Below are 55,513 nucleotides of genomic sequence, written 5' to 3'. Positions count from 1 at the left end.
GGCCTGTCTGGTGCCCGTGCCCCGCTCCCAGGTGCGCAGCGGCGCGGACCTCGGGCCCTGGCTGGTCGAGCAGGAGATCACGGTCGTGTCGACCGTGCCGACGCTGGCCGCCCTGTGGGAGCCGGAGGCCCTCACCGACGTACGGCTGCTGATCTTCGGCGGTGAGGCCTGCCCGCCGGAGCTGGCGCAGCGGCTGGTGACGGAGGGGCGCGAGGTGTGGAACACCTACGGGCCCACCGAGGCGACCGTCGTGGCCTGCGCCTCGCTGATGAGCGGCGAGGAGCCGATCCGGATCGGGCTGCCGCTGAACGGCTGGGAGCTGGCCGTCGTCGACGAGGCCGGGGAGCCGGTGCCGATGGGTGGCAGCGGGCAACTGGTGATCGGCGGGGTCGGGCTCGCGCGGTATCTCGACGCCGACAAGGACGCGGAGAAGTACGCGCCGCTCCGGTCGCTGGGCTGGGAGCGCGCGTACCGCAGCGGTGACCTGGTCAGGGCGGAGCCCGAGGGGCTGGTGTTCCTCGGGCGGGCGGACGAGCAGGTCAAGCTCGGCGGGCGGCGGATCGAACTCGGCGAGGTGGATACCGCGCTGCAGGCGCTGCCCGGCGTGGCGGGAGCGGCGGCCGCCGTACGGACCGCGCGCAGCGGCAACCAGCTGCTGGTCGGCTATGTCGTCACCCAGGACGGCTGGGACCACGCGGCGGCAGTGGAGAAGCTGCGCACCGAACTGCCCGCCGCGCTCGTGCCGTTGCTGGCGCCGGTGGACGACCTGCCGACCCGCACCTCCGGAAAGGTCGACCGGGCCGCGCTGCCGTGGCCGCTGGAGGGCCTGGAAACCGCCGGTCCGGCCGAGGAGCTGTACGGCACCGAGGCGTGGCTCGCCGAGCAGTGGACCGAGGTCCTCGGCATCCCGGTCACCAGCGCGTGCGACGACTTCTTCGCGATCGGCGGCGGCAGCCTGGCCGCTGCCCAGCTGACCACGCGGCTACGCGCCCGCTACCCGGCCGCCGCCGTCCTCGACATCTACCAGCAGCCGGTACTGCGCAAGCTGGCCCGCCGGCTGGAGGAGTCGGCGCAGGACGACGGGGCGGAGCGGGTCGTCGCGCCGGTGCAAAGGCGTGCGCAGCTGACCCAGCTCCTGCTGCTGGTCCCGCTGTTCACGCTGGCCGGGCTGCGCTGGACGGTGGCGCTGGCCGCGCTCGGGAACGTCCTTCCCGCGTACTCCTGGCTGCCGGCCGCGCCGTGGTGGCTGGTCGCCGTGGGTGCCGTGGTGTTGTTCAGCCCGCCCGGGCGGCTCGCGATCGCCGCGGGCGGTGCGCGGCTGCTGCTGCGCGGCGTGCGGCCCGGCCGCTATCCGCGCGGCGGGTGTGTGCATCTGCGGCTGTGGACCGCGGAGCGGCTGGCCGAGTGCAGCGGGGCGACCTCGCTGACCGGGGCCTGGCTGGAGCGGTACGCGCGGGCACTGGGCGCCAAGGTCGGTCCGGATGCCGACCTGCACTCGCTGCCCCCGGTGACCGGGCTGCTCAAGCTGGGCCGGGGTGCGGCCGTGGAGTCCGAGGTGGACCTGTCCGGGTGGTGGCTGGACGGCGACCGGCTGGAGATCGGCCCGGTCAAGGTGGGCGCGCACGCCGTCGTCGGCACGCGCAGCATGCTCTTCCCGGGCGCCCGCGTGGGCAAGCGGGCCGAGGTGGCGCCGGGGTCGGCGGTCACCGGGCAGGTCCCCACCGGGCAGCGGTGGGCGGGCGCGCCCGCGGTCAAGCTCGGCAAGGCCAAGCGCAACTGGCCCAAGGACCGGCCGCGCCGGGGCACGTACTGGCGGGTGATGTACGGCGTGACCGGCGTCGCGCTGACCGCGCTGCCGGTGCTGGCGGGAGTGGCCGCGCTGCTCGTGGCCCGCGCGTGCGTCACGCCGGACGCGCCGCTCAAGGGCGCCGCCCTGGCCGTCGTCCCGGCGACGCTCGCCTTCGGGGCGACGTACGCGCTGCTGATCCTGATCGCCGTACGGCTGCTGAGCCTCGGCCTTGGCGAGGGCACGTATCCGACGCACAGCCGGGTCGGCTGGCAGGCCTGGACGGTCACGCAGCTGATGGACCGGGCCCGCGAGACGCTGTTCCCGCTGTACGCCGGGCTGGTCACGCCGGTGTGGCTGCGGCTGCTCGGGATGCGGATCGGGCGGGGTGCCGAGGTGTCGACGGTGCTGGCGCTGCCGAGCCTGACCACGGTGGGCGAGGGCGCGTTCCTGGCCGACGACACGCTGACCGCGCCGTACGAGCTTGGCGGCGGCTGGATGCGGATCGGGCGGGCGGAGATCGGGCGGCGGGCGTTCCTCGGGAACTCGGGGATGACCGCGCCGGGGCGGTCCGTGCCGGACGGCGGTCTGGTGGGCGTGCTGTCGGCGACGCCGAAGAAGGCCAAGAAGGGCACGTCGTATCTGGGGCTGCCGCCGGTGAAGCTGCCGCGCAGCGCGGCCGACGGCGACCAGAGCCGGACGTACGAGCCGCCCGCGCGGCTGCTGTGGGCGCGCGGTCTGGTGGAGCTGTGCCGGATCGTGCCGGTGTTCTGCTCGGCGGGGCTCGCGGTGCTGACGGTGGCGGCGCTGTGTGCGCTGGGCGGCTGGGCGTGGCTGCTGTGCGGGGTGGTGCTGCTCGCGGCGGGGACGGTGGCGGCCGGCGTGTCGGTCGTGGCCAAGTGGCTGCTGGTGGGCCGGCACCGCAGGGGCGAGCATCCGCTGTGGAGTTCCTTCGTGTGGCTGGGCGAGCTGGCGGACACGTTCGTGGAGGTGCTGGCGGTGCCGTGGCTGGCCGGTTCGGTGCCGGGTACGCCGGTGATGACGGCGTGGCTGCGCGGGCTCGGGGCGCGGATCGGCCGGGGCGTGTGGGTGGAGAGCTACTGGCTGCCGGAGGCCGACCTGGTCGCGCTCGGCGACGGGTCCACGGTGAACCGGGGCTGTGTGCTGCAGACCCACCTCTTCCACGACCGGATCTTGCGGACGGATACTGTGGTCCTCCGTGAGGGCGCCACGCTGGGCCCGGGCGGAATCGTCCTGCCCGGCAGTGCCGTCGGGGCCCGTACGACGCTGGGCCCGGCGTCCCTGGTCATGGCCGCGGAGTCCGTGCCCGACGACACGCGCTGGCTGGGAAACCCGATCGAGGCATGGCGTCGCTAGCGGCGCCGGGGAAGTGCAGGTGCGTTCCTGCGTCGTTCGGAGAGTGCGTGCCGGGCGGCGCGGGGGCGTGCCTGCACTTCCCCGGCGCGGCTCCTGCGGTGCCGGGGGACGATGGACCTCTTACGAGCACAGTGCAGGGAGCAGACGCAGCAGTGGCGGTTCAGCAGGCAGTGGGTCAGGACCCGTACTTCCCGGCCAACGGCGATCCCCGGTACCGGGTGCACCGGTATGAGCTGGCGCTGGACTACCGCCCCGGTCCGAACCGGCTGTCGGGCACGGCCCGGATCAACGCCATAGCGGGACGGGCGGCGCTCACCGAGTTCGTACTGAACCTGGCCGAATTCAAGATCGGCCGGGTGCGGGTCGACGGCCGGCAGCCGCACTACACGCACCGCGGCGGCAGGCTGCGCGTGCGCCCCGCGAAGCCGGTCCGGGCGGGGGCCGCGTTCACCGTCGAGGTGCACTGGTCGGGCAATCCCCGGCCGGTGAACAGTCCCTGGGGCGGGCTCGGCTGGGAGGAGCTGGCCGACGGGGCGCTGGTGGCGAGCCAGCCGGTCGGGGCGCCGTCCTGGTACCCGTGCAACGACCGGCCCGCCGACAAGGCCTCGTACCAGATCTCGGTCACCACGCCGTCGGCGTACTCGGTGGTGGCGGGCGGCCGCCTGCTGACCCGCACGCCGAAAGCCTCGACGACCACGTGGGTCTACGAGCAGTCGGCGCCGACCTCCAGCTATCTGGTGGGGCTGTCGATCGGCAAGTACCAGGCGGTCCTGCTGGGCGATCCGGGCCCGGGCGGAGTGTCGCAGCACGGGCACATCCCGGCGCATCTGCTCCCCGAGTTCTCCCGGGACTTCGCGCGGCAGCCCGCGATGATGGAGCTGTTCCAGGAGCTGTTCGGCCCCTATCCGTTCGACGAGTACGCGGTGGTGGTGACCGAGGAGGAACTCGACGTGCCCGTCGAGGCACAGGGGCTGTCGCTGTTCGGCGCCAACCACGTGGACGGGGCGCGGGGCTGGGAGCGGCTGGTCGCGCACGAGCTGGCGCACCAGTGGTTCGGCAACAGCGTGTCCATCGCCGACTGGCGGCACATCTGGCTCAACGAGGGCTTCGCGAAGTACGCCGAGTGGCTGTGGTCGGAGCGGTCCGGCGGGCGTACGGCGCAGCAGCTCGCCGCTGCCGCGCACCGGCAGCTGTCCGCGCTGCCACAGGATCTCCGGCTGGCGGATCCGGGGCGCAAGTCGATGTTCGACGACCGGCTCTACGAGCGCGGCGGGCTGACCCTGCACGCGGTGCGCTGCGCGCTGGGCGACATCGCCTTCTTCCGCATGCTGCGCAGCTGGGGACAGCTGCACCGGAACGGAACGGTGACGACCTCGGCCTTCACCTCCCACGTGGCCCGCTTCGCGACCGAGCCGGTGGACGAGCTGTTCGAGGCGTGGGTGCACGGGACGGCGCTGCCGCCGCTGCCCGGAGCCGGGACGCGGGCGGCTTTCTAGTGCCCCGGCAGATCAAGTCGCAGGAAAGCAACGGCGACTGATCAGCGCACGTCTGCGGCAGGATCCGCCGGACAGGCCCTGGCACAATGGCGCGCATGACCACGCGTTCCTGTCCCTGCGGACGGTCCGAGGCGTACGAGGCCTGCTGCGGCCGCTACCACTCGGGGGCCGCCGTCGCGCCGACCGCGGAGGCGCTGATGCGGTCGCGGTACTGCGCGTTCGTGCGGGGGGACGCGGGCTATCTGCTGCGGACGTGGCATCCGCGGACGCGGCCGGAGCGGCTGGACCTCGATCCGCGGATGCGGTGGACCGGGCTGGAGATCCTGGCGACGGGCGACGGGTCCGCCTTCCACTCCAGCGGCACCGTGACCTTCCGGGCGTCCTGCCGGGGCGGGTCGCTGCACGAGCGGAGCCGGTTCGAGCGGGTCGACGGGGCCTGGGTGTACGTCGACGGGGAGTTCCTCGACCAGTAGGGCTAAGGGCGTGCAGAGGATTAACTTGCCTTCGAACACCGAGCCTGAGCTGCGGTGTCAAGAGCGCCGCCACGCAACTTATTGTCCTGCAAGCCCTAAGGGTCCTTGCACTATGCCCGCCCGGGGCGCGCGGCCTGGCACCGCACCTCGCCGCGTTGCCGAAAAGCCCCAGACGAGTCTTTCCAAATACGGTCAGTGGTCGTAGGCGGTCAGTGAGCGGCTGACCACCTGGCCGGTCTGGAAGTTGTGCCAGATCGCGGCGGCCAGGGCCAGCACGCGCTGAGCGACGCGCACGGCGACGCCCTCGACGGTGCGCCCGCCGTGTTGTTCCAGATCGAGCTGGCCTTTGAGGGTGTCGTTCACCGACTCGATCAGCTGGCGGACCTTCTTGAGCATCGGCTCGCCGGGCCGCAGGATCTCCTTCTTCCTCGACGGCCGCAGCAGGGTGACGCCCTGTACGGACAGTGACCGCTCGAAGGTCTTCGAGGCGAAGCCCTTGTCGCTGATCAGCAGCAGGCCCTGCCGCACGCGCACCAACTCGGCATCGATCTCCAGCATCGCGGCCAGCACCTCGCGCTCGCCGAGCTTCGGATCGGCCAGCGCCCACAGGATCGGCATCCCGGCCGGGGTGCACACCAGGTAGAGCCGCAGCCCCCAGAAGAACCGCGAATGCGACGCGCAGTAGCCGTAGTTGGCCCAGCCCGCCAGTTCCGGGCGCTTGACCGTGGGGCGGGACATCCCGCACGGCACCGGGGTCGAGTCCGTGATCCACACCGTGTCGTGCCAGAAGTCGGTGTCCTTGGCGAGCACCCGTATCAAACGTTTGACGTGCCGGGTGTCCCGACGGGGCGAACGTCGCCTGCCGGCGCACCGGCTAGGTGATCAATTCCAAGATCCCCATCACCGGTGGGCGACGGCGACAGCGGAGCGACCGACGCGGGACGCCGGCCAGCCCGGCGTCCGGCTGCGCTGCTACCTCGACACGAGCCAGGGACCCGACGCGTCATGCAGGGCAGGCCAACCGTTCGGCGATCTGCGAGGTCATGACGCGACGGCCCGTCGGGGACCGTTTCACCGCCGAACGTGGCGCGGCACAGACCCGTCACCGCCGAACATCTCAAAAGGGCAGTCGCACACCGGGCTGCACTGGTCGTCGGCGCCCATCGACCAGCAGGCGAGGGCACGGGCGCATGGGCGGGCCGGCGGCACCGGGGCCGTGCGATGGGGCGCCGGGTCCGGACGGGGAGCCGCCGGGTGCCCGGTGGGGGATGAGGGACGGGGTAAGGCCATGGTTGTCCTCCGTGGGGGGGGCCTCAGCGCTGTCGGGAACCGCTCCAGCGGAGCAGTGCCGTGCCCAGTGACATGCCTCCGCCGAAGCCGGCGAGCAGGACCAGTTCCCCCTCCTTGAGCAGGCGGCCCGTGTTCGCCTGGTGGATGGCCAGCGGTATCGAGGCGGCACTCGTGTTGCCGTGCTCGGCCACGGTGAGGGTGGTCCGCGCCTGGGGGAGGCCGAGTTTCGGCACGATGTCGTGGAGCATCGCGCCGTTCGCCTGGTGCGGGATGAAGTGGTCGACCTGCCATCCGCTCATGCCGTGGGCATGAAGAACTCCCGTGACTGCCTTGGGTAGTTCGGCAGTCACGAACTCCTTGACCCCGCGCCCGTCCATCTTGAAGGAGTGGCGGTTGTCGGCGAGTGTCTGCCGGCTCGCCGGCTCACGGCTGCCTCCGGCGGGAACCGCGATCAGGTGGGACAGGCCGCCGTAGCTGGCCAGGCTGAAGCCGAGCAGTCCGCCGCGGCTGCCGACCGGGCCCAGGACGACCGCGCCGGCACCGTCGCCGAAGAGGACGGCGGTCCTGCGGTCGGTCGGGTCGATGATACGCGAGTAGACGTCGGCGCCGATCACCAGCGCATAGCCGGGCGAGCATCCGGCGTGCGGCTGGGCGAGCAGCCGGGTACCCGCGGCGAGGGCGAAGACGAAGCCGCTGCACACGGCGTTCACGTCGAACGCCGCCGCGTTGTGCGCACCGATCAGGCTCTGGACCAGGCAGGCCGTCGCCGGTTGCGGCTGGTCGGGGGTGGAGGTGGCGACGATGATCCAGCTGATCTCGTCGGCCCGGAGCCCGGCGTTGCGCAGAGCGGCCCGTGCGGCCTCGGCGGCGAGGTCGGAGGTGGCCTCGCCGCGGGCGGCGTAGCGGCGACTGCGGATGGCCGTCTTGCGGACGATCCAGTCGTCCGTCACTCCGGCGCGTGCGGCCACCGTCTCGTTGGAGACGATCTCGGCCGGGAGATAGGCTCCCGTACCCACGATGCCGATCCCCGGGGCTCCGGGGAAGTGGATGGTCATGCCAGTGTCCCTTCGGCGGGCTGCCGCTGGGCGAGGGCAGCGATGAGGCTGGGGTCGTCGCCCACAGCGACCGGGTGACCGACCAGGCGCAACATCGGCAGGTCGCTGAGGTGGTCGCCGTAGGCCCAGCAGTCCTCGGCCCGTACCCCGGGGTGCTCGTCGAGCAGGCGCCGGACCGCCCGCGCCTTGCCGTCGCCGATCACCGGCTCCGGAACGTGCCCGGTGTACCTGCCACCGCGGGTCCCCGGGCGTGTGCACAGGATGAGCCTGGCTTCCACGGTGCGGGCGATGGGGGCAAGGCACGGTTCGAAGGAGCCGGAGACCAGGACGAGTTGTGCTCCGGCCGCGCGGTGGGCGTGCAGGGCCCGCATGGTGGAGTGGATGAAGAAGTCCGGATCGGCGGCGCGATTGGTGAACCACCGCTGCCCTGCGGCAGCGACCTCGTCGGCCGCCTCGCCCTGGTACACACGGTAGAAGCGGCGGTTGATCTCCTCGCGCGGGACGCCGGCGTCGGCCGCCTTCTGGAGTCCGTGGTGTATCTCGCGGTACCGCTGGGCACCGCCGGGTCCACGTCCTTCCAGCCAGAAGGACAGGAAGTCGAACATGCTCTTGCGGCTGATCAGGGTCTCGTCCACATCGGTGAAGACCAGATACGGTGCTGTCACGAGATCATCTTCTGCTCTTCAACCAACTCCCCTGTTGCGTCAGGTAGTTGGATCGCCACCAGGACCAGTTCGCCGTCCCCGGTGTTGTGCATGGCGTGGCGGACCGGTCCGTCCGGCAGCGGGTTCAGCTTGACCTGGCCACTGGCCAGTTCCACGGTGCCGGTCCGGTGCCCGTCGGGGCCGAGGATGTCGGCCTGGCCGCCGTTGACGACGACCGTGAGCCATGGGACGCGGTGGGTGTGCAGCGGACGGGTGGCTCCGGCCGGGATGCGCTCGACCCAGACGCGGGCGTGCGGGGTGTCGACGACCAGGGGCGTGCCGATCTCCTCCCAGGGGCCGTTCACGAGGTCCTCTGCGGGTGACCGAACAGGGGGTTTAACGGGTGTGGGCATGACCGAGTCCTTTCCCAAAGGCGTCGGCGGGGGCGGGCGCGGGAGGCCGTCGTACGGACAGCCCGGCCAGTACGTCGTCGAGCGCGACCAGGTCACCGGAGTGCCCGTGGAAGGCGATGTAGCCGTCGGGCCGTACGAGGTAGAACCCGGCGTCGCCACGCGGGAGCGCCGACGCCTCGCCGGTCAGGCGGATATGGGTGAGCACCGGGGACCAGCGCGCGGCGGTCCGGGCCGCCTTCTCGTGCAGGGCACCCGACGCCTCCCGACCGACGGTGACCAGATGGTACGGCTGCGGTGTCGCGTCCGGGCCCTGCGGCCGCGGGATCCGGAGCGAGGCGGGCAGCAGATGGTCGGGGAAGACCGTGCCGATGCCGCTGCGCGTGCGCCGTCGGCGCGACAACGTCCGGGAGGGGAGGACCGACGGCGGCAGGACGGCCGGATAGGTGACGCGCCTGCCCGCCATGACCGGCGCGTACTTCCGCAGCATCCCGGTGCGGTCGGCGCCGCGCAGCAGCGCGTCCCGCGCGCGGATCTTCCAGGGGACGGAGACCAGCCACGCCCGCGTCTGGATGTCCGTGTCGCGCACGACCTGCCGGGCCACGGCGTGGCGTTCACGCTCGTAGGTGTCGAGCAGCGGTGTGCCGAAGCGGCCCTGGATGACGCCGGCGAGTTTCCAGGCGAGGTTGTGGGCGTCCTGGAGCCCGGTGTTGAGGCCCTGGCCGCCCGCCGGGGAGTGAATGTGCGCCGCGTCGCCGGTCAGGAAGCACCGGCCCTGACGCATCCGGGCGGCCAACCGGTGGTGCACCCGGAAGGTGCTGATCCACTCAGGGTCCTCCAGGGCGACCCCTCCGGGACCGCGTTCGTCGACGAGCCGTTGCAGCAGCGGCAGGGTCGCGGTCTCCTCCCCGTGCGGCGCGTTGACGAACCAGCGGTGCCGGCCGTCGGGCAGCGGTACGACGACCAGGACCCCGCCCGGCGACTGGAAGTAGTGCGCCTCGTCACGGGCGAGGTGCCGTCCGCCATGGGCGTCGGCGAGCATGAAGGCGTTGGCGTAGGTGGCGCCCTCGAACGGGACGCCCAAGGCGTCCCGGACGGTGCTGTGGGCGCCGTCCGCGCCGATCACCCAGTCCGCGGTGAGGGTTCGGTCGGCTCCCTCGGGGTCGGTCAGCCTCAGCTCGACGGCGTCGGCGCGCTGGTCGAGCCCCTGGAGGGTCCAGCCACGTTCGACCCGGCCGCCGAGTCGGCCGAGGAGTTCCCTGAGGACGTCCTCGGTCCCGCGCTGCGGAAGGCACAGCGGCGTGGTCTCCGCATCGAAGTCCAGCCGCGCCACGGGGCGGCCCGACGAGTAGTACGAGAACCGCCCGATCGGGATGGCCCGCCCCCGCGCCTCCTTCTCGACGCCGAGCTGGGCCAGCACCTCCACCGTGCGCGGCCACAGCAGTAGCGCCTTGGAGTGGCCGGACGGCTCGTCGCGCTTGTCGAGCACCCGTACGCGCACCCCGTGCCGCAGCAGTTCACAGGCCGCGGTCAGTCCGGTGGGTCCCGCACCCACCACGACGACCTGCTCGGCTCCGCGGGTCATGCCGCACCTCCAGCGGCCTCGGGATAGGTGAGTTCGGCGACGGCCGTGGCAATGTCCTCGCCACGCTGCCGCAGAGCCAGCTCGACCGGTACGAAGAGGGCGTCACCGTGCGCCTCGGCGGCTCGCGGCCGAGCGGTCGCTGTGGTGGCCAGGTCCAGTTCCCCGAAGCGGGTGTACGTGACGTCGAGGAGGGTCAGCCGGCCGCGGGAGGGATGCAGGGCGTGGGCGGCGTCCGCGGCGAGCACGGCGATCTGGCGGAAGGCCTCGTTCATCACCATGCCGGGGACGTGGTCCTGCGGATGGTCGAACATGCTGGGATGACTCTGATCCACGCGGACCGGTGCCGTGAGCGTCTCCCCGGCCCAACGGGGCTCGCCGAGCACGACGTTGGCGGCGTCGTTGCGGCCCACGAGGCAGGGCGAGACGGGAACGACGGGCTCCGCGTCCGCACTGCCCGGCAGCCCGGCGGCCAGCCGCCCGGAGGTGCGCAGTCGCCGGTAGGAGTCGGGCGACTTGTACGCCATGCCCATCGTCACCCGGGCGACCTCGGTGCCGTCGAGCGTGAGGCAGGTGTAGAAGGACAGCGCGCAGACCACGCCGTCCCTGACCCTCTTGTCGGTGACCCTGATGTTCAACGTCAGGTGGGCGGGTCGGGTGCCGATCACCAGGGACGGCAGGGACCGTATCTCGATCCGGTTGTGGGTGAGGATGAATCGAACGTCGGCGGCCAGGCCGTAGTACTCGTGGGCGCCGAGCATGACCGCCTGCCGTACGGCCTCCAGTACGAGTAGCACGTCGAAGTGCTTGGGATCGTCGTGTACGTCGCCGTAGTAGGCGTGGGAGCGGGGCAGTTGGGCGCCGCAGAGGAAGAGGTCATCGGTCACGGAGACGCTGTCGGTGACGAACGTCTCGCCTAGCGCCGCGCGGTGCACGCGGTCTCGGTCGACGGTCGTGCGGAAGCTCAGGGCGCGCACGGTGGCCAGTGGCCGTATGGAGGTGGTGGCCGTGGACGGGTGGGGGTCCGCCGTCGGACCGGGGCTGAGCGGCATGGTTTCTCCCATCGGAGACGGTCGTTCCTCCGTCGGCGAGGCGGAGGCACGTCGGGATGCCACGGGTGCACAGCGCTGTGCGCCCGACAGTTCGTTTGTGAGGCGTACGGGAGCAAGCGCAGTCGTAGAACTCGTAAGGGCCTGAGGGCTCACAGGCGTCCGGGCTCAGAAGCGGGTTCCGACCGCGGCGGGCAGGCCGTCGAGGTCCCGCAGGTCGGCGTCGGTCAGTTCGAGGGCGGCGGCGCCCACGTTATCCTCCAGATGCGCGAGGCGCGTGCTGCCCGGGATGGGGACGACGCTCGGGCCCTGGGCGAGCACCCAAGCGAGCGCGACCTGGGCGGGGGTGGCGTCGTGGCGCTGTGCGACCTGTTCGATGCCGTCCACGATGCGCAGGTTGTGCTCCAGCGCGTTGGCGGCGAAGCGGGGCTGCTGGGCGCGGAAATCGGTGGGCGGCAGTTGGTCGGCGGTGCGGATGGCGCCGGTCAGGAAACCGCGGCCGAGCGGCGAGAAGGGCAGGAATCCCACGCCGTTGTCCTGACACCAGGGCAGGACGTCGCCCAGCGGGTCGCGCGACCACAGCGACAGTTCGGACTGCAGCGTGGCCACGGGCGCGACGGCGAGGGCCCGCTCCAGGTGGTCCACGGTGGCCTCCGAGAGGCCGATGTGCCGTGCCTTGCCCGCGGCGACCAGCTCGGCCATGGCGCCCCAGGACTCCTCGATGGGCACTTCCGGGTCCACGCGGTGTAGCTGGTAGAGGTCGACGCACTCGGCGCCGAGCCGACTCAGGCTGCCGTCGATGGACTTCTTGATGTGCTCGGGGCGTCCATTGGGGGTGACCTCGACCTTGGTCGGGTACTGCGTCATGTCCGGTACGAGACCGCACTTGGTGGCGAGAACGACCTGGTCGCGGCGGCCCTTGAGGGCGCGGCCGACCAACTCCTCGTTGCGGAAGGGCCCGTAGAGGTCGGCGGTGTCGATGAGGGTGATCCCCATGTCGACGGCGCGCTGAATGATCCTCACGGACTCTTTGTCGTCGCGCTCGGACACCGCGTAGACCCAGCTCATGCCCATACAGCCGAGACCGAGGCTGGAGACTTCGAGACCGGACGTGCCAAGAGAACGCGTCTGCATGACGGTGCCTCCGATGGAGAGAAGGGTGGGGGAGAGAAAGGTGAGGGCAGCGTCGTGGCGGCGGGCGGAGGTGTCGCGTGCCCGCCGTACCGGACGACCGGCAAAACCAGTCGACTCAGTAGGGGCTGACCTGCTCGAAGTAGCGGCGCGGGTTGTCCACGAGCATCGTGCGCAGGGCGGACTCGCTGACCCCGAGCTCCCTCAGGGCTGGCAGCACCCGCTTGTGCAGGTGGGTGTAATCCCAGTCCGGAAGCGCCTCGGCCCGCTGCTCGTCGGTGAAGTAGTCGATGTGGCAGGGGCAGTCGTGCGAGAGGACCATGCGGTCGGCGTAGCCGGCCGCTACCAGGTCCGCCACGATCTTGACCCGCGTGCCGTGCGGGGTGAAGTTGTCCAGGCCGAACCGGTCCATGCCGATCATTGAGCCGGCGTCCATGAGCTGCTTGAGGTAGTCGAGGTCGTCGGTGTCGCCGCTGTGGCCGATGATCACGTTGCTCAGGTCGACGCCCTCCTCGCGGAACACCTTCTGCTGGAGCAGGCCGTTGCGCAGGAAGGCGTTGGAGTGCGTGGTGATGGGGGTGCCGGTCGCCCGGTGGGCCCGGGCGGTGGCGCGCAGGACGCGCTCGACGCCCTCGGAGAGACCCTCCTCTTCGGTGGCGCACTTGAGGACCGCCGCCTTGACGCCGGTGTCCGCGATACCGGCCGTGATGTCCCGGATGAGCAACTCGGTGATCGGCTCCGGCTGTTCGAAGAGCCGACCGGGTCCGCGGTAGTGAAAGAAGTACGGGACGTCGTGGTAGGTGTACACCCCCGTGGCCACGATGATGTTGAGGGGTACCCGGGCGGCGACCTTTTGCACCCGGGGCACGAACCGGCCCTGGCCGATGACCGTGAGGTCGACGAAGGTCCGTACGCCCATGTCGTGGGCGGCAGTGAGCCGAACGACGGCGTCCTCGATCCGTTCCTCCTCGTTCCACAGGTGCGGCTGGTTTTGCTGGACGTCCGGGGTGAGTACGAAGAGGTGCTCGTGCATCAGCGTGACGTCGAGCGAGTCGAGGGGGATCGGCCCGGCGACCGTCTCCACCAGGGACCGCGCCCCGGCCTCCGGTGCGGTGGCGGCTGCCAAGATTGACTCTGACATTGCTGTCTCCTCTTCGCGTGAATGGTGTGGGGCTTTACATCTGCTGGTGCCGTGCGGGCTGCCACGTCGGGCATGACGGCATACCGGCAGCGGTGTGCGCGAGGACAGAAACGGAGGAGCGTGGCGGGGTCGGCAGTCGGCGATCTACGGTTGACGGGGCGGTCGACGGACGTTGCTGAACGGTCGTCAGCCGTCGGTCGGGGGAGGCCCGACGCCTGTCACCGAGTGTGTCGAGTGCCGGCGCCCCGCAGCCCGTTCGGCGGAGCCGGAGTCGGTCTCCCGGCGGCGCGGGCGGCGCAGGGTGCCGTAGCCCCACACCGCCAGGGCGCCCAGGGACATCAGGCCGCCGGCCACGCTGGCACCGACCCAGCCGTCGTGGCGGTAGGCGAGGGAGCCGATCGCAGAACCGGCGCCGCCTCCGATGAAGTAACTCGTCATGTAGACCACGGTCAGACGGGCCCGCGCTTGGGGCAGCAGCCCGTAGACGACGCTCTGGTTGAGCAGATGGATCCCCTGCACCGCGGCATCCATGACCAGGACGCCCAGGACCAGAAGGACGAAGCTCCACCTGCCGAGCGCCATGGCCGCGAACGAGGCGACCAGGGCCGCCAGCAGCGTGCCCGAGAGGATCACCTGCCGTGAGGCGGTCAGATGGCGGCCCGCCACGTTGGTGGTGAGCGCTCCGGCCACGCCGACCAGGCCGAACAGGCCGATCTCGCCCTGGCTGAAATGGTACGGGTGAGTCGTCAGCAGGAACGCGGCGGTGGTCCAGAAGCAGTTGAACGCGCCGTATATCAGCGCTCCGATCAGGGACCGGCGCCTGAGCACGGGCTGGCCGACCGCGAGGGAGGCGATGGAGCGCATCTGCCGCCGGTAGGTGATGGACAGCTCCGGCGACCGCGTTCCGAGCAGCCCGTACAGCAGTGCGGCCGCCAGCAGCATGAAGACGGCCGCCAGGGCGTAGACGGTCCGCCAGCCGGCCAGTCCGGAGACCACGCCGGCGAAGGTCCGGGACAGCAGGACACCGAGCAGCATGCCGCTGAGCAGCGTGCCGATGACCCGATTGCGTTGGTGGTCGGCGGCCAGGGTGGCCGCGAAGGGCACCAGGATCTGGACGACCACCGAGGTGATGCCCACCAGCAGCCCGGCACCGGTCAGTGCCTGCAACGTGGGCGCTCCGGCACAGGCGGCCAGGGCCACGGCGTCGGCGATCAGCAGCCCGCACACCAGGGGGCGCTGGCGGACGATGTCCCCCAGAGGGACGAGCAGGACCAGGGCCACCGCATAGCCGACCTGGGTGGCGGTGACCACGAGGCCCGCGTCGCTCTCCGAGACGTGGAAGCCGCTCGCCACCTCGTGCAGCAGTGGCTGTGTGTAGTAGAGGTTCGCCACGGTGACGCCGCACACGAGTGTCAGCAGCCACACCAGCCGTCGCGGGATGCCGCCCGCCTGATCTGCCACCAACTGTACGGACACCGCTGCTCCAACCGTTCAGTTTGACCAACTGGTTGGATTGATTACCCCATAATCCAACCGGGCGGTCAAACTAAATAGTTGTAAACTGAGCGGCTGCGGCGTTGGCTGTGCTTTGGCTGGCGCCCGCTTCTCCATTGGAAGAGGAAAGGACTGCCCATGGCATACGATCCGGCGGCGACTCGTGAACGCATCCTGACGTCCGCCCTGCAGGAGTTCGCCGCCTATGGGCTGGCAGGAGCGCGAGTCGACCGCATCGCCCTCAACGCCCGCGCCAACAAGGAGTCGATCTACCGCTACTTCGGCAACAAGGAGCAACTGCTCGATCGGGTCCTGAGCGAGTACCTGCGTACCAACGGCGACGGGGTGTCACCCCAGGCCGACAAGCTCGACAAGTACGTGGCGGAGCTGTTCCGGCACCATCGGGCGCATCCGGAGTTCCTGCGGCTGTGTCTGTGGGAAGGGCTGGAGAGATCGGACGGACTCACCCCGGAGGCCCTGCGCGTCCGCCAGGGACACTACGACGACAAACTCGCCGCGATCCGTGCGGCGCAGGCCGACGGTTCCGTGGATCCGGCGCTCGATCCGAGGCATCTGCTGGTCGTACTGCTCGGAATGGTCAACTACTGGTTCGCGGTGCCGCAGATCGTCCGGCTGGTCTTCGGGGAGGCCCCGGACGACGAACTGTTCACCCGGCACGAGGAGTTCCTGCACGAGTGCTACCGCCGCCTGACGGCCGTCCCGGGCCAGCCCGACGAGTCGCCCTAGATGTTCTGTCCCGGGAGCTTGTGGACGGGTGAGCGAGGTCTCGGCTGAGGGATCTTGAACAGGTGAGGGCCTTCCGGTTCGGTGTGGATTGCGACGTCTACACCAACAGAAAGGCCCTCGTGCCCCACCGTAGTGCACCCCTGGCCGAGACCGGCCGTCTGCGTCTGGCCCGCTGCGTGGTTGAGGACGGCTGGCCCCTGCGCCGGGCCGCCGAGCGCTTCCAGGTCTCGCCGACCACAGCCCGGCGATGGACGGATCGCTACCGGCAGTTCGGCGAGGCCGGGATGTGCGACCGGTCCTCCCGCCCGCACATCAGCCCGCGCCGCACCCCCGCCCCGTACCGAACGCCGGATCATCAAGGTCCGCGTCCTGCGCCGGTGGGGACCGGCCCGCATCGCACCTGCTGCGGCTGACGCCCTCGACCGTGCACCGCGCCTGACCCGCTTCAGCATGGCCTGCCTCACCTGCCTGGATCGGGCAACGGGCCGTGTCATACGCCGCTACGAACGCGGCGCGGCGTGCGCTGGTGTGCCGCGCGACGGCGTCAGCCGCGGCCGACGCCCCCGGCCGGACGCCGGACCGGCACCACCACCGCGTCGGCGGTGGTGGTGCCGGAGGTAGGGTGCGCAATTGCCCGCTGGCCGTCGTGCCGGACGGCATTCTCCACGTTGCTGACCGAGCGCCCGCATGGCCGGCGCCCCGAGCAGGGAGCCGGGCGTGAGCACGAGGAAGGCGTAGCACCGGCCGACGAGGTCGGCCGGCACGAGGACGAGGGGTGATCGTCACCCCGGTGACCCCTTGGAATTGATCATCTGGGTAGCGTCCCGGCAGCGCAGGCGCGACCGGCTTCCAGGCCTTCCGAACTGGTGGCGCAGGCCGGAGAGAAGAGCCGCCACAATCACGACCAGGCGGCGACCGAGCCGCACGCCGTCGACCACCCGGACCGGGATGCCGCTCTCACCCCGGCGCAGCGGGCCGCCGCCGTCCACGCCCACCAGCAGGCCGCGATGCCGGAGCTGCTGGAGGGCCGGACGACCGACCCCGCGACGTGGATGCGTACGCCGGAGAACCTCGCCCGGTTCGCCGCCTTCAAGCGCAAGGCTGACGCCCGCCGCCGCGCCATCGCGGACCAGGACCGGGAGCAGAACCGTGCGGCAGGGCGAGGGCCTGCTGCTCCGGCTTGGCCCAGGGTTGCGCCTCGTCACGCCCACTTCAACCTCCAGGTGCGGCTTGAGCTGGAACTTCCGCCAGATCCGGCCAACTGTGGACTTGGACAGGCCGCTGTGCTCGGCCATCGATTTGCGCGACCAGTGCGTGGCGTTCTTCGGGGTCCCCTCCAGTGTGGCGATCACGACCGCTTCGACCTGGTCGACACCGATGGTGGGCGGCCGGCCCGGCCGGGGCTCGTCGGCCAGGCCGTCCAGCCGCTCGGCGAGGAACCGCCGCCGCCATTTGCGGACCGTGTCCGCGGAAAACCGCAGGTGGCGGGCCACTTCGACGATGGGCGGGACGTCAGGTCCGGCACAGGCCAGCACGATCCGCGCCCGTAACGCCAGCGCCTGGGCGGAGTTCGCCCGCCTCGTCCAGCGTTCCAGAACAGCACGTTCGTCATCGCCGAGCAGCAGCGGTTCCAGCTTCGGACCACGACGCGGCACCGGCACCCCGGCAGAAGAACTCATGCAAGATCCAACGACGGACTACCGGGCGCAGGACACTAGTAGCTCCTCCCCCACTCTCGGCTCCGCTCGAGCGGGGGCACCCCCATCGAGGGCTCTCCGGCGCCTGGCGATGCACGGCACCAGACCACGCGACCTCATCGGGCGCCCATAGTGCAAGGATCCCTAAGGCGCCAGGATGTCCAGCTCCTCGAGCGCCCCCACCGTGATTTCCCGGGTGAGTTGCTCCGCCCGGGTGGCGTCGCCCGCGCGGACCGCCTCGGCGACCTGGACGTGGAGGGTGACGGCGGCCGGGTCGGGGTCGTGGAACATGACGTCGTGGTGGGTGCGGCCGGCCAGCACCTCGGCGACGACGTCGCCCAGCCGGGCGAACATCTCGTTGCCGGAGGCGTTGAGGATCACGCGGTGGAAGGCGACGTCGTGGACGAGGTAGCCCTCCAGCTTGTGGCCGCGTGAGTTGGCCACCATGCCGAGCGCGCACTCGGTCAGCGCGGCGCACTGGTCCGCGTTGGCGTTCTTCGCCGCCAGGCCCGCGGCCACCGGTTCGACCGCGGAGCGCAGCATGGTGAGGGAACGCAGTTGCTGGGGGCGGTCCTTGCCCGCCAGGCGCCAGCGGATGACCTGCGGGTCGTAGACGTTCCACTCGGACTTCGGCAGGACCGTGACGCCCACGCGGCGGCGGGACTCGACCAGGTGCATGGACTCCAGCACGCGGACCGCCTCGCGCATCACCGAGCGTGACACGTCGAAGCGCTGTGCCAACTCGTCCGTACGCAACACGCTGCCCGGCGAGTACTCACCCGCGGTGATTTCGGGGCCGAGGGTGTCCAGTACGTGGCCGTGCAGCCCCCGGCCCGGTGTGCTCATGCACTCAGCGTACGTGGCCCGTCACCGAATCAAAAAGTCAGACTTATTTATAACAAGCTCTTGAGTTCGTCTTACCTAATGAGTTTCAGTTGCGTCGGCATCGCATGTCGACACATGTCGACGAGGACAAGCGGACAGCGAGGGCAGCATGAACACCCCCCATGTCGTCGTGGTCATGGGCGTCTCGGGCACCGGCAAGACCACCATCGGCCCCCTGCTCGCGGCCAGGCTCGGCGTTCCGTACGCCGAGGGCGACGACTTCCACCCGCCGGCCAACATCGCCAAGATGTCGGCCGGCACCCCACTCACCGACGAGGACCGCCGGCCCTGGCTGGATGCCATCGGCGCCTGGGCGCACCGGCGGGCCGGGCTCGGCGGGGTGGTCAGCTGCTCGGCGCTGAAGCGGTCGTACCGCGACCGGCTGCGGGCCGCCGCGCCCGATGTGGTCTTCGTGCACCTGACCGGGGACCGCGCGCTCGTCGAGGACCGGATGTCGCACCGGCAGGGGCACTTCATGCCCACGGCGCTGCTCGACTCCCAGTTCGCCGCGCTGCAGCCGTTGCAGGCGGACGAGGCGGGCGTCGAGGTGGACGTCGCAGGCAGCCCCGAGGAGATCGCCGAGCGGGCGACGATCGCCCTCGACGCCCTCCCCGAACCGGGCCGGTAACCGGCCGGCCCCGGCCGGACGGAAACCAGGCCGGCCGAACCGGAGACCAGGCCCCGGCCGCTGCCTCCCCCAGAGCAGGCCACCCCCCGCATTCCCCAGTCCCCGTACACGCAAGGGAAACCCCACCGTGACCAGACTCAGCGTGGAGATGCTGGCAGCGGACGCACCCGAGCCGATCACCTCGGCCGGCCACGCTCAGCTGGGCATCGCCGTCCTGGCGGGCATCGCCGTCATCGTCCTGCTCATCACCAAGTTCAAGCTGCACGCGTTCCTGGCGCTGACCATCGGGTCACTGGCGCTCGGCGCCTTCGCCGGCGCACCGCTCGACAAGGTGCTCACCAGCTTCAGCACCGGCCTCGGCACCACCGTCGCCGGTGTGGGCGTGCTGATCGCCCTCGGCGCGATCCTCGGCAAGATGCTCGCCGACTCGGGCGGCGCCGACCAGATCGTCGACACCATCCTGGAGAAGGCGGGCGGCCGCTCGATGCCCTGGGCGATGGTGCTGATCGCCTCGGTGATCGGCCTGCCGCTGTTCTTCGAGGTCGGCATCGTGCTGCTGATCCCGGTCGTGCTGATGGTCGCCAAGCGCGGCAACTACTCCCTGATGCGCATCGGCATACCGGCGCTCGCGGGCCTGTCCGTGATGCACGGCCTGGTCCCGCCGCACCCCGGCCCGCTGGTCGCGATCGACGCGGTCAAGGCCGACCTGGGCGTCACGCTCGCGCTCGGCATCCTGGTCGCCATACCGACGGTGATCATCGCCGGTCCGCTGTTCGCGCGGTACGCCGCCCGCTGGGTGGACGTCCCGGCCCCGGAGAAGATGATCCCCCAGCGGGCCTCCGAGGAACTGGACAAGCGCCCCGGCTTCGGCGCCACGCTGTTCACGGTCCTGCTGCCGGTGGTCCTGATGCTCGCCAAGGCGCTGGTCGACATCGTCGTCGACGACCCGGAGAACCCTCTCCAGCGCGTCTTCGACGTCGTCGGCGCCCCGATGATCGCCCTGCTCGCGGCCGTGCTCGTCGGCATCTTCACGCTGCTGCGGCCCGCCGGGTTCTCCAAGCAGCGGATCTCGCCGCTCGTCGAGAAGAGCCTCGGACCCATCGCGGGCATCCTGCTGATCGTCGGCGCGGGCGGCGGCTTCAAGCAGACGCTGATCGACTCCGGTGTGGGTCAGATGATCCTGGACATCTCCAAGGACTGGTCGATCCCGGCGCTGCTGCTGGCCTGGCTGATCGCCGTGGCGATCCGGCTGGCGACCGGCTCGGCGACGGTGGCGACGGTCTCGGCGGCCGGTCTGGTCGCGCCACTCGCGGCCGACATGTCGACCACCCACGCCGCCCTGCTCGTGCTGGCCATCGGCGCCGGCTCGCTCTTCCTGAGCCATGTCAACGATGCCGGATTCTGGCTGGTCAAGGAGTACTTCGGGCTCAGCGTCGGCCAGACCCTGAAGACCTGGTCGGTCATGGAGTGCATCATCTCCGTGGTCGCGGGCGGCATCGTCCTGCTGTTGTCCCTGGTCATCTAGGAGCGCTACGACGATGACAAGTCACCCGCTCTTCGACATCGGCGGCCGCACGGCCCTGGTGACCGGCTCCAGCCGGGGTATCGGACTCGCACTCGCCCGCGGCCTGGCCGAGGCGGGCTGCACGGTCGTCCTGAACGGCCGGGACCCGGACCGGCTCGCCAAGGCAGCCGCCGGGCTGCCCGGCGACCGGGTGCACACGGCCGCGTTCGACGTCACCGACGGGGCGTCGGTGACGGCCGGGATCGCGGATGCCGAGGAGCGGGTGGGCCCGCTCGACATCCTGGTCAACAACGCGGGCATGCAACTGCGCGCCCCGCTCCTGGAGTTCGCCGAGTCCGACTGGCACCGCATCCTGGACACCAACCTCACCAGCGCGTTCCTGGTCGGCCGCGAGGCGGCCCGACGGATGACCGAACGCGGCCACGGCAAGATCATCAACATCTGCTCGCTGCAGAGCGAGGTGGTCCGGCCCGGCATCGCGCCCTACGCCGCGACCAAGGGCGCGCTGAAGATGCTCACCAAGGGCATGTGCGCGGACTGGGGTCCGTCCGGCGTGCAGGTCAACGGGCTCGGCCCCGGCTACATCGAGACCGAGCTGACCAGGCCCCTGGTGGACGACGAGGAGTTCAGCGCGTGGGTGCGGCGGCGCACCCCGGCCGGCCGCTGGGGCCGCACCGAGGACCTGGTCGGCGGGGTGCTGTTCCTCGCCTCCCCTGCCGCGGACTTCGTCAGCGGACAGGTGCTGTACGTCGACGGCGGCATGACGAGCGTGCTGTGAAGTGCGGGAGGCTGTGATGCAGGACTGTGTGATCCGCGGTCAGGGCGACCCGCGGGTCGAGGAGTTGCGGGTCCCCTCCCCCGGGCCCGGGCAGTTGCTGGTCGCCGTCCGGTACGGCGCGATGTGCGGGTCGGATCCCGGCCGAAGGCCGGGAGCACCGCCCACCCACCCGCACCCGCCTCACGGCCGCCAAAGTGAATGCTCCCGCTCCGCCCACCCCCGGCTCACCTTCCCCGTGCGCATCCCGCGCCGCGCTTCCGGATCGCCCAGGGCCATGCCGATGTGCCCTGCCAGCACGATGCCGATGGTCAGGGCCAGCCAGTCGTGGACGAAGGTCGCGCTGGTGCGCCACACCAGCGGAGTGAGGTGGGTGAACCACATCATGAGACCGGTGCCCAGCATGACCAGCGTGGCACCGGCGATCCAGGCCGCGTAGATCTTCTGCCCGGCGTTGAACTTGTCCGCCGGACGGGACGCGGACCGCCGGTCACGGCGCCGGACGGCACGCAGCCAGACGCGGTCGTGCGGGCCGAAGCGGTTCAGCCGGCCGAGGTCGGCGCGCAGGGCGCGGGAGACGAGGCCGACCAGGACGGGCACCGGCAGGGCGAGCCCGGCCCACTCGTGCACGGTGACCACGAGCGCGCGGCGGCCGACGAGTTCGGCGAGCTGCGGGACGTACAGGCAGGCCGCCGTCACCACGCTCACGCTCATCAGGACGGCCGTCGTACGGTGCACCCAGCGTTCCGCGCGGCTGAAGCGGCGGACCTGCGCGGGCGCGGACGCCGCCGGGGGCCGGGTGTCAGGCCGTAGGCTCATCGTCGCGTCCGTTCGAGCGGCCCACCCAGGCGTCGACGTCGTAGCCGCGCTCCTCCCAGTAGCCGGGCTTCACGTCCTCGGTGACGGTGATGCCGGAGAGCCACTTGGCGGACTTGTAGAAGTACATGGGCGCCACGTAGAGGCGGACCGGGCCGCCGTGCGCGTGGCCGAGGTCCTTGTCCTGCATGCGCAGGGCGACCAGGACGTCCGCGCGGCGGGCCTGGTCGAGGGTGAGGCTCTCCGAGTACGTGCCGTCGAAGCAGGTGAAGCGGATCGCCTTGGCCGACGGGCGCACTCCGGCGGCGTCCAGGAGACGGGACAGCCGCACCCCCTCGAACGGCGTGTCGGGGACCCGCCAGCCGGTCACGCACTGCACGTCCCGGACCAGGCGGGTCTGCGGCAGGGCCCTCAGGCCGGCCAGCGTGTAGCTGCGCGGGCGGTCGACGAGGCCGTCGACGGTGAGGCGGTAGGTCTCGGCGTTCTTGTGCGGGACGGAGGAGGCGACCGAGTAGTAGCGGAAACCGCCGCCGTTCGGCAGCAGCCCGGTCAGTCCGGTGGGGTCCTTTTCGGAGGCCCCGGCGAGGAAGGACTCCAGGCCGCGCTGCAGGGCGGGCGCGGCGACCATGCCGAGGGCGCCCAGGCCGAGGGTGCCGAGCAGGACACGGCGGCCGACGGGCTTGCCCAGCGGATCTGGTCGTACCGGCTCGCCCCGCGATTCCGGTCGTACGGGCTCGCCCCGCGGTTCCGGCCGTTCGGGCTGCTCCTCGGATCGTTCGGAGTTCACGGGTCCATTCGAGCACCCGCGACCCCCACCGGGCCAGGGAGTCGCGGGTACTCGTCAGGGTTCCGTAACCACTTCTCACTCAGCTCTCAGGAATCCGCCCCGGCCGCCTTCTCCAGCTGGAACGCCTCGTTGCCGAGGCCGATGCGGGCGTGCGCCTCGGGCCTGCGGGAGCGCAGCACCAGGCCCTGGACCAGGCCGGTGACAAGGGCGAGGCCGATCACACCGGGTAGCAGCCAGCTCAGGGACGAGTCCGGGCCGGCGCCGATCAGCACGTCGAAGTCCTTGACGGTGTACACGACGATGAAGAGCAGCCCGACGACGGCGAGCCCGGAGGCGGCCAGGCGCCAGAACTGGGCGCCGACGGCCCCGCGGCGGACGAAGAAGACGAGTACGGAGACCGAGGCGGCGGCCATCAGGAACGCGACGCCGAGCGCGCCCAGGCTGCCCATCCAGGTGAACAGGCGCAGGACCGGCGCGGTCGGGTCGCCGGTCGGGTGGCTGTCGGTGATCGTGAAGGCGGCGACCACGACCAGGGCGATCAGGGTCTGCAGCAGGGAGCCGGTGCCGGGGGCGCCGCTCGAGTTGCTGGTGCGGCCGAAGGCGGCGGGCAGCAGGCCCTCGCGGCCCATGGCGAAGGCGTACCGGGCGACGACGTTGTGGAAGCTGAGCATCGCCGCGAACATGCCGGTCACGAACAGCACGTGCAGCACGTCCGTGAACGTGTTGCCGAGCAGGTCCTCGGTGAGGAAGAACAGCAGCCCGGCGCTCTGCTTCCCGGCGGTGCCGACGATGGCCGAGGGCCCGGTGGCGACGGTGAGCGCCCAGCAGGTGATCGTGTAGAAGACGGCGATCCCGCCGATGGCCAGGAACATCACGCGCGGCACGAGGACGTGCGGGCGGCTGGTCTCCTCGGCGTAGACGGGGGCCTGCTCGAAGCCGAGGAAGGCGGCGACGGAAAAGCACAGCGCGGTGCCGAAGCCGGCGCCGGTGAGGGTGTCCGGGTTGAAGGCGTGCAGGGACAGGCCCTGCGGGCCGGGGTTTCCGATGGCGGCGACATCGAAGATGACGACCAGGATGACCTCGATGACCAGCAGGACGCCGAGCACGCGCGCGTTGAGGTCGATCTTCAGCCAGCCGAGCGCGCCGACGACGAGCACGGCCGCCAGCGGGGGTATCCACCAGGCGACCTGGGTGTCGAGGTAGGTGGCGAACAGCCCGGACACCTCGAAGCCGAAGATGCCGTAGATGCCGACCTGGAGGGCGTTGTAGGCGACGAGCGCGACCATGGCGGCGCCCGCGCCGGCGGTGCCGCCGAGTCCGCGGGAGATGTACGCGTAGAAGGCGCCGGCGTTGTGGACGTGCCGGCTCATCTCGGCGTATCCGACGCTGAACAGGGCGAGCACCGCAGCGAGGATCACGAACAGCAGTGGCTGTCCGACGATGCCCATCACTCCGAATGTGGTGGGCATGACACCTGCGACCACCATGAGCGGCGCCGTGGCGGCCAGCACGGACAGGAGCAGGCCGAGGGTGCCGAGCCGGTCGGCGCGCAGGGCGCGGTCCTGCCCCCTGAACGTGCTGATGCCGCCGCTGCCTGCCGTGGGTCTCGTCGTACGGGAACTGCCCGTCGTCATCGCGGGTGTCCTTTCAAGGGGAACAAGAGGAAACAGCAATCAAAAGGGGCTCAAGTGGTCATAACGCGCCGAGCGCTTCGGCGCGGGCGGCCCGGAAGGCGGCGAGCGGGTCGCGGTCGGGGTACGACCACGGCGCCGGGGTGAGATGGTCGCCGATGCGGTGGAACAGGGCGGCGGCCTCGGCGCCGCGTCCCTCGCAGACCTTGGCGTGGGCGAGGAAGTTCAGGTCGATCAGGCGGCGCGGGTGGCCCTCGTGCTCCCACTCCAGCCACCAGTCGAAGGCGGCCTTCATCACCAGCCGGGCGCGGCGGCCGACCCAGTGCCGGGAGGCGGCCGGGTCGGCTACCGCGTGCCCGGCGGCGGCCAGCACGCGGTAGCGCTCGGCGTGCGCGACGACCGGCAGGATCGCCAGCGGGGAGTCGGCGGGGGCCTGCTCGGCGGCCCAGGCGGCGAACTCGTACACCTCGTGCAACGGGTCCGGGCCGGCGTCGGGGCGGCGCTCGGCGAGCCGGGCGACCATCAGGTGGTGGGCGTGGTGGTGGTCGGCGTAGCGGGTGCGGACCTCCTCGAAGACCCGCACGACGTCCTGCTCGGCGCCCAGGGTGTGCTCCAGCAGGAGCAGCCCCAGCCAGGGTGTGGGGTCGGCGGGCGCGAGTGCGGCGGCCCGGTGGCAGGCCTCGCGGGCGCGGGGCGGCTTGTCCTTGCCGCGCAGGGTTCGCCGGACCAGGGCGAGCGCGAGCAGGGCGGAGGCGTCGGCGGAGTCGGGTTCGGCGAGCTGCCACTCGCGAGCCCAGGAGGCGGTGTGCCCTTCCCGGGCGAGCACGGCGACGCGGTGTCCGCGGAGGTCCCAGTCGTCGCCGGTCCGGCCGAGCAGCGAGCGGGTGTTCTGCCAGCGCCCCTGCGCCAAGGCGGTCCGCGCGGCGACGAGATCGGCGTCGTCGAGAGCCTCGTCGAAGCCCTGGGCCGCCCGTCTGCGACCGCGGCCGAGGGATGGCGGGGGTGGGGACACCGCGGACTTCCTCACGCACTCTGGTGTTGGCTCGGTCGGTGACGCGGCCCCTCTGAAACCGAGGTCCTGGCCCGGGTGGGTGACCGGGGCCGGTATTCGGGCCGCCACGAACTGATCACAGACAGCCAACCCCCAGCCAACACTTGGCGTCAAGGGCGGCCCCCGCATTACACGCGTCAAGTCTCCATGTTCGAGGGGGATTTGTGATGCCCCTTCCTGCACCGGAACCGCCACCCACCAGCGACTGTGATGTACGCCATAGCGGGCTGTCCCCCGACCCCTGACCATGGCCGGACGTGCGGTCCCCGGGCACACCGGCCCGAGGACGCTGGACCAGGCCGTTACGCACTCCGGGACGCGGCCTGATGACCAAGGTTCGCAGCGTGTCGGTTCTGGTTCTGGTGCTCGCCGTGAGCGCCGCGTGCTGCCTGGGCTTCGGGTACGTCCTCCAGCAGAACGCCGCCCAGCGGGCCCCGCTCAGCGACTTCCTCTCCCCCCGCCTGCTGTTCGACCTGATGCGCGTGCCGCGCTGGCTGGGCGGTATCGCGCTGATGGTGGTCGGCATGGCGCTGGGCGCGATGGCGCTCGGCCAGGGCGAGCTGTCCCTGGTGGAGCCGCTGCTGGCGACGAACCTGCTCTTCGCGCTCGCGCTCTCCCGCCGGCAGACCCGGCAGCCGCTCGGCCGCCAGGGCTGGGCAGGGCTCGCGCTGCTTGCGGGCGGGGTGACGACGTTCATCGTGGCCGGGCAGCCGCGCGGCGGCACCGCGGTCACCGACCCCCTGCGGCACTGGCTGATCATCGGCGTGATGCTCGGACTCGCCCTGCTGCTCACGGCGCACGCCAGGCGATCCCGGCTCGGCTCGGGCCCGGTACTGCTGGCCCTGGCCGCCGGGCTGCTGTACGGCCTCCAGGACGCGCTGACCCGGGTGAGCGGCCAGCGCTTCTCCGAGGGCGGCCTGGTCGAGCTGGTCTCGGGCTGGCAGCCGTACGCCCTGCTGGCGCTCGGGGTGACCGGCCTGGTACTGGTGCAGAGCGCCTTCGAGACCGCGTCCCTGCGCGCGTCCCTGCCCGCCCTGACCGCGGCCCAGCCGCTGGCCGGCATCGCCTGCGGGATCGGCTTCCTGGGCGACCGGCTGCGCACCGACACGGGCGCGCTGGCCTGGGCGGCGGCCGGGCTGGCGGCGATCGTGGCGGGCGTCGTCCTGCTGGGGATGCACCCCGCGATGCCGAGCGGGCCGGCGACGCGGCCGGAGCGGGCGCGGGATCTCCAGCCGGGCTGACCGGCCGTGCGGGGTCCTGGCGTTAACTGGAGCCATGAACCCTGCTGACGAGATCCTCGACATCGTCGACGAGCACGACCAGGTCGTCGGTCAGTACCCGCGCGGCCGGGCCTACGCCGAGGGCCTGCGCCACCGCTGCGTCTTCATCCAGGCCCGCGACCCCGAGGGCCGGATCTTCGTCCACCGCCGCACGCCAACCAAGCTGGTCTTCCCCTCCCTGTACGACATGTTCGTCGGCGGAGTGGTCGGCGCGGGCGAGCCCTACGACACAGCGGCCCTGCGCGAGGCCGAGGAGGAACTCGGCGTGACCGGCCTGCCGCACCCCGAGTACCTCTTCAAGTTCCTGTACGACGACGGCGCCGGCCGCACCTGGTGGTCGGCGGTGTACGAGGTGCGCTGTGCCCTCCCGGTGCTGCCGCAGGCGGAGGAGGTGGCCTGGCACGGATTCCTGCCGGAGGAGGAGGTGGAGCGCAGGCTGGCCGAGTGGGAGTGGGTGCCGGACGGGCTGGCGGCGTACGAGCGGCTGAAGGCGTACCGGGCGGGGGTGTGAGGTGGGACCGCTCATGTCCCGGGGAGCACCGATCGGTGTCCGGAACGGACCGATAGGGTCCTGCCTGTGATCGGATTCGCACGGAACGTCCGGCTGTGGTTCGCGCCCCGGGACATCCGGCAGGAGGGCGACACCCCCGACTACCGGTTCTCGCTGGCGAACGAGCGCACCTTCCTGGCCTGGCTGCGCACCGCGCTCGCGCTGATCGGCGGCGGCTTCGCCGTGGACCAGTTCCTGCCGGACCTCCGCTGGGGCTGGCGCGTCGGACTCGCGCTGGCGCTGCTCGCGGCCGGCGTGCTGTGCTCGCTGCGCGCGGTGAACCACTGGGTGCGCTGCGAGCGGGCCATGCGGCGCGGCGAGGACCTGCCGGTGTCGCGGTTCCCGGCGCTGCTGAGCCTGGTGATCGCGGTCGTGGCTGTCGCGATGGTGTTCGTCGTGCTCGTCGGGTGGGAGGGGTGAGCGCGGCGGCGGCCCGGGACGGGGAGCGGGATCCGGGACTCCAGCCCGAGCGGACCCGGCTCGCGTGGCGCCGTACCACGCTGTCGGGCACCGTCTCCGCCGTCCTCGCCGTACGGACCTCGCTGTACCAGGGCGTCTCCCCCCTCGGCGTCACCGTCGGCGCGCTGACCTGCACCCTCTGGCTGGGCTTCCTGCTGGTGGCCCACCACCGCATCCGGGCCCTCGCCGCGCCGGGCACCCCCGCCCCGCTCGTCCCGCGGCACGCCGCCGCGGCGGTGCTGTGCACGGTGGCGATGGCGGTGTGCGCTGCGGCGCTGGTCACCTAGCGCCCCGGCACGACATCGGGATCGGGCGCGGAAGAACCTCGCACGGCTCCCTGCCGTCCCACCTGCACGGCCGTCGGCCTATCGTGGCTCCGATCACCTTCGTCCCGCGTACTGGACGGCATACCGACCGGTCGGCATCATGTGTCGGGTACTGTTCACCTGCCCGTAGGAGCGCCGATGAGCCCCGACCACCCGCCAGGACTCGATCTCGACCGGCTGCGCGGTCTGCTGGAGCGCGAGCGGCCCGGTCTGGTGACCGGTCCCCTGTCCGGCCGGCTGATCGAGGGCGGACGGTCGAACCTCACCTACGCGGTCTCCGACGGCACCGCGCGGTGGGTCGTACGACGGCCCCCGCTGGGCCACGTCCTGGCCACCGCGCACGACATGCGGCGCGAGCACCGGGTGATCAGCGCGCTGCATCCGACCGACGTGCCGGTGCCGCGGCCGGTGCTCCTGTGCGAGGACGAGGAGGTGCTCGGGTCGCCCTTCTACGTGATGGAGTTCGTCGACGGCACCCCGTACCGCACCGCCGAGCAGCTCGCCCCGCTCGGCCCGGAGCGCACCCGCGGTGCCGTGCTGTCCCTGGTGGACACGCTCGTCGAGCTGCACGCGGTGGACCCCGGCGAGGTCGGGCTCGCGGACTTCGGCCGCCCCGAGGGCTTCCTGGACCGCCAGCTGCGCCGCTGGGGCAAGCAGCTGGACGCCTCCCGCAACCGCGAGCTGGCCGGCGTCGACGAGCTGCACGCGGCCCTCGGTCGCGCGCTGCCCCGCTCCCCCGCACCGGCCGTCGTGCACGGCGACTACCGGCTGGACAACGTCCTGATCGGTGCGGACGACACCATCCAGGCGATCCTCGACTGGGAGATGTCGACGCTCGGCGATCCGCTGACCGACCTGGGCCTGCTGGTGATGTACAGCATGCCGCTCGGCGCGCCCGGCTCCCCCGTCTCCACGACCGCCGAGGCGCCCGGCCATCCGGCGCCGGCCGAGCTGATCGAGCGGTACGCCGCGCGGTCGGGGCGCGATGTCTCCGCCGTCTCCTGGTACACGGCGTTCGCGTGGTTCAAGCTCGCCGTGATCCTGGAGGGCATCCACTACCGCTACACGCTGGGCCAGACGGTCGGCCGCGGTTTCGACCGCATCGGCGAGCTGGTCCCCGTCTTCGTCGAGCACGGGCTGACGACTCTTCAGGAAGGCTGACGGACATGGACTTCGGGTTCGACGCGCGCACCGAGGAGCTGCGCGGCAAGCTGCTCGCCTTCATGGACGAGTACGTCTATCCCGCCGAGGCCGTCGCGCACGAGCAGCGCGCGCGGCTCGCCTCGCCGTGGGACACCCCGGCCGTGGTCGAGGAGTTGAAGGCCGAGGCCCGCAGGCAGGGCCTGTGGAACCTCTTCCTCCCGGACTCCGAGTACGGCGCGGGACTGACCAACCTCCAGTACGCGCCGCTCGCGGAAATCACCGGCCGCTCCCCGCAGTTGGCGCCCACCGTGACGAACTGCGCGGCGCCCGACACCGGGAACATGGAGGTGCTCGCCCAGTTCGCGGACGAGCACCAGAAGAAGCAGTGGCTGGAGCCACTGCTCGCCGGTGAGATCCGCTCGGCGTTCGCGATGACGGAGCCGGAGGTGGCCTCCTCGGACGCCACGAACATCACCACGCGCATCGAGCGAGCCTCCGACGGCACGGACGAGTACGTCATCACCGGCCGCAAGTGGTACATCTCCGGGGCGATGAACCCGGACTGCAAGATCTTCATCGTGATGGGCAAGACAGCGACTGCCGAGGGCCCTGACGGCCCGGACACCCGTCGCCAGCAGTCCATGGTCCTGGTCCCCCGCGACACGCCCGGCGTCACGGTGCAGCGGGCCATGCAGGTCTTCGGCTACGAGGACCACTACCACGGCGGCCACGCCGAGGTGATCTTCGACCACGCGCGCGTGCCGGTGGCGAACCTGATCGGCGAGGAGGGGGGCGGTTTCGCCATCGCCCAGGCCCGGCTGGGTCCCGGCCGTATCCACCACTGCATGCGGCTGATCGGCATGGCCGAGCGGGCGATCGAGCTGATGTGCCGCCGCGCCGTGTCCCGTTCGGCGTTCGGCAAGGCGCTGGCGCAGCAGGGCGTCGTGCACAACTGGATCGCCGACGCGCGCGTGACCGTCGAGCAACTGCGGCTGCTGGTGCTGAAGACGGCCTGGCTGATGGACACCGTCGGCAACCGGGGCGCCCACACCGAGATCCAGGCCATCAAGATCGCCACGCCTCGCGCGGTCGTCGACATCATCGACCGTGCGATTCAGCTGCACGGCGCGGGTGGTGTCAGCCAGGACTTCCCGCTGGCCGAACTGTACGCCGGGGCACGCACGTTGATGATCGCCGACGGCCCCGACGAGGTGCATCAGCGGTCGCTGGCGCGGCGGGAGCTGAAGCGGTACCTGTGACGCTGCAGGGGTGGCGCTACGGCGGCCGCGGCAGTGTTCTTCGCCCCCGGCGTCCCTACCCGTCCCAAGATGCTGGCCGGCACTGAGTAGCCCCCGCGAGTCGGTCTACCGAGTCGGACAACCCCGCGCGATCACGGGCGCAGTGCCCGCAGCAGCAGGTCGGCCAGGTGGTCGGCCACCTGTTGCGGGCTGAGCGGGCCGTCGGGGCGGTACCAGGTCGACAGGTGGTGGACGGAGCCGAAGTGGTAGTCGACAATCAGGTCGGCGGGGGTCGCCGTGGAGAAGACGCCCGACGCCTGGCCCTCCTCGATGAGCGCACGGAACCGCTCGTGGTACCGGCGGCGCTCGGCACGGACCTGTTTGTTCTTCTCGGGGCTCAGATGGTGCATGGACCGCCAGAAGATCGACGCGTCGTCGAGGTTCTCGATGGTCGTGACGACGACGTCCGCCGCCGCGTCCCGCAGCCGCTGCTCCACGGGCGCGTCCATGTCGGCAAAGGCGTCCAGACGTTCCTGCTGGAGCCGCAGCACGCGCGCGTACACCTCGTGCAGCAGGTCGTCCTTGGACCCGAAGTAGTGGTAGAGCGCCCCTTTCGTGACGCCGGCCGCCTCCACGATCTCCTGCACCGAGGTGCGGTCGTAGCCCTGCTCCGCGAAGAGCCGGGTGGCGGCGGCCAGGAGCCGCTGGGGCACGGGAGTGCCGCCTCCGTCCATCGTCCTGGGCACTGCCGCCACCTGCCTTTCCGTTCTGCTGCTAGTTGTCGTGCGTTTGCGAACGCAGTTCCCGACGGAGGATCTTCCCACTCGCCGTCTTCGGCAAGTCCGGCAGGACCTCTACAAGCCGTGGGTATTTGTAAGCGGCCAGTCTCTCCTTGCAGTAGTCGGCGAGTTCACCGGGGTCCGCTTCGGCGCCCGGACGCAGGCTGACGCAGGCCTTGACGGTCTCCCCGCGATATCCGTCGGGCACCCCGACGACAGCGGCCTCGCGCACCGCCGGGTGCGTGTACAGCACGTCCTCGACCTCGCGCGGCCACACCTTGAAGCCGGACGCGTTGATCATGTCCTTCTTGCGGTCGACGACGTACAGCCACCCCTGCGGGTCCATGAAGCCGATGTCGCCGGTGCGCAGCTCGCCCCCGGGGAACGTCTCGGCGGTGGCGTCGGGCCGGCGCCAGTAGCCGGGCACGACCTGCGGTCCCCGGACGACGATCTCGCCCTGCTCCCCGAAGGGCACCTCGGCGCCGGTGTCGTCGACGATCCGGACGACCGTGTCGGGGCCGGGCAGGCCCACGGCCAGCGTCCCGGAGGCCGGGTCGACGGGCGCCACCAGGCCGGGTGGGACGGAGGCGCAGGGGGCGGTGCACTCGGTGAGGCCGTAGCCGTTGCGGATGTAAGGGCCGAAGCCGGCCCGGAACTTCTCCACCAGGGCGGGCGGCAGCGGGGCGCCGCCGGAGGAGATCACCCGGAAGGATGAGAAGTGGTCGCGGGTGACGGAGGGGTGGGCGGCCAGCGCCATGAACGCGGTGGACGGGCCGACCGTGTAGTGCGGCCGGTGCTCGGCGAACGCGTCCAGGACGACGCCCGCCTCGAAGCGGTACGTCAGCACGAGCGTGCCCGCGCTGTTGAGGCAGGCACCGAGCTGGCAGACCATCCCGGTGATGTGGAACAGCGGCGCCAGCGCGTAGTAGACGGGTGCCTCGGGCAACTCCAGGCCGGTGCGCTGCCGTTCGGCGTTGTACATGACGTTGCCGTGCGTGTTCGTGGCGCCCTTGGGGGTGCCGCTGGTGCCGGAGGTGTAGCTGATCAGCGCGATGTCGGCCGGGCCCGGATCGCGTCCCTCGGGCGCCTTGTGGCCGGCCCCCGCGACGGCCGTCAGATCGTCGGCGTCCGGGGCCTGCGGCAGCCGTTCGAAGGTCAGCACGCGCGCGTCCTGCCGGGTCTGGAAATCCAACTCACAGCCGGTGAGCGCGAACCGCACCGGCGAGTCCGCCGCCGTGGCGCGCAGATACGACTCCCAGGCCCGGTCGGAGCAGATCAGCGCGGCCGCCTCGGCATCCCGCAGAACGTGCGCGACCTCGGCCGACTTGTACATCGGGTTCACGGGCACCACGACCGCGCCCGCCTTCCAGGCGCCGAAGAGGGCGAGCACGAAGTGCGGGGAGTTCTGCAACAGCACCGCGACCCGGTCACCGCGCTCCAGACCGCGCGCGGCGAGGTGCCCGGCGACGGAGTCGCTCCGCTCGTCCACCTCCCGGTAGCTGAGCCGCCCGTCGAAGTAGGCGAGGAAGGTGCGGTCCGGGGCGTCGGCGACGGCCCGGCGCAGGGCGTGCACGAGCGAGTCGGCGGGACTGACCGAGGCCCTCTGCGCATCGGTCAGCAGACCCAGCCAGGGCTTGGCCGCGTACCGCGAGGAGCCGGTCACCGATGCGCCTCCCACTGCTGCTGGAGCCGGTTCATACCGGCCAGCCAGCGGTCTGGATCACTGGCGCGCGCCTTGTAGTACTCGGCGACGTCGGGGTGCGGCAGGATCAGGAAGCGGTCCTCCTCGATCCCCTTGAACAGGGCGTCCGCCACGTCCTCCGGCTCGATCGCGGTCGGCCTGAGCACCAGGTCGCCCGCGCTGCCTGCCGCGTCCAGCATGGCGGTGCGCACGCCCTGCGGGCAGATGGCGTGCACCTTCAGACCGCGGTGGCGGTACGTCAGCGACAGCCACTCGGCGAAGGCATACGCACCGTGCTTGGTGACGCTGTAGGGGGCGGCGCCGACCATGGTCAGCAGCCCGGCGGCCGACACGGTGGACGCGAACCGCCCGCTGCCACGCTCCAGCCAGTCCGGGAGAAGCTCATGGGCCGCCCGGACGTGAGCCATCACGTTCACGTCCCAGGAGGCCGCCCAGCCCGCCTCGTCGAGCGGTCGCCCCAGGTCCTCGCCTCCGGAGCCGACACCGGCGTTGGCGCAGTAGACGTCAACCGTTCCGCCGAGCGCCTCGCGAGCCGCGGCGACGATCACGGAGGCGTCCCCCGGCACCGCGATGCCCCCGATCTCACCGGCAACGTCCTCGGCCCGCCCGGCATCCAGATCGTTGACGACGACCCGCGCCCCCTCGGCAGCGAACCGCCGGGCAAGGGCTGCCCCGATCCCACCCCCGGCCCCCGTGACGACCACTCCAGCACCCTGAACGGCTTCCACCATGTGTCTCCTTCGACTGCGGCTCCACCAGGTGCAGACTAACCGGTCGGTATGTCACGGGGAAAGGGTGACTGCAGCCAACCAAAGGCGCGGGGGTGTATCGATATGCGGCTTTGCCGCATGGGCGCGACCAGCCCTCACAACCCGCGCCTTCCCCACAACCTGCGGGAGCAATACCGTGCCCCCATGCGCCTATCCAGACGAGCCCTGCTCGCAGCGACAACGGCAGCAGCAACCCTGCCTTCGGTACCCCCAGCCACGTCGGCCGGGCGCCCCAGCCGACTCCGTACCGGATTCGACCGGCTCGCGGCCGACGGATACGCCGTCCTCGACGGACAGCGGGCCGGGATCGTCACCAACCCCACCGGCGTCACTCGCGACGTCCGCCACATCGTCGACGTGATGCACGCCGACGACCGCGTGCACCTCACCGCCGTCTTCGGCCCCGAACACGGCTTCCGCGGCACCGCCCAGGCCGGCGGCTCAGAAGGCCGCTACGACGACCCCGCGACCGGCCTGCCGGTCTACGACACGTACCTCAAGAGCGGCCGGCCCCTCGCCGACATCTTCACGGCCTCCGGTGTGGACACGGTCGTCTTCGACATCCAGGACGTCGGCGCCCGTTTCTACACCTACATCTGGACGCTCTACGACTGCATGGAGGCGGCACACCTCGCCGGCAAGCGCTTCGTGGTGCTGGACCGCCCGAACCCGGTGACCGGACGGTCGGCCCAGGGCCCGGTGCTGCACAAGGACTTCGCGACCTTCGTCGGGCGCCAGCCCATCGCGCAGGCGCACGGGATGACCGTCGCCGAGCTGGCCCGGCTGTTCAACGGGGAGTTCCTGACCGCGCCGGTGCCGCTGGAGACCGTACGGATGAGCGGCTGGAGGCGATCGGACTGGTACGACGCCTCCGGGCTGCCCTGGGTGCCGCCGAGCCCCAACATGCCGACGCCGGACACCGCCCTGGTGTACTCGGGGACGTGCCTCTTCGAGGGGACGAACCTGTCCGAGGGACGCGGCACGACCCGCCCGTTCGAACTGCTCGGCGCAGACGGCCTGGACGGCCGCTGGGCCGCCGCCGTGAACGACCTCGGCCTGTCCGGCGCGCGCTTCAGGGAGGCGTACTTCACGCCCACGTTCTCCAAGTTCCGGGGGAAGACGATCGGCGGCGTCCAGGTCCATGTGCACGACCGGGACGCCTACGACCCCGTACGCACCGGGATCGCCCTCCTGGTGACCGCCAAGCAGGCCTGGAGCGGCTTCGCCTGGCGCTCCGACCACTGGATCGACAAACTCACCGGCTCCGCGCGCGTGCGCACGATGATCGACGCGGGCGCCGACACGGACGAGGTCGTGGCGGGCTGGCGGGAGGAGCTCGCGGTGTTCCGGCGGGTGCGCAGGAAGTACCTCCTCTACAGGTGACGGGGAGTACCAAGAGAGCCCGCGGGCTGATGCCACGCGCTTCGGCGGCAGCAGCGAGGCCGGGTGATCGGGCAGCTCGCGCGCGCCGTACCGGACGTGCGGGTGCACCTGGTCGGGCACAGCTTCGGCGGGCGGCTGGTGTCGTTCGCGCTGCGCGGGCTGCCGGAGGGCGTACGGGCGGTGAAGTCGGTGACGCTGCTCCAGGCCGCCTTCTCGCACTACGCGTTCGCTGCCCGGCTGCCGCACGACACGCGCGCGGGAGGCGTGCTCCAGGGGCAGTACAAGCGCGTCGATCGGGCCGCTGGTGTGCTGCCACTCCCGACACGACTCGGCCCTCGGCACGCTGTACCCGCTCGCCTCGCGCATGGCGGGTGACGCGCGCGGGATCGCAGGCCTCGACCTCGGCCGTGCGCTGCGCGCCAAGTGGGGTGCGCTGGGATACGGCGGCGTCCAGGCCGTACCGGGCACGCGCGCGTTCACCCTGGCCGAGGCGCTGAGGGCGAAGCTGCCCGCGTCCGGCTGCGTGAACGTCGACGCGGCGGCGGTGGTCAGGCGCGGCGGCCCGCCGTCCGGCGCCCACAGCGACATCCTCCACCGCGAACTGGCCCAACTGGTGCTGACCGCGGGCCGCGTCGGCTGACGGCCGCCGTCAACAGCCGTTGGCCCGCGCACGCCGGATCAACGGGCGTTGGCCCACGTGCGCTGGCCACCACACGTTGGCAAACCGGCGTTGGCCAACAGCCGTTTGCCAACGCCGGTTTGCCCACAGTCGTTCACCGGTGCGAGGTGAACTCCACGACCTGCTGGAACGTCGGGCGGTTCTGCCAGCTGATCTTGCTGTGTTTGATGCCGCCCAGCTCACGATGGTTGATCGAGTCGGCGCACCACTGGTCGCCGGCCGAGCAGACGTCGTCACCGGGGTACACCTGGGCCGCCGTCTTGCCGGCCGCCTCCTTCAGCGTGCTGATGAGGGTGTCCCGGCAGGCGCCGAGGCTGCCGTCGCCGCAGTACTTGCGGGCCAGCGGACCCTGCACGGACTCGCCGAGCACCGCCCGGATGTCCTTGTCGACATAGCTCCACCAGCCGTACTGGAAGGCGCTTCCGGCGTGCGAGCCGGTCGGGCCGTGCGCGGCCGACGGGGACTCGTCGATCGGCAGGTTGGCGGTGAACGCCTCGTACAGCTCGCTGCCGAGCCCCGGCTCGAACTCGGCCTTCACCAGCAGCGGCCACCACGCGTCCAGGATGCGGATCGCGTCGGCGTGGGCGTACTTCTTCGACCCGGCCGCGGTCTCGGTGCGCTTGGCTCCCGCCGACACCCAGGCCTGCAGCTTGTCGGCCGCCGCCTTGGCCGCGGGGTCGGTGACGGGCGAACTGCCCACCACCCTCAGCAGCTTCGGCAGCACGTCCTCCGCCCGCAGGTCCGCGAGCCCGGCGTCCGCCATCGCCTTCACCAGTGAGGCCCGGGTCACCCCGCCCTGGTCGACCAGTTTCTTCACCCGGTCCTCCAGCAGGTTCCCGCGGTGCACGGACCCGTTGCCCCAGGGCGCGGTCGTGTAGTCCTTTGCCTGCTTGTTGTTCCAGGAGATGTAGTAGTCCTGGTCGATGGAGTTGGGGTGCGCCGACGGCGGCGTGTAGTCCGCGGTGTTCGTCGCCGGCTGCCAGTTCCGCCACTCGTACGCGGGCCGCGCCCACACCGGGAACTCGGCGTCGACGCCGCTCGCGCGCACCGGGTTGTCGCCGCTGTTGTAGTACGCGGCGTGCTCGGAGTCGGCGTAGAACCAGTTGAAGGTGTAGTTGATGTGCTGCACGGCCTTCTGGAAGTCCTTCGGGCCCTTCACATAGTCCGGGTCGTTCAGCATCTGGAAGCCGATGATGGAGTCGGCCTCGTGCATGAAGGACGAGCGCAGGGTGGTGTAGGCGACCTTCTTGCCATCGACCGTCGCGCGGTGGGTGACGGGACCGTACTTGGTGCGCCAGACCCGCATGGTGTAAGAGCCGGCCGGGGTGCCGTCGGCCGCGGTCGGCTTCCAGGCGTTCTTCTGCTCGGCCTTCTCCATGGGCGTGCAGGTGCCGCGGTACAGGTAGTGGTGGTCGTCCTGGCAGAGTTCGACGGCGTACGTGTCGATGATGTCCTGGCCGGAGGTCGTCGCGCTCCACGAGTAGTCCTGGCCGCGGCCGAGGTGGACGTAGAAGCTCAGGCCCGCGAAGGAGGCGCCGCGGGCGCTGATGCCCGGGCCCTGGATCTCCTGGAGCAGGAGCAGCTGGGGCGCGAAGTAGCCGGTCTGCGGGCCGAAGACGGCGACCGGGTGGCCGCTCGCGGTGTGCTCGCCGTTCACCACCAGGGCGTTGGACATGCCGCGCTTGGCCGAGGAGACGGCCGCCTTCGCCGCCTCGGTGGAGGCGCCGGTGGCGCCGGACGTGGCTGCGCTGCCCGTACGGTCGTACACGAGCTGTTCCTCGGCGACCGAGCCGGCGTCGGGCAGGGCCTCGCCCCGCGGGTCGTCCGGCTTCGGGGCGTACGGGAAGCTGCCGTCGTGGACGGTGAGGACCGCCTCGGGGTCGTTGCGCTCGCGGAAGGACTCCCACACCTTGGTGCCCTGCGCCACGCCGTACTTCTCCTGGGCGGCGAGCAGGGATATCGCGTTGTTGACCTCGCCGCCCCCGCCGGAGCCGAACAGGGTGCCGATCACGGAACCCAGCGCGATCATGTCGGTCACCTTGAAGGGCTCGATCTTGCCGGCGTTGGTGACGGAGTCCTTGTGCCCGGTCAGGACGTACTCGCCGGGGAAGTAACGGCCCTTGTCGGCGGCGGCGATGTAGGAGTTGATGCCGTCGATGTATGCCTTGGCGTCGGCGAGGGCCTGCTTGCCGCGCTCGCCGTTGGTGGCCACGGCGTTGTCGATCTGAGCCTGCAGATCGGCCTCGGTGTACGGGGCGTGCCGCCAGAACTGCTGCTCCAGGCCCTGGTTGGCGGCGTCGCCGCCGGCGAAGCCGGTGAGCTGGCCGCGTCCGACGTGCCGGAAGACGTCCATCAGCCACAGCCGGTCCTGGGCCGCCGCGTAGCCCGCGCCGAACTCCGTGCCGTAGCGGGTGGTGCCGGTGATGTGCGGCACACCCGTCTTCTTGTCGCGGACGATCGTGACGTCACTGCGGCCGGCGGGCTTGACGGTGGAGGCGACCTGGTCGGCGGGCACCCCGAACGACGCGTCGTTGAAGAAGGTGTTGATCTTGTCATTGGTCAGCCCGGAGTGGCCGGTGGCCAGGTTGTTGTACGGTCCGAGCTGGTCGTCCGCGTGCGCCGGCTGGGCGCCGAAGGCCTGGTTGAGCAGGATCTGGGCGAGCGTGGCGCCGCCGTTCTGCCCGGGCGGCAGGATGTCGGAACACTGGCCGCCGCAATAGTCGTTGGCGGCCGCGCTGACCTCCGACCCAGTCGGTTCGGCCGCGGTCGCCTGAGTCAGCGGGGACAAAAGACCGGCGACAAGGACGCATACGGAGGCGGTCTTCAGGAACCCGGGGAATCTGCCGGGAGTTCTCAGTTTGGCAAGTGTGCTTCGTGGGGTGCTCCGTGGCATGGCAGCTCCTACCGAGGGGGAACGGGCGGGACGTTACCGCCGGTATCCCCGAGATTGAAGATGAGCATGCGTCATTTTTTGGAGTCGCTACGGCCGAGATTATGGGGGTCATCGGAAAACGGATGGATACGGAGGGAGCCGAATCGCTTGTCGATACGTCTATTCGGCGACGTCCGTTCGACGACGCCGAAGTGACCGAAGTACAGGTGCAGGTGTGACGGAGGTGCAAGGCGATGGCCGGTTTCCGGAGTCTGGCGAGACAGGTGCGCGACCCGCGGTGCGATCTGGCGCTGCGGCGTTACTCGCTGCGCAAGTGCCTTGAGCGGTTCGCCCCTTATGGGCACCGGGCCACCTGGGACCATTTGTGCTCCCGGTGGGGGTTCGGACCCGAGGACAGGTCCCCCGATCCAGCGCGGCTCGTGGCCGCACTGGACGAGTTGGAGGAGGCGCGTTCGGTCTGGCTGGCCTACGAGGTCGAGTTCGCCGAGCGCCGCAAGAAGGAGAAGCACGACGGGCTGCGCAGGCCGGGCACGGTGGACGACTGGCACCGGCTGACCTGGGGCGGTTTCGGCGTGGCATGGTGCGACGACCCGCGGCTGCACCCCCCTGAGCCGCTGGCCGAGGTGCTGCGCCGGCTGATCGCCGCACTGGAGCGCGAACCGGGTTCGGGCTGCCCGGTGTGCGCCGGGGAGCGGCTCGTATGGCGGTACGACCTGGACCACGAGCCGTCGGCGGGTCCGGTCTGTACGGACTGCGGAATTCTGGTACCGCGGCCCGTGCTCACACCCGAGGCCCTGGCGGGCGCCAGGCGCGGGCGACTGCTGGTGTCGGCCTGAGCCGACGGCAAGGGGGATGACCATGAGCCCGGAGCAGCCCCGGGCCTGAGGATCCGAGCGAGCCCCGACCGGGCCGGTCGAACCGTGCACAGCGGGGGTGCGCCGGGGCTGCCGCACCCCCATTGACCAGGTGCCGCACGGTGATTCGGGCACTGTCAGTGCCGACTGGCACCGTCAACTCATGGCGCAGGTATGCCTCAACGGCCCCCGAGGGTCCGCCCGGGGCGGAGCCGGACCCGGTGGCACGCGGGATGGGGGTGCCCCCGCGCGAGTTCATTCGGGCGCGGCGGAACATCCGGAACTGGACCGTGCTGCCCGACCACGCCTCGGTCAACTGGCATGAGCCCGGCGCCGAGGAGGCGGCCCGCCGCGTTGCTCGCCCTCGACGGGGGCGTGGAGGCGGGCATCTGGCCGGACACGGAGGCGCGGCGCGGTTCGCGTCCTCGCCGCCCGGTCCGCGGGTCCTGCGCGTCCTGGCGGAGGGGCACGCTGCTCCTGCCGGACGGCCGAAGAACCGAGCCCAACGCGCAGTTGGCGACAGAGGCACGGGCCAACGGCGTCCAGTGAACCGCGTATGTCAGTGACCGTCGTTTCAGCAGTCGGTGTCCCGTTTTGCGGCCGGGCGCTGGACCAAGAGGCGGGAGCCTGTCTGGCGTTCGCCGAAGACGTCGTTGGGGTTGGAGAGGACGCAGGAGTCCAGGGACAGGCAGCCGCAGCCGATGCAGTCGGTGAGATGGTCGCGCAGCCGGTTCAGCTGCTTGATGCGCTCGTCCAGTTCGGAGCGCCAGGCCTCGGAGAGGTTAGCCCAGTCCTCGCGGGTGGGCGTGCGCTCCTCGGGGAGTTCGGCGAGGGCGTCACGGATCGTGGCCAGGGGGATGCCGACCCGCTGGGCGGCACGGATGAAGGCGACCCGGCGCAGCGTGTCCCGGTGGTACCGGCGCTGGTTGCCCGACGTGCGGCGACTGCTGATCAAACCCTTGGACTCGTAGAAGTGCAGGGCGGAGACAGCCGACCCACTGCGCGCGGCGAGCTGACCGACCGTGAGCTCATGGATCTTCTCTGGAATCTGGGGCACTCCTCGAACCCTACCCAACCTCACCTCGCCCGTTCCCCGGTCCGGATCCGTTGACATCCATCCCGCACGCGACCATGCTAAGCAGTTGCTTAGATGTAACGGAACAGCGCACATCCGCGACGCGAGAGGCCGGGACGACAGATGGCAGAGCCGAGGACATTCACCTCCGCCGACGAACTGAAGGCGGCCGTGGGCGAGCAGCTCGGATACACCGACTGGCTGGAGATCGACCAGAAGCGGATCGACCTGTTCGCGGAGGCCACCGGCGACCACCAGTGGATCCACGTCGATCCGGAGAAGGCCGCCGTGGGGCCGTTCGGAACGACGATCGCGCACGGGTACCTGACCCTGTCGCTGCTCCCCCGCTTCGGCCCGCAGCTGATCTCCGTCGCCAACGTGAAGATGGGCGTCAACTACGGCACCAACAAGGTGCGCTTCCCCGCCCCCGTCCCGGCCGGCTCCCGTCTGCGCGCCACCGCGAAGATCACCGGCGTCGAGGACGTGCCCGGCGGCGTCCAGGTGACCGTCGCCTTCACCGTGGAGCGCGAGGGCGGCGACAAGCCGGTGTGCGTCGCGGAGTCCGTCTCGCGGTACTACCTCTGACCTCGCCCAGGATGGCCGGGGGCCGCCCTACTTGGCCCCCACCATCCGCAGCACGAGGTCGGCGTACAGCGCGCCGACCTCCTCCGGCGTGCGCGGCCCGTCGACGCTGAACCAGCGCGCCACGTCGATGCACAGCGAGAGCACGGCCAGCGTCGTGCCCTGCACGTCGATCACGTCGAACTCGCCGCCCCGCACACCGTCCTCGATGATCCCGCGCACCTCGGCGTCGACCTGCCGCCGCAGCGCGATGATCTCGGCGCGGGCCTCGGGACCGAGCGAGTCCAGTTCGTACTGCACGACCCGCGCGGTGGTCCGGCCGCCGGCGTGCCAGCACACAAAGGAACTCACGGCGTCGGCGAGCCGTTCGGCCGGCGTGCCCTCGCGCCGGGCGGCCGTCCGCAGGATGTCCAGGGCCTTCTCGTGGCCGATCCTGCTGATGCGGTGCAGCAGCTCTTCCTTGGTCTTGTAGTGGATGTAGAGCGCGGCCGGGCTCATCCCGGCACGGCCCGCGATGTCACGGGTCGTCGTGGCGTGGTAGCCGCGCTCGGCGAAGGCCTCCACGGCAGCAACGAGCAGCCGCCGTGCCGCGTCGGGCGTGACCTCGCCCCACGGCTGCACCTCACCACCGGCCGTCTCCTCCGCCGCACTCATCGCTCACCCCTCGTCTCTGGCAGGGGTAACACCATACCGTCCAGGGTGAGCGAGCGCTTAGGGCACCCGCTCGGCCGGCCCCCGCCGTCTCTCGTACTGCCCCTCAGATCTTCTCGAACGGGTCATGCTCGGCCAGCAGCTTGTCCAGCCGCGCCTGGTCGACCCGGCTCAGGATCTGCCCGGCCTCCTGGCGGTCCCGGATGACCTTGGCCAGGGTGAAGGCGGAGGTGACGAGGTAGAGGACGGCGATGCCCAGGAACGCGCGCACCCAGGCGTCGGCCTGGAGGTTGAAGATGCCGATCGCGGTGGCGGCCAGGGCCACCCCGAAGGACGCCACGGCCTGCCCGTAGAACGCGGCCGTACTCTGCTGTTTGACCGGTGTGTCGCTCATGCGGACCAGGGTCGGCGAGGGTGACGCCGGCCACATCCGCTCAGGTACTCAACCCGGTACTCAGAACGCCGACACTCCGGTCAGCGCCCGCCCGATGACCAGCTTCTGGATCTGGCTCGTGCCCTCGTAGAGGGTCATCACGCGGGCGTCGCGCAGCAGCTTGCCCGCCGGGTACTCGTCGATGTAGCCGTAGCCGCCGAAGACCTGGACGGCGTTGTCGGCCGCGCGTACGGCGGCCTCCGAGGCGAACAGCTTGGCCTTGGAGGACTCCACGGAGAACGGCAGCCCGCGGTCGATCAGGTCGGCGACCCGCCAGGTCAGCAGCCGGGCGGCGTCGACGTCCACGGCGATGTCACTGATCAGCTCCTGCACCAGCTGGTGACCCGCGATCGGCTTGCCGAACTGCTCACGCTCACCGGCGTACTTCACCGCCGCGTCGAGGGCCGCCTGGGCTATGCCGACACAGCCCGCCGCGACCGACATACGGCCCTTGGCCAGGGCGGACATGGCGACCGAGAAGCCCTTGCCCTCCTCGCCCACCATGGCCGACGCGGGGACACGTACGTCCTCCAGCACCAGCTCGGCGGTGGCCTGCCCGCGCAGACCGAGCTTGCCGTGGACCGTGCGCCGGGTGAGTCCGGGCGTGTCGGCCGGCACGAGGAAGGCGGAGACGCCCTTGTGGCCGGGCGCGTCCGTGGAGCGGGCGAACAGCAGCACGACGTCGGCCCAGGTGCCGTTCGTGATGAACATCTTGGTGCCGCTGATGACGTAGTCGCCGTCGACACGGACGGCACGGGTGGAGAGGTTCCCGGCGTCCGATCCCGTGCCCGGCTCGGTGAGGCCGAAGCAGCCGACGTACGCGCCGGAGGCGAGGCCCGGGAGCCAGCGCCGCTTCTGCTCCTGGCTCCCCCAGGCGGCGACGGTCTTGGCGACCAGGCCCAGCGACACGGACACGATCCCGCGCACGGACGAGTCGCCCCGCCCCAGCTCCTCGGTCACCAGGCAGTACGCGAGGTGGTCACCGCCCGAGCCGCCGTACTCCTCGTCGATCGTCAGGCCCAGGAACCCGACCGCGCCGAGCTTCTTCACGATGCCCCGGTCGACCTCCTCGGCGCGGTCCCAGGCCACGACATGAGGGGTGATCTCGCGTGCCACGAAGTCCCGGGCGAGCTGCCGGACGGCGGTCTGCTCCTCGCTGAGCTCCAGGTTCACCGCTGACCACCTCACTGAAGACATAGCTTTAAATTAGCGCTGCTAGTTTAAGGCGCAGCCCTACTATGTGCGCCATGGCCCGACCGCGCAAGCCCCTCCTGAGCACCGAACGGATCGTCGAGACGGCCCGCGCGCTCGTGGACGCGGAGGGCCTCGCGGCCGTGTCGACCCGGCGGCTCGCGGCCGAGCTGGGGGTGAGCGGGCCCTCGCTCTACAACCACTTCCGGACGAAGGACGAGATCCTGGAGGCGGTCGCCGACTCGGTGAGCGCCCGGGTCGACCTGTCGATGTTCGAGGACGCCCGGGACTGGCGGACCGCGCTGCACGACTGGGCCGTCTCCTACCGGACCGCACTGCGCGCCCACCCGAACATCGTCCCGGTCCTCGCCCGCGGCCCCGGCCGCCGCCCGGCCGCGCTGCGCCTGGCGGACGCGGTGTACGGCGCGATGGTCGCGGCGGGCTGGCCGCCGGCGCAGGCCACGTCCATCGGCGCGCTGATGCGGTACTTCATCATGGGCTCGGCGCTCGGCTCGTTCGCGGGCGGCTTCGTGGACGACGCGAGCGCGTACGACCCCGCCGACTATCCCCACCTCGGGCAGGCCCACCTCCTCGCCGAGCAGCAGGAGAAGATCGACGAGCGGGCCTTCGAGACCGGGCTGACGGCGCTCCTGGACGGGCTGGCGCGGCAGTACGAGCAGGTGCGGCGGACGGCGTGACCGCCTCTCGGACCGCCGCCGCCACCATGCGGATCACCGCCGCCACCACACTTCGGCGGGCGCCGAAGTGTCCGTGCCCGATGCTGGAGCCATGACCACGAGGGACTCCGGGGCGCCGGGGCTGGCGCGGCTCGCCGGGCTGATCGCCGACGAGACCAGGGCCGTCTGTCTGCTCGCCCTGCTGGACGGGCGGGCGTGGACCGCGAGCGAGCTGGCGCGGCACGCGGGTGTGGCCGTCTCCACGCTGAGCGAGCACCTGGGCAAGCTCGTCGCGGGCGGGCTGCTGACCGAGGAACGGCAGGGGCGGCACCGGTACGTACGGCTGGCCGGCGCGCGGACTGCCCAGCTCGTGGAGGACCTGGCCGCGCAGGTCGCCCCGGGGACGGCTCCCCCGCCTCGCACGCTGCGCGAGTCCAGTGCCGGATCGGCGATGGCCCGCGGCCGCACCTGCTACGACCACCTCGCCGGACGTCTCGGCATCGCCCTCACCGAGGCGCTGACCGCACGCGGCCTGCTGCGCGCGACGGGTGCGACAGCCCCCGGGTTCGCGCTCACGGACGCCGGGCTGACCTGGTTCGACACCACCGGCATCCCCCTGGACCGCCGGACCCGCCGCCCACTGGCCCGCGCCTGCCTCGACTGGACCGAGCGCCGCCCCCACCTCGCGGGCGCCGCAGGCGCGGCCCTGTGCCGGCACGCCCTGGACACCGGGTGGTGCGTGCGCATCGGCTCCGAGCGGGCGGTGAAGGTGACGCCGGCCGGCGAGCGAGCGCTGTCGGAACTGCTGGGCATCGAGTCCGACTCGCTGCGCTGACCGGACGCCGCACGCCCGAGGCCCGACCCGCCGGAGCGATCCAGGTGGGAATCCCCCGCCCTGCCGGGGAGAGCTCCAAACGGTCGCCCTGAACTGGGCGAGGTCGGTACGCCCCGGCCCCGGCAGTCGGCTCGGGGCCGCCGTGCATCAGTCGTCCTCTACCTGGGCGTGTTCCCCACCGCCCTGGCCTTCACCACGTGGGCGTACACCCCGGCCCGTACGACCGCCACCCGCATGGGCGCGACCACGTACGCGGTGCCCGCTCTGGTCGTGATGTCGTGGCTGGCGCTCGACGAGGTGCCGGAGCCGCTCACGCCGGCCGGCGGGGTGCTGTGCCTGGCGGGGGTCGCGGTGTCCCGGTCCGGGCCGCGGCCCGCCCGGGTCGTGGCGGCGGAGCCACGGACCGAGCGGGCCGAGAGGTCAGCGTGAACGCGCCCGGTCCGCAAGGACCTTGATGGAGACCAGCGCGATCACCGACAGGGCGATGATGTAGCCGGACACGGCCATCGAGGTGCCCGTGGCCTCCAGCAGCAGCACCATCACGAACGGTGCGAGCCCGCCGCCGGCGACGGCCGCGATCTGGTAGCCGAGGGAGGCGCCGGTGTAGCGCATCTCGGGCGTGAACAGCTCGGCGAACAGGGCGGCCTGAGGGCCGTACATGATGCTGAGGAAGCAGCTGGCGACGAAGGTGCCGACCGCCAGCCACAGCAGCGAGCCGGTGTCGATCAGCAGGAACAGCGGTACGGCCCACAGGGCGATGCCGACCGCGCCGAGCGCGTAGATGCGGATGCGGCCGATCTTGTCCGAGAGCGCTGCGGCGGCCGGGATCAGCACGAGCTGGGTGAGGCTGACGCAGAGCGAGACGGTGAGCACGGCGCCGCGCTCCATGTCGAGTTCGCGGGTCGTGTAGTCGAGGACGCCGGTGATGAGGATGTAGAAGGTCGCGGTGTTCACGGCGAAGGAACCGCCGGCGAGGAGGACCGTGCCGAGGTGGTCGCGGAGGATCGTGCGCAGCGGGGAGGTGCGCTCGGTCTTCTCCTGTTCGGTCAACGCCCGTTCGGCTGCCCGGAATTCGGGGGTCTCCTCGACTCTGGTGTGGATGTACCAGGCGAGGCCCAGGACGAGCAGGCCGACCAGGAACGGCACGCGCCAGCCCCAGGCGGCGAACGCGGAGTCCGTGGTGAGGGCGCCGGCCAGCAGGAAGACGGTGTTGGCGGTGACCACGCCGATGGGGACGCCGAGTTGGACGACGCTGCCGTAGACGCCGCGCTTGCCCTCCGGGGCGTACTCGGTGGCCAGCAGCATCGCGCCGCCCCACTGGGCGCCGACCGCGACGCCCTGCGCTACGCGGAAGAGGACGAGCAGGATCGGGGCGGCGACGCCGATCGTCTCGTACGTGGGGAGCAGGCCGATGCCGGTGGTGGCCAGGCCCATCAGGGTGAGCGCGAGGACCAGCATCGGCTTGCGGCCGCGTTTGTCGCCGAGCTGGCCGGCGACGATGCCGCCGAGGGGGCGGGCGAGGAAGCCCACGGCGAAGGTGGCGAAGGAGGCGAGGACGCCGGCGGTGGGGTTGCCGGCCGGGAAGTACAGGTCGCCGAGGACGAGGGCGGCGGCGATGCCGAAGACGAAGTAGTCGTACCACTCCACAGCGGAGGCGAGGGCGGCGGCGGTGGCGACCCGGCGGCGGTTGCCGGTGGGGAGAGCCGTGGTGGAGGCGGGGTGAGCGGATGGGGCGGTGTCCATGCGTGCACGCTCCGGTGGGTGCGAGGGGACGTTGCGGGGAACATACTGACCGGCCGGTATGGGGTCAACGGGTGTGCACGGTGTTTGCCTGGGCCAGTGGTGTGCGGTGCGGGCCCGACTGATGGCCGAGAACGCCGACGGGCGGCGTACGCCGACTTGGTGTCGGTGCACGCCGCCCTGGAGTGGGACGAGTTGCGGGAGGTGGCCCGCGCTGTCGTGGCGGTTACTTCGGGTCGCGGTTGAACTTCGAGGTAGACCAGAGGTAGCCGAGCACCGCGAGGCCCAGGCACCAGATGACGGCGAGCCATCCGTTGTGGCCGATCTCGGTGCCGAGCAGCAGGCCGCGCAGGGTCTCGATGGCGGGTGTGAACGGCTGGTACTCGGCGACTGGCTGGAACCAGCCGGGCATGGCCTCGACCGGGGTGAAGGCGCTGGACAGCAGGGGCCGAGCCACCCGTGGCGGCGCCGCCACGCCAAGCGGCTCGGGGATCCCGAAAGAGACCCCTCAGAACACCACCAGCGCCCGGCCCCCCTTCCCCGCCAGCATGTTCTCGAACGCCGCCGGGATGCCGTCCAGGGCGATGCGTTCCGTGACCAGGGTGGTCAGGTCCAGGCGGCCCGTGCGGACGTGGTCGGCCAGTACCGGCAGGTCGCGTGCCGGGTCGGAGTTGCCGTAGACGCAGCCGGTGAGGGTTCTGCCCCAGTGGAAGAGTTCGAGGGCGTTGAAGGTGACCTGCTCGGTCTTGGCACCGATGCCGACGACCGTGGTGCGGCCGCCGCGGCGGGTGGAGTCCCAGGCCGCGCGGATGGCGGCCGCGCGGCCCGCGCACTCGACGGCGGCGTCGACGCCCTGCTTCCCGGTGAGGGCGCGGATCTCGCGGGCGGTGTCCTCGGAGGCGAGGACGTAGTCGGTGGCGCCGGCGGCGCGGGCCAGGGACTCCTTCTCCGGGGAGACGTCGACCGCGACGATGCGCGCGGCGCCCGCGATACGGGCCGACTGGACCGTCGCGAGGCCCACTCCTCCGAGGCCGAACACCGCCACCGTTTCGCCCGGCTGGACCTTCGCCGCGTGGTGCACGGCGCCGTAGCCGGTGAGGACGGCGCAGCCGAGGAGGGCCGCGTCGGTGAGCGGGACGCCGTCGGGGACGGGCAGGGCGCAGGACGCGGGGACGACGGTCTCCTCGGCGAACGCGGCGACGTTGAGGCCGGGGTGGAGGTCGGTGCCGTCCACGGTTCGGGCGTACATGTTCGCCGAGCCGGCGAGCGCGTTCGCGCAGAGCCAGACCTCGTCGAGGGCGCAGGCGGGGCAACTGCCGCAGGACGGGGCCCAGTTGAGGACCACGCCGTCGCCGGGCGAGAGGTGTGCGACGCCCTCGCCCACGGCTACGACCGTGCCCGCGCCCTCGTGGCCGAGGACGGCGGGGACCGGGACGCGCAGGGTGCCGTTGGACAGGGACAGGTCGGAGTGGCAGACCCCGGCGGCGGCGAGCCGGACACGGATCTGACCGGGGCCGGGGTCCGGCAGGTCGATACCGGTGATCTCCAGCGGCGCTCCGACGGCGGGCAGGACGGCGGCGCGGACGGCCATGGCGTACGACTCCCTGAACGCTGGACTCAGAACTGGAGGGACTTGGTCTGGAGGTACTCGGCGAGGCCGTGCACGCCGAGTTCGCGACCCACGCCCGACTGCTTGTAGCCGCCGAAGGGGGCGAGCGGGTTGAAGCGGCCGCCGTTGATGTCGACCTGGCCGGTCTCCATGCGGCGGGCGAAGGCCACCGCCTCCGCCTCGTCCCCGGCCCAGACGGCGCCGGCGAGGCCGTAGACCGTGCCGTTGGCGATCCGCAGGGCGTCCTTTTCGTCCTCGTACCGGAGGACGGAGAGGACCGGGCCGAAGATCTCCTCCTGCGCGATGGTCATGCCGGGTGTCACGTCGGCGAAGACCGTGGGGCTGACGAAGTAGCCCTTCTCGCGCGGGGATTCGGGGCCGCCCGCGATCAGGCGCGCGCCCTCGGCGATGCCCTTCTCGATGTAACCGCGCACCCGTGCCTGCTGTGTGGCGTTCACGACCGGGCCGATGCGGTCGCCGTACTTGGCTGCGGCCGTCGACGCCAGCTCCGCGGCCTCGTCGTACTGGTCCCGGTGCACCAGCATGCGCGTCCAGGCGCTGCACGTCTGGCCGGAGTTGGACATGACGTTGGCGACGCCGACGTTGACCGCGCGGGCCAGGTCGGCGCTCGGCAGGATCACGTTGGCGGACTTGCCGCCCAGTTCGAGGGCGACCTTCTTGACGGCGCCCGCGGCGATCGCGCCGATCCTCCGGCCGACGGCCGTGGAGCCGGTGAAGGAGACCAGGTCGACGTCCGGGTGCTCGGCGAGGGCCTGGCCCGCGACCGGGCCGACGCCGGTGACCAGGTTGAGGACGCCCGCCGGGATCCCCGCCTCGTGGACCGCCTCGGCGAACAGCTGGGCGACCAGCGGGGTGTCCTCGGCGGGCTTCACCACGATCGTGCAGCCGGCCGCCAGCGCCGGGGCAGCCTTGGCGACGATCTGATGCAGGGGGTAGTTCCAGGGCGTGATCGCGCCGACCACGCCGACCGGCTCGTGGTGGATCGTGGAGTTGCCCGCCTTCTCCTCGAAGGCGTACGTCGCGGCCAGCTCGGCGTACGAGCCCGCGACCGCGACCGGCACGGCCGCGTGCACCTTCTGCGACAGGGCCAGCGGTGCGCCCAGCTCGGCGGTGACCGTCTCGGCGATCTCGTCCTTGCGGGCCACGAGCACGTCCCGCAGCGCGGCCAGGCGGGCGGCCCGCTCGGCCGGCGGGGTCGCGGCCCAGGCCGGTAGGGCGGTGCGGGCGGCCCGTACGGCGGCGTCGACGTCCTCGACGGTGCCCGCGGGGACCCTGCCGATCACCTGCTCGTCGGCGGGGTTGACGACGTCGATCGCGTCCCGGCCCGCGGCGGGGCGCCAGGCGCCGTCGATGTACATGCCGTCGTGTGCCTTCATCGCGCTTCCTCCCGGGCGGGGCATTCTCGTCCGGGACACAAACTAGCGGCGTTAGTTTTCGGCCGCCAGTGTGCCGGACGGAGCCATGATCGGGCCTCCGCCGGGCCCCGCGTCATTCGTCCAGGTCGGGCAGGCGCGCCGGGTGGGGGCAGATGCGCTCGCCGTGCTGGTCGAAGACGAACAGGTGGGCGAGGTCGACGAGGAGCGGGACCTGCATACCGTGCCGGAGGTCGAGGTCGGGGGTGGTGCGGACGACGAGGTCGCCGGGCAGGCGGGGCTCGGCCGTCGGGGGCGCGGGATCGGCGCCCCGTGCGTCGTCCAGGACCACGACCGGTCCGGCGCGCCGCGCGCCCGCCCGCTCCCGCAGCCGGCCCAGGACGTTGCCCTCGCGGCGGCGCCGCCGGGCGGGCCTGGCGAGCCCGGGACGTGGGGCCTCCAGGTCGGGTACGACGGCGGGCTGGGAGCCGGTGTGGAAGTGGACGAGGATCTCGTGGCCCTGGAACTCCACGTGCTGCACCAGACCGGTGAGCGGCACCTCGCCGGGCCGGGCGGCGGTGCGCTGGGCGATCCGCACGGCCTCCGAGCGCAGGCCCACGATGACCTCCCGGCCCTGCTGCACGCGCAGCAGCTGGTGGTCGAGGGACAGCGGTTCGGGCAGCCGCAGGTACTGCTTGCCCAGGCTGATCGTCATCGCCCCGTCCAGCGGGGCCCGGACCAGTCCGCGCAGCAGGTTGATCCGCGGCGTGCCGATGAAGGCGGCGACGAAGACGTTGCGCGGCAGCGCGTACACCATGCGCGGGGTGCCGACCTGCTGGAGCACGCCGCCGCGCAGTACGGCCACGCGGTCGCCGAGCGACATCGCCTCGGCCTGGTCGTGGGTGACGTAGACCGTGGTGACGCCCAGCTCCCTGGTGAGCCCGGCGATCTCGGCCCGCAGGTGGTTGCGGAGCTTGGCGTCGAGGTTGGACAGCGGCTCGTCCATCAGGAACGCCGACGGGTGGCGGGCGATGGCCCGGCCCATGGCGACGCGCTGGCGTTCGCCGCCGGAGAGCTGGGCGGGGAGGCGGTCGAGGAGGTCCTCGATGCCCAGCATGTGGGCGGTGGCGTCCACGCGGGGGCGCGGATCGGCGCCGGGGGCCTCGATGCGCAGGGGGAAGCCGATGTTGTCGCGGCTGGTCATGTTCGGGTAGAGGGCGAAGTTCTGGAAGACCATCGCCATGTCCCGGGCGGAGGGCAGCCAGTCGTTGGCGTGCTCGCCGTCGAGCAGCAGCTCGCCCTCGTCGATCTCCTCCAGGCCGGCGATCATTCTGAGTACGGTGGACTTGCCGCAGCCGGAGGGGCCGAGCAGGACGAGGAACTCGCCGGGCTCGACGTCCAGCGACAGCTCGTCCACCACGCGGACGCCTCGCGGGTAGGCCTTGCTCACTTCGTGCAGAGAGATGGCGCGTGTCATGAGGGTGTCCCCGGGGGCCGGTGAACGCCAGGTGCGAGTCGCACTGGGCGTGTTGCCGGTGACGGAAGTTAACGGGATGTGGGTGCCCGGGGGAAGATGCGTGACGAGATCCAACGCTCCGGTCCGGATGGCGAGAAAATGGACGATCACATTCCGACCTTTGGGCCCGCCAGACGGGCGAAATCCGATCACCCTGACTCTGGTTCTCCCTTCGTGGTGAGCATCCGCTCGACGCGGTCGAAGCGTTCGTGCAGCGCGTGCGCGGTCTCGTCGGACAGCCGATGCACGGCCTCTTCGGCACTCCGGGCCAGGTGCATTCGCCGCCTGTCCTCCCGGCCCACGAACCAGGTCGCCAGGGCGGCGGTGACGATGCCGTACGTGGTGATGCCGACGACCATCACGACCGCGCCGATGACCCGGCCCCATGGCGTCACCGGGTAGAAATCCCCGTAGCCCACCGTGGTCGCCGTCTCGATCGACCACCACAGCGCCCTCGGGTACGTCGTCAGATTCGCGTTCCGTGAGCCGTGTTCGGCGGCCACCACCGCCCAGGACCCGGCCAGCATCGTGATCGCCAGGACGGCCGTGGCACCGCCCGCGGCCTTCAGGTGCAGCGAGCGGCCCTCCCGGCCTAGCAGCACATCGATCGCCCTGGTCAGGAATCCGGGCAGCACGACTGGTCCTCCCGTCTGCGATCGCCGCGACGGGCAACGGTGATGGGCACACGCGCACGGCAGTCGGCAGCGGTCCCGGCAGCGGCTCGCGGGCGGTCCTCGGCGCCTCCCGGCATGCGCCCAGTGTCGGCCCACGTGGGGTGCGCCGCCACGCCGGCCGGGACATTCGAGGGGGGCGACCGGGGCCGCAGCGGTTGTCGGCCGCACGACGGCGACGCCTGACGCGACCTCACCCGTACGGGCTGCCGCGCTGGTGGGAGAGAAACGCCGGTGGTGCCCTGAGAGAAGCACCCCACCTTCAGGAGGCATCCACGATGGTCCCACGCCCGGCCGCCCGCTCCGCCCGTCGCCTCGCCTGCGCGCTCGCGGCCGGGGCGCTGCTGCCCACGGCGGCCTGCTCGAACAGTGACAGGGCGGGCGGCGGCTCAGGGGGTACGGATGTCCGTGCCTCGTCCGTGGTCAGGGGCTCCCCAACGGCCTCGGGGGGAACACTGACCGGGGCGGGGGCGAAGACCGCACTGATCGACGAGACCGATCTGGAAGGCGACTGGAACGAGGTCAAGGACGCGGCCACCTGGCGTGACTCGCTCCTCATCGGCAGGGTGGACGTCGCCGACTTCCTCACCGGCAAGGCGGCCGCCGCCGACTGCCAGCGGCTGCTCGACGCCCTCTACGACGACGACCTGCTGGGCAAGCCGTCGGGGCCGAGCGCGCTGACCGGTTTCTCCGACGGCGGCCAGGCCCGGATGTTCTATCAGGTCGCCGCCTACGACCGGAGCAGCCTGGACAAGTCGCTGGACTGGATGAAGTCGCTGCCGGTGAACTGCGACAGCTTCACTGTCACCGACAAGGACGGCGGCAACGAGCGGACCGTCCAGGTCATCGAGAACTCTCTGCCCCACGCCGGCGACGCCCGCCAGGGTCTGCGCGTGACGATGAAGGGAGACACGGACGGCATGCCCGCCACGCTGACGCTGGACGTCGCCGCCGTCCGCGTCGGCTCCGACGCCATCACCCTCACCAACGGCGGGCTCGACGGTGCGTCGCACGACTCCACCGAGCAGGCGGTCACCCTCGGCACACAACGGCTCAAGGACGTGCTGGCGGGCAGGACCCCCGCCGAGCAACCCCCCGGTCAGCAGGACTGACCTCGGCGCGGACGCCGGGCAGCCTGGTCAGTGCTGAATGGCGACCTTGGCAGCGACGAGCACCAGGCCGAGCGCGAGGTTGACGGCGCCTACGGACACCACCACACGGCGGGACGCGCCGGCCCGAATTCCCCCGGCGCCGGCCCAGACCGCCTGCTGGGCCACGGCAACGCCGAGCGCCAGCCACGCAGTGCCCGCGAGCCCCAGACCGAGCAGCGGACTGATCCCGACAGCGGCGGCCGGGGCAACGGCCGCCTGGGCGATCGGCCACTCGTGAGCGCAGAGGCGACGGACCGCCGACCACGTCAGGGGCCGGCGCGGCAGCAACTCGCCGACGAGGGCGGAGTAGACGTGCGCGGCCCAGAACACGACTCCTGTGCACAGCAGGAGCAGTACGAGCTGGACGCGCGGGTACGGGCCGGGCGTACTGGCTCCGGCGACCACGGAGGCGGCCAGGAGCGAGCCGTGTACCGCACCCGTGTAGTCGGTTGGGACGGTACCGGACGGTTGCCCGGTAGGACCCGGTTCTCGCAGAGAGGGCCGGTGTGTCACCTTTCTATGGTCATCACAAGGGCCGGGTCGCCGCCTACCCAACCGGGCCGTGCAGCGCGGCAGTCGGCGCACCCCGAAGCAGAACCCGGCGCGGCGCACCATGCATCCGGGCTCGAGATGCCGAGTCGCCGATCTGGTGCAAATCTGGACACAGGGCGCACCGGCGCCGGTGACAGCACGATGGGACAGCCCGAAGGAGCGCGGTAATGACCGGTCACGCCACAGATGCGCGGCACACCAGTCAACGCCCCACCGATCAGTGGGCGGCCCAAAGCCCATGGGCGACGGGATGGACCGCCGCGGCGGCGATTCTGATGATCTTCGGCGGGATCATGTCGATCTTCCAGGGCATCTCCGCCATCGCCGAGGACAATGTGTTCGTCGCCACGCGGAACTTCACCTACGAGTTCAGTCTCACCGGCTGGGGCTCGCTGCACCTGGCCCTCGGCATCGTGGTGGCCATCGCCGGCTTCGCGGTGTTCACCGGTGCGCTGTGGGCCCGCGCCGTCGGTATCGTGGTCGCCGGGCTGAGCATGGTGGCCAATTTCGTGTGGCTGCCTCATGCGCCGGTCTGGGCCATCGTGCTCATCATCGTGCACGGCTTCGTCATCTGGGCCCTTTGTGCGCCCCGCCGCAGCGTCGAGGCATAGAACCAACCGGCAACTGCCCAGAGGCGACCGTCGGCTGAGGACTGCGCGAGGAGCAGCGCATGGGCTTGGTCCTGCCGACTCTCTTCGCGCTGCTGGCCGCGGGCAGCAACGCCCTCGCCACCGTACTCCAGCGGCGTGCCGCGCTGACCGTGCCGCAGTCCCGGGGATTCCGCCCCGGACTGGTTCTCGACCTGCTGCGCCGGCCCGTCTGGCTCGCCGGGATCCTGGCCGTGATCGCCGCCGGCGTGTGGCAGGCGGCGGCACTTGCCACCGGCCCGCTCTCGCTCGTCCAGCCGCTGTTCGTCCTCGAACTGCCGCTCGCGCTGCTGCTTGCCTCGCTGCTGCAGCGCCAACGGTTGCCCGGCACGATGGTGCTGAACGTGTCGGTCGTCGTCGCGGGGCTGGGGCTGGCGCTCATGTCCGCCTCACCCGACGGCAACCGCACCCATGTGTCCCTCGACCGATGGCTTCCCGTCCTGGCCGGAAGCGCGGGCGCGGTCCTCTTGCTGGCCGTGGCGGGGCTGAGAAGACCGCCGGGCAGGGCTCGCGCCGGCTGTCTCGGCGCGGCCACCGCGATCTGCTTCGCCCTGACGGCCGGCCTGATGAAGACAGCGGTGCACATCCTCACCGACGACGGCATCACGGACTTCTTCACCGCCTGGCAGACGTACGCCTTCGGCGCCACCGGCGTCTGCGCCATGCTGATCCTGGAACACGCCATGCAGGGTGGGCCCTTGGTCGCCTCGCAACCCGCGCTCACCCTCGGCGACGCCACCGTGAGCCTGCTGCTCGGCGTGCTGGTGTACGAGGAGCATGTGCGGGCCGGCTGGTGGGTGCTGCCGGAGTTGCTCGGCGTCGGTCTGGTGGCCGCCGGCGTGTTCGCCCTCGCCAGGGGCGAGGCCGGCTCGGCCTAGATGATCAATTCCAAGGGATGCCTGCGGAGGGTGTGGGGTGGGCGGCGGCCGAAGCCACCGCGAGACGGTCAGGCGGCGGGCTGCCGGCCCTGGTTGTCGAGGTGGCAGCGGGCGGTCAGGCGTCAGGGTCGACTTCGGGGTGCGTGAACCGCACGGGCTTGCCCAGCGACCGGGCGTAGGCGATCTCGGCTCGGGTGCTGTCTCCGATGTAGTCGCCGACTAAAGCGCCTGAGTTCGCGATTACTGAGCGATCGAGGACGCGAACCTAGGCAGGGGTACTGATCGGGCAGGTGCTCATCGTCGTCCCTCCGTCCAGCAAATGAGGAAGTTCCATCGTGATTCGTGCAGGTCAACGGTCCTGGTGTGACGAGTGGTTGGGGTGCTCGCGCAGCTCATCACGGTGATC

General features: G+C 71.4%; 53 protein-coding genes and 3 pseudogenes (1 of these 56 cut by a window edge). 26 read left to right on the top strand and 30 right to left on the bottom strand.

Features of this window, described 5'->3' with window-relative positions:
• The 3 genes from H8R17_RS13205 to H8R17_RS13195 all read left to right on the top strand — a co-directional run.
• On the top strand, window positions 1-3,163 hold the 3' portion of the coding sequence (locus H8R17_RS13205; RefSeq protein WP_187823360.1) for a Pls/PosA family non-ribosomal peptide synthetase. Its footprint begins 704 nt before the window's first position; 3,163 of the gene's 3,867 nt are visible here — the last part of the coding sequence; its start codon lies off the left edge, out of view; its stop codon occupies window positions 3,161-3,163.
• 152 nt (window positions 3,164-3,315) lie between these two features.
• Complete coding sequence (locus H8R17_RS13200; RefSeq protein ID WP_187823359.1) at window positions 3,316-4,659, top strand: M1 family metallopeptidase; 1,344 nt, start codon at window positions 3,316-3,318, stop codon at window positions 4,657-4,659.
• Between the two features lie 95 nt (window positions 4,660-4,754).
• Complete coding sequence (locus tag H8R17_RS13195) at window positions 4,755-5,132, top strand: YchJ family protein (RefSeq protein WP_187823358.1); 378 nt, start codon at window positions 4,755-4,757, stop codon at window positions 5,130-5,132.
• Between the two features lie 192 nt (window positions 5,133-5,324).
• On the opposite strand, the gene H8R17_RS13190 is transcribed toward H8R17_RS13195, so the two are convergent.
• A complete protein-coding gene (locus H8R17_RS13190; protein ID WP_399476654.1) occupies window positions 5,325-5,951 on the bottom strand; it encodes an IS982 family transposase in 627 nt (208 codons plus the stop codon).
• Here H8R17_RS13190 and H8R17_RS49195 point away from each other — a divergent pair.
• Window positions 5,857-6,540: a DUF6207 family protein gene (locus H8R17_RS49195; protein WP_399476652.1), complete on the top strand. Its 684-nt coding sequence runs from the start codon at window positions 5,857-5,859 to the stop codon at window positions 6,538-6,540. The two genes, H8R17_RS13190 and H8R17_RS49195, sit on opposite strands and share 95 nt — an antisense overlap.
• On the opposite strand, the gene H8R17_RS13185 is transcribed toward H8R17_RS49195, so the two are convergent.
• The 8 genes from H8R17_RS13185 to H8R17_RS13150 all read right to left on the bottom strand — a co-directional run bounded on the left by H8R17_RS13185 (window position 6,446) and on the right by H8R17_RS13150 (window position 14,895).
• Complete coding sequence (locus tag H8R17_RS13185) at window positions 6,446-7,477, bottom strand: 3-oxoacyl-ACP synthase III family protein (protein ID WP_187823357.1); 1,032 nt, start codon at window positions 7,475-7,477, stop codon at window positions 6,446-6,448. The two genes, H8R17_RS49195 and H8R17_RS13185, sit on opposite strands and share 95 nt — an antisense overlap.
• Window positions 7,474-8,142: an HAD-IB family hydrolase gene (locus tag H8R17_RS13180; RefSeq protein WP_316959390.1), complete on the bottom strand. Its 669-nt coding sequence runs from the start codon at window positions 8,140-8,142 to the stop codon at window positions 7,474-7,476. Before H8R17_RS13180 ends, H8R17_RS13185 begins: the two co-directional genes overlap by 4 nt.
• A complete protein-coding gene (locus tag H8R17_RS13175) occupies window positions 8,139-8,534 on the bottom strand; it encodes a hypothetical protein (RefSeq protein ID WP_187823356.1) in 396 nt (131 codons plus the stop codon). The genes H8R17_RS13180 and H8R17_RS13175 overlap by 4 nt, the downstream gene beginning before the upstream one ends.
• Window positions 8,518-10,116 carry an FAD-dependent oxidoreductase gene (locus H8R17_RS13170; RefSeq protein WP_187823355.1) on the bottom strand — a complete coding sequence of 533 codons (1,599 nt, stop codon included), beginning with the start codon at window positions 10,114-10,116 and terminating at the stop codon, window positions 8,518-8,520. Before H8R17_RS13170 ends, H8R17_RS13175 begins: the two co-directional genes overlap by 17 nt.
• Window positions 10,113-11,165 (bottom strand): ScbA/BarX family gamma-butyrolactone biosynthesis protein, encoded by a 1,053-nt coding sequence (locus H8R17_RS13165; RefSeq protein ID WP_187823354.1) that lies wholly within the window; start codon window positions 11,163-11,165, stop codon window positions 10,113-10,115. The genes H8R17_RS13170 and H8R17_RS13165 overlap by 4 nt, the downstream gene beginning before the upstream one ends.
• A 165-nt stretch (window positions 11,166-11,330) precedes the next feature.
• Complete coding sequence (locus H8R17_RS13160; protein WP_187823353.1) at window positions 11,331-12,296, bottom strand: aldo/keto reductase; 966 nt, start codon at window positions 12,294-12,296, stop codon at window positions 11,331-11,333.
• A gap of 115 nt (window positions 12,297-12,411) precedes the next feature.
• Window positions 12,412-13,434, bottom strand: coding sequence for a phosphotriesterase (locus H8R17_RS13155; RefSeq protein ID WP_187823352.1), 1,023 nt, complete (start codon window positions 13,432-13,434; stop codon window positions 12,412-12,414).
• Between the two features lie 186 nt (window positions 13,435-13,620).
• Window positions 13,621-14,895 carry an MFS transporter gene (locus tag H8R17_RS13150; RefSeq protein WP_223124978.1) on the bottom strand — a complete coding sequence of 425 codons (1,275 nt, stop codon included), beginning with the start codon at window positions 14,893-14,895 and terminating at the stop codon, window positions 13,621-13,623.
• A gap of 171 nt (window positions 14,896-15,066) precedes the next feature.
• Between H8R17_RS13150 and H8R17_RS13145 the strand changes: the two genes are divergently transcribed.
• Both H8R17_RS13145 and H8R17_RS13140 read left to right on the top strand, forming a co-directional pair.
• Window positions 15,067-15,675 (top strand): TetR family transcriptional regulator, encoded by a 609-nt coding sequence (locus H8R17_RS13145; RefSeq protein ID WP_187823350.1) that lies wholly within the window; start codon window positions 15,067-15,069, stop codon window positions 15,673-15,675.
• A gap of 119 nt (window positions 15,676-15,794) precedes the next feature.
• Window positions 15,795-16,182: pseudogene (locus tag H8R17_RS13140) on the top strand (helix-turn-helix domain-containing protein); the annotation flags it as partial.
• Between the two features lie 275 nt (window positions 16,183-16,457).
• Here the strand turns inward: H8R17_RS13140 and H8R17_RS45665 are convergent.
• Both H8R17_RS45665 and H8R17_RS13130 read right to left on the bottom strand, forming a co-directional pair.
• The gene (locus H8R17_RS45665) at window positions 16,458-17,354 is read right to left on the bottom strand and encodes a helix-turn-helix domain-containing protein (RefSeq protein ID WP_223124977.1); all 897 of its coding nucleotides are present in this window, start codon (window positions 17,352-17,354) and stop codon (window positions 16,458-16,460) included.
• A gap of 162 nt (window positions 17,355-17,516) precedes the next feature.
• The gene (locus tag H8R17_RS13130; RefSeq protein WP_187823349.1) at window positions 17,517-18,218 is read right to left on the bottom strand and encodes a FadR/GntR family transcriptional regulator; all 702 of its coding nucleotides are present in this window, start codon (window positions 18,216-18,218) and stop codon (window positions 17,517-17,519) included.
• Window positions 18,219-18,366: 148 nt separating this feature from the next.
• On the opposite strand from H8R17_RS13130, the gene H8R17_RS13125 reads away from it, so the two are divergent.
• The 3 genes from H8R17_RS13125 (at window position 18,367) to H8R17_RS13115 (ending at window position 21,188) form a co-directional block, all read left to right on the top strand.
• Complete coding sequence (locus H8R17_RS13125) at window positions 18,367-18,885, top strand: gluconokinase (protein WP_187823348.1); 519 nt, start codon at window positions 18,367-18,369, stop codon at window positions 18,883-18,885.
• A 127-nt stretch (window positions 18,886-19,012) separates the two neighbouring features.
• Window positions 19,013-20,410, top strand: a complete 1,398-nt coding sequence (locus tag H8R17_RS13120) for a GntP family permease (protein WP_187823347.1) — start codon at window positions 19,013-19,015, stop codon at window positions 20,408-20,410.
• Window positions 20,411-20,423: 13 nt separating this feature from the next.
• Window positions 20,424-21,188, top strand: coding sequence for a glucose 1-dehydrogenase (locus tag H8R17_RS13115; protein WP_187823346.1), 765 nt, complete (start codon window positions 20,424-20,426; stop codon window positions 21,186-21,188).
• Window positions 21,189-21,368: 180 nt separating this feature from the next.
• Here the strand turns inward: H8R17_RS13115 and H8R17_RS13110 are convergent, their stop codons facing one another.
• From H8R17_RS13110 to H8R17_RS13095, 4 genes are all read right to left on the bottom strand, one after another.
• Window positions 21,369-22,004 carry a cytochrome b/b6 domain-containing protein gene (locus tag H8R17_RS13110; RefSeq protein ID WP_187823345.1) on the bottom strand — a complete coding sequence of 212 codons (636 nt, stop codon included), beginning with the start codon at window positions 22,002-22,004 and terminating at the stop codon, window positions 21,369-21,371.
• Window positions 21,988-22,689: a molybdopterin-dependent oxidoreductase gene (locus H8R17_RS13105; RefSeq protein ID WP_187823419.1), complete on the bottom strand. Its 702-nt coding sequence runs from the start codon at window positions 22,687-22,689 to the stop codon at window positions 21,988-21,990. The genes H8R17_RS13110 and H8R17_RS13105 overlap by 17 nt, the downstream gene beginning before the upstream one ends.
• 185 nt (window positions 22,690-22,874) lie before the next feature.
• Complete coding sequence (locus H8R17_RS13100) at window positions 22,875-24,422, bottom strand: APC family permease (RefSeq protein WP_187823344.1); 1,548 nt, start codon at window positions 24,420-24,422, stop codon at window positions 22,875-22,877.
• A gap of 58 nt (window positions 24,423-24,480) precedes the next feature.
• Complete coding sequence (locus H8R17_RS13095) at window positions 24,481-25,431, bottom strand: hypothetical protein (protein ID WP_187823343.1); 951 nt, start codon at window positions 25,429-25,431, stop codon at window positions 24,481-24,483.
• Between the two features lie 365 nt (window positions 25,432-25,796).
• Between H8R17_RS13095 and H8R17_RS13090 the strand changes: the two genes are divergently transcribed.
• The 6 genes from H8R17_RS13090 (at window position 25,797) to H8R17_RS13065 (ending at window position 30,487) form a co-directional block, all read left to right on the top strand.
• Window positions 25,797-26,711: a DMT family transporter gene (locus tag H8R17_RS13090; protein ID WP_187823342.1), complete on the top strand. Its 915-nt coding sequence runs from the start codon at window positions 25,797-25,799 to the stop codon at window positions 26,709-26,711.
• A gap of 34 nt (window positions 26,712-26,745) precedes the next feature.
• Entirely contained in the window at window positions 26,746-27,261 is a 516-nt protein-coding gene (locus tag H8R17_RS13085) for an NUDIX hydrolase (RefSeq protein ID WP_187823341.1), read from the top strand.
• Window positions 27,262-27,327: 66 nt separating this feature from the next.
• Window positions 27,328-27,720, top strand: coding sequence for a DUF202 domain-containing protein (locus H8R17_RS13080; RefSeq protein WP_187823340.1), 393 nt, complete (start codon window positions 27,328-27,330; stop codon window positions 27,718-27,720).
• Window positions 27,717-28,046 (top strand): DUF202 domain-containing protein, encoded by a 330-nt coding sequence (locus H8R17_RS13075; protein WP_187823339.1) that lies wholly within the window; start codon window positions 27,717-27,719, stop codon window positions 28,044-28,046. The genes H8R17_RS13080 and H8R17_RS13075 overlap by 4 nt, the downstream gene beginning before the upstream one ends.
• Window positions 28,047-28,223: 177 nt before the next feature.
• Entirely contained in the window at window positions 28,224-29,246 is a 1,023-nt protein-coding gene (locus H8R17_RS13070) for a phosphotransferase family protein (protein ID WP_187823338.1), read from the top strand.
• A 5-nt stretch (window positions 29,247-29,251) separates the two neighbouring features.
• Window positions 29,252-30,487 carry an acyl-CoA dehydrogenase family protein gene (locus H8R17_RS13065; RefSeq protein ID WP_187823337.1) on the top strand — a complete coding sequence of 412 codons (1,236 nt, stop codon included), beginning with the start codon at window positions 29,252-29,254 and terminating at the stop codon, window positions 30,485-30,487.
• A gap of 131 nt (window positions 30,488-30,618) precedes the next feature.
• Here H8R17_RS13065 and H8R17_RS13060 read toward each other — a convergent pair whose 3' ends face one another.
• Genes H8R17_RS13060 through H8R17_RS13050 form a run of 3 tightly spaced genes read right to left on the bottom strand, consistent with a single transcriptional unit; the run spans window position 30,619 to window position 33,678 of the window.
• A complete protein-coding gene (locus tag H8R17_RS13060; protein ID WP_187823336.1) occupies window positions 30,619-31,212 on the bottom strand; it encodes a TetR family transcriptional regulator in 594 nt (197 codons plus the stop codon).
• Between the two features lie 28 nt (window positions 31,213-31,240).
• Window positions 31,241-32,908 carry an AMP-binding protein gene (locus tag H8R17_RS13055; RefSeq protein WP_187823335.1) on the bottom strand — a complete coding sequence of 556 codons (1,668 nt, stop codon included), beginning with the start codon at window positions 32,906-32,908 and terminating at the stop codon, window positions 31,241-31,243.
• A complete protein-coding gene (locus tag H8R17_RS13050) occupies window positions 32,905-33,678 on the bottom strand; it encodes an SDR family oxidoreductase (protein ID WP_187823334.1) in 774 nt (257 codons plus the stop codon). Before H8R17_RS13050 ends, H8R17_RS13055 begins: the two co-directional genes overlap by 4 nt.
• Before the next feature lie 183 nt (window positions 33,679-33,861).
• Here H8R17_RS13050 and H8R17_RS13045 point away from each other — a divergent pair, with 183 nt between their 5' ends.
• Window positions 33,862-35,100 carry an exo-beta-N-acetylmuramidase NamZ domain-containing protein gene (locus H8R17_RS13045; RefSeq protein WP_187823333.1) on the top strand — a complete coding sequence of 413 codons (1,239 nt, stop codon included), beginning with the start codon at window positions 33,862-33,864 and terminating at the stop codon, window positions 35,098-35,100.
• 57 nt (window positions 35,101-35,157) lie between these two features.
• A pseudogene (locus H8R17_RS13040) lies at window positions 35,158-35,740 on the top strand (serine-threonine protein kinase); the annotation flags it as partial.
• 133 nt (window positions 35,741-35,873) lie between these two features.
• Here H8R17_RS13040 and H8R17_RS13035 read toward each other — a convergent pair.
• A complete protein-coding gene (locus tag H8R17_RS13035) occupies window positions 35,874-38,672 on the bottom strand; it encodes a penicillin acylase family protein (RefSeq protein ID WP_187823332.1) in 2,799 nt (932 codons plus the stop codon).
• A 233-nt stretch (window positions 38,673-38,905) separates the two neighbouring features.
• Between H8R17_RS13035 and H8R17_RS13030 the strand changes: the two genes are divergently transcribed.
• Entirely contained in the window at window positions 38,906-39,508 is a 603-nt protein-coding gene (locus tag H8R17_RS13030) for a hypothetical protein (RefSeq protein WP_187823331.1), read from the top strand.
• Window positions 39,509-39,847: 339 nt separating this feature from the next.
• Complete coding sequence (locus tag H8R17_RS48645) at window positions 39,848-40,075, top strand: hypothetical protein (protein WP_187823330.1); 228 nt, start codon at window positions 39,848-39,850, stop codon at window positions 40,073-40,075.
• Window positions 40,076-40,100: 25 nt separating this feature from the next.
• On the opposite strand, the gene soxR is transcribed toward H8R17_RS48645, so the two are convergent.
• The gene (gene soxR / locus H8R17_RS13020; protein ID WP_187823329.1) at window positions 40,101-40,583 is read right to left on the bottom strand and encodes a redox-sensitive transcriptional activator SoxR; all 483 of its coding nucleotides are present in this window, start codon (window positions 40,581-40,583) and stop codon (window positions 40,101-40,103) included.
• Between the two features lie 141 nt (window positions 40,584-40,724).
• On the opposite strand from soxR, the gene H8R17_RS13015 reads away from it, so the two are divergent.
• A complete protein-coding gene (locus H8R17_RS13015; RefSeq protein WP_187823328.1) occupies window positions 40,725-41,186 on the top strand; it encodes a MaoC family dehydratase in 462 nt (153 codons plus the stop codon).
• Window positions 41,187-41,213: 27 nt separating this feature from the next.
• On the opposite strand, the gene H8R17_RS13010 is transcribed toward H8R17_RS13015, so the two are convergent.
• The 3 genes from H8R17_RS13010 to H8R17_RS13000 form a co-directional block, all read right to left on the bottom strand.
• The gene (locus H8R17_RS13010) at window positions 41,214-41,837 is read right to left on the bottom strand and encodes a TetR/AcrR family transcriptional regulator (RefSeq protein ID WP_187823327.1); all 624 of its coding nucleotides are present in this window, start codon (window positions 41,835-41,837) and stop codon (window positions 41,214-41,216) included.
• Window positions 41,838-41,940: 103 nt separating this feature from the next.
• Window positions 41,941-42,228, bottom strand: coding sequence for a YiaA/YiaB family inner membrane protein (locus H8R17_RS13005; RefSeq protein WP_187823326.1), 288 nt, complete (start codon window positions 42,226-42,228; stop codon window positions 41,941-41,943).
• 60 nt (window positions 42,229-42,288) lie between these two features.
• Complete coding sequence (locus H8R17_RS13000) at window positions 42,289-43,440, bottom strand: acyl-CoA dehydrogenase family protein (RefSeq protein ID WP_187823325.1); 1,152 nt, start codon at window positions 43,438-43,440, stop codon at window positions 42,289-42,291.
• Window positions 43,441-43,505: 65 nt separating this feature from the next.
• Here H8R17_RS13000 and H8R17_RS12995 point away from each other — a divergent pair, with 65 nt between their 5' ends.
• From H8R17_RS12995 to H8R17_RS12985, 3 genes are all read left to right on the top strand, one after another.
• Window positions 43,506-44,156, top strand: a complete 651-nt coding sequence (locus H8R17_RS12995) for a TetR/AcrR family transcriptional regulator (protein WP_187823324.1) — start codon at window positions 43,506-43,508, stop codon at window positions 44,154-44,156.
• A 91-nt stretch (window positions 44,157-44,247) separates the two neighbouring features.
• Window positions 44,248-44,970, top strand: a complete 723-nt coding sequence (locus H8R17_RS12990; protein WP_187823323.1) for a helix-turn-helix transcriptional regulator — start codon at window positions 44,248-44,250, stop codon at window positions 44,968-44,970.
• A 60-nt stretch (window positions 44,971-45,030) separates the two neighbouring features.
• Window positions 45,031-45,399, top strand: coding sequence for a DMT family transporter (locus H8R17_RS12985; protein WP_262505223.1), 369 nt, complete (start codon window positions 45,031-45,033; stop codon window positions 45,397-45,399).
• Here H8R17_RS12985 and H8R17_RS12980 read toward each other — a convergent pair.
• The 6 genes and pseudogenes from H8R17_RS12980 to H8R17_RS12955 form a co-directional block, all read right to left on the bottom strand.
• Entirely contained in the window at window positions 45,391-46,713 is a 1,323-nt protein-coding gene (locus H8R17_RS12980; RefSeq protein ID WP_187823322.1) for an MFS transporter, read from the bottom strand. The genes H8R17_RS12985 and H8R17_RS12980 overlap by 9 nt on opposite strands.
• A gap of 223 nt (window positions 46,714-46,936) precedes the next feature.
• Window positions 46,937-47,182 (bottom strand): annotated as a pseudogene (locus H8R17_RS12975) (ABC transporter permease); the annotation flags it as partial.
• Between the two features lie 36 nt (window positions 47,183-47,218).
• Window positions 47,219-48,301 carry a Zn-dependent alcohol dehydrogenase gene (locus H8R17_RS12970; RefSeq protein WP_187823321.1) on the bottom strand — a complete coding sequence of 361 codons (1,083 nt, stop codon included), beginning with the start codon at window positions 48,299-48,301 and terminating at the stop codon, window positions 47,219-47,221.
• Window positions 48,302-48,327: 26 nt separating this feature from the next.
• Complete coding sequence (locus H8R17_RS12965) at window positions 48,328-49,716, bottom strand: aldehyde dehydrogenase family protein (RefSeq protein ID WP_187823320.1); 1,389 nt, start codon at window positions 49,714-49,716, stop codon at window positions 48,328-48,330.
• 112 nt (window positions 49,717-49,828) lie between these two features.
• Window positions 49,829-51,169, bottom strand: a complete 1,341-nt coding sequence (locus H8R17_RS12960) for an ABC transporter ATP-binding protein (RefSeq protein WP_187823319.1) — start codon at window positions 51,167-51,169, stop codon at window positions 49,829-49,831.
• A 188-nt stretch (window positions 51,170-51,357) separates the two neighbouring features.
• A complete protein-coding gene (locus H8R17_RS12955) occupies window positions 51,358-51,843 on the bottom strand; it encodes a potassium channel family protein (RefSeq protein ID WP_187823318.1) in 486 nt (161 codons plus the stop codon).
• 314 nt (window positions 51,844-52,157) lie between these two features.
• On the opposite strand from H8R17_RS12955, the gene H8R17_RS12950 reads away from it, so the two are divergent.
• On the top strand, window positions 52,158-52,991 hold the full coding sequence (locus tag H8R17_RS12950) for a hypothetical protein (protein ID WP_187823317.1): 834 nt from the start codon (window positions 52,158-52,160) through the stop codon (window positions 52,989-52,991).
• A 27-nt stretch (window positions 52,992-53,018) separates the two neighbouring features.
• On the opposite strand, the gene H8R17_RS12945 is transcribed toward H8R17_RS12950, so the two are convergent.
• A complete protein-coding gene (locus H8R17_RS12945; protein WP_316959389.1) occupies window positions 53,019-53,435 on the bottom strand; it encodes a hypothetical protein in 417 nt (138 codons plus the stop codon).
• A gap of 314 nt (window positions 53,436-53,749) precedes the next feature.
• Here H8R17_RS12945 and H8R17_RS12940 point away from each other — a divergent pair, with 314 nt between their 5' ends.
• Both H8R17_RS12940 and H8R17_RS12935 read left to right on the top strand, forming a co-directional pair.
• Entirely contained in the window at window positions 53,750-54,193 is a 444-nt protein-coding gene (locus H8R17_RS12940; protein WP_223124974.1) for a hypothetical protein, read from the top strand.
• Window positions 54,194-54,252: 59 nt separating this feature from the next.
• A complete protein-coding gene (locus H8R17_RS12935) occupies window positions 54,253-55,107 on the top strand; it encodes a DMT family transporter (protein ID WP_187823316.1) in 855 nt (284 codons plus the stop codon).
• Window positions 55,108-55,513: the final 406 nt, after the last annotated feature.

The sequence above is a fragment of the Streptomyces sp. TRM68367 genome (assembly GCF_014495685.1).
Classification (GTDB): Bacteria; Actinomycetota; Actinomycetes; order Streptomycetales; family Streptomycetaceae; genus Streptomyces.
The sequence above is the reverse complement of the archived record's forward strand: the minus strand, read 5'-3'. Positions and strand labels throughout refer to the sequence as shown.

What these genes read in the sequence shown, in the direction of transcription:
- H8R17_RS13195 (WP_187823358.1), top strand. Translation starts at nt 4,755, where the DNA reads ATGACCACGCGTTCCTGTCCCTGCGGACGGTCCGAGGCGTACGAGGCC.
- H8R17_RS13185 (WP_187823357.1), bottom strand. Translation starts at nt 7,477, where the DNA reads ATGACCATCCACTTCCCCGGAGCCCCGGGGATCGGCATCGTGGGTACG.
- H8R17_RS13175 (WP_187823356.1), bottom strand. Translation starts at nt 8,534, where the DNA reads ATGCCCACACCCGTTAAACCCCCTGTTCGGTCACCCGCAGAGGACCTC.
- H8R17_RS13170 (WP_187823355.1), bottom strand. Translation starts at nt 10,116, where the DNA reads ATGACCCGCGGAGCCGAGCAGGTCGTCGTGGTGGGTGCGGGACCCACC.
- H8R17_RS13165 (WP_187823354.1), bottom strand. Translation starts at nt 11,165, where the DNA reads ATGCCGCTCAGCCCCGGTCCGACGGCGGACCCCCACCCGTCCACGGCC.
- H8R17_RS13160 (WP_187823353.1), bottom strand. Translation starts at nt 12,296, where the DNA reads ATGCAGACGCGTTCTCTTGGCACGTCCGGTCTCGAAGTCTCCAGCCTC.
- H8R17_RS13155 (WP_187823352.1), bottom strand. Translation starts at nt 13,434, where the DNA reads ATGTCAGAGTCAATCTTGGCAGCCGCCACCGCACCGGAGGCCGGGGCG.
- H8R17_RS13145 (WP_187823350.1), top strand. Translation starts at nt 15,067, where the DNA reads ATGGCATACGATCCGGCGGCGACTCGTGAACGCATCCTGACGTCCGCC.
- H8R17_RS45665 (WP_223124977.1), bottom strand. Translation starts at nt 17,354, where the DNA reads ATGAGTTCTTCTGCCGGGGTGCCGGTGCCGCGTCGTGGTCCGAAGCTG.
- H8R17_RS13130 (WP_187823349.1), bottom strand. Translation starts at nt 18,218, where the DNA reads ATGAGCACACCGGGCCGGGGGCTGCACGGCCACGTACTGGACACCCTC.
- H8R17_RS13125 (WP_187823348.1), top strand. Translation starts at nt 18,367, where the DNA reads ATGAACACCCCCCATGTCGTCGTGGTCATGGGCGTCTCGGGCACCGGC.
- H8R17_RS13115 (WP_187823346.1), top strand. Translation starts at nt 20,424, where the DNA reads ATGACAAGTCACCCGCTCTTCGACATCGGCGGCCGCACGGCCCTGGTG.
- H8R17_RS13110 (WP_187823345.1), bottom strand. Translation starts at nt 22,004, where the DNA reads ATGAGCCTACGGCCTGACACCCGGCCCCCGGCGGCGTCCGCGCCCGCG.
- H8R17_RS13100 (WP_187823344.1), bottom strand. Translation starts at nt 24,422, where the DNA reads ATGACGACGGGCAGTTCCCGTACGACGAGACCCACGGCAGGCAGCGGC.
- H8R17_RS13090 (WP_187823342.1), top strand. Translation starts at nt 25,797, where the DNA reads ATGACCAAGGTTCGCAGCGTGTCGGTTCTGGTTCTGGTGCTCGCCGTG.
- H8R17_RS13085 (WP_187823341.1), top strand. Translation starts at nt 26,746, where the DNA reads ATGAACCCTGCTGACGAGATCCTCGACATCGTCGACGAGCACGACCAG.
- H8R17_RS13070 (WP_187823338.1), top strand. Translation starts at nt 28,224, where the DNA reads ATGAGCCCCGACCACCCGCCAGGACTCGATCTCGACCGGCTGCGCGGT.
- H8R17_RS13065 (WP_187823337.1), top strand. Translation starts at nt 29,252, where the DNA reads ATGGACTTCGGGTTCGACGCGCGCACCGAGGAGCTGCGCGGCAAGCTG.
- H8R17_RS13050 (WP_187823334.1), bottom strand. Translation starts at nt 33,678, where the DNA reads ATGGTGGAAGCCGTTCAGGGTGCTGGAGTGGTCGTCACGGGGGCCGGG.
- H8R17_RS13045 (WP_187823333.1), top strand. Translation starts at nt 33,862, where the DNA reads ATGCGCCTATCCAGACGAGCCCTGCTCGCAGCGACAACGGCAGCAGCA.
- H8R17_RS13035 (WP_187823332.1), bottom strand. Translation starts at nt 38,672, where the DNA reads ATGCCACGGAGCACCCCACGAAGCACACTTGCCAAACTGAGAACTCCC.
- H8R17_RS13030 (WP_187823331.1), top strand. Translation starts at nt 38,906, where the DNA reads ATGGCCGGTTTCCGGAGTCTGGCGAGACAGGTGCGCGACCCGCGGTGC.
- H8R17_RS48645 (WP_187823330.1), top strand. Translation starts at nt 39,848, where the DNA reads ATGAGCCCGGCGCCGAGGAGGCGGCCCGCCGCGTTGCTCGCCCTCGAC.
- H8R17_RS13015 (WP_187823328.1), top strand. Translation starts at nt 40,725, where the DNA reads ATGGCAGAGCCGAGGACATTCACCTCCGCCGACGAACTGAAGGCGGCC.
- H8R17_RS13010 (WP_187823327.1), bottom strand. Translation starts at nt 41,837, where the DNA reads ATGAGTGCGGCGGAGGAGACGGCCGGTGGTGAGGTGCAGCCGTGGGGC.
- H8R17_RS13005 (WP_187823326.1), bottom strand. Translation starts at nt 42,228, where the DNA reads ATGAGCGACACACCGGTCAAACAGCAGAGTACGGCCGCGTTCTACGGG.
- H8R17_RS12995 (WP_187823324.1), top strand. Translation starts at nt 43,506, where the DNA reads ATGTGCGCCATGGCCCGACCGCGCAAGCCCCTCCTGAGCACCGAACGG.
- H8R17_RS12990 (WP_187823323.1), top strand. Translation starts at nt 44,248, where the DNA reads ATGACCACGAGGGACTCCGGGGCGCCGGGGCTGGCGCGGCTCGCCGGG.
- H8R17_RS12980 (WP_187823322.1), bottom strand. Translation starts at nt 46,713, where the DNA reads ATGGACACCGCCCCATCCGCTCACCCCGCCTCCACCACGGCTCTCCCC.
- H8R17_RS12970 (WP_187823321.1), bottom strand. Translation starts at nt 48,301, where the DNA reads ATGGCCGTCCGCGCCGCCGTCCTGCCCGCCGTCGGAGCGCCGCTGGAG.
- H8R17_RS12965 (WP_187823320.1), bottom strand. Translation starts at nt 49,716, where the DNA reads ATGAAGGCACACGACGGCATGTACATCGACGGCGCCTGGCGCCCCGCC.
- H8R17_RS12960 (WP_187823319.1), bottom strand. Translation starts at nt 51,169, where the DNA reads ATGACACGCGCCATCTCTCTGCACGAAGTGAGCAAGGCCTACCCGCGA.
- H8R17_RS12950 (WP_187823317.1), top strand. Translation starts at nt 52,158, where the DNA reads ATGGTCCCACGCCCGGCCGCCCGCTCCGCCCGTCGCCTCGCCTGCGCG.
- H8R17_RS12940 (WP_223124974.1), top strand. Translation starts at nt 53,750, where the DNA reads ATGACCGGTCACGCCACAGATGCGCGGCACACCAGTCAACGCCCCACC.
- H8R17_RS12935 (WP_187823316.1), top strand. Translation starts at nt 54,253, where the DNA reads ATGGGCTTGGTCCTGCCGACTCTCTTCGCGCTGCTGGCCGCGGGCAGC.